General features: G+C 65.3%; 60 protein-coding genes and 1 riboswitch (1 of these 61 running past the window's edge). Of the genes, 39 read left to right on the top strand and 21 right to left on the bottom strand.

From position 1 onward, the window contains the following. The 9 genes in view from AB0P23_RS20710 to AB0P23_RS20670 are tightly spaced (at most 37 nt apart) and all read left to right on the top strand, a layout consistent with a single transcriptional unit that may run on beyond the window. Positions 1-445, top strand: the final stretch of a protein-coding gene (locus tag AB0P23_RS20710) for an ABC transporter substrate-binding protein (RefSeq protein ID WP_363799146.1). It extends 1,166 nt beyond the left edge of the window; the window shows 445 of its 1,611 coding nt (coding positions 1,167-1,611); its start codon lies off the left edge, out of view; its stop codon occupies positions 443-445. Beyond that, positions 442-1,422 carry an ABC transporter permease gene (locus tag AB0P23_RS20705; protein WP_048316449.1) on the top strand — a complete coding sequence of 327 codons (981 nt, stop codon included), beginning with the start codon at positions 442-444 and terminating at the stop codon, positions 1,420-1,422. Before AB0P23_RS20710 ends, AB0P23_RS20705 begins: the two co-directional genes overlap by 4 nt. Next, positions 1,415-2,311, top strand: coding sequence for an ABC transporter permease (locus AB0P23_RS20700; protein ID WP_363799143.1), 897 nt, complete (start codon positions 1,415-1,417; stop codon positions 2,309-2,311). The genes AB0P23_RS20705 and AB0P23_RS20700 overlap by 8 nt, the downstream gene beginning before the upstream one ends. Continuing rightward, positions 2,308-3,906: an ABC transporter ATP-binding protein gene (locus AB0P23_RS20695; RefSeq protein ID WP_363799140.1), complete on the top strand. Its 1,599-nt coding sequence runs from the start codon at positions 2,308-2,310 to the stop codon at positions 3,904-3,906. The genes AB0P23_RS20700 and AB0P23_RS20695 overlap by 4 nt, the downstream gene beginning before the upstream one ends. Beyond that, positions 3,899-4,978 carry an LLM class flavin-dependent oxidoreductase gene (locus AB0P23_RS20690; RefSeq protein ID WP_363799138.1) on the top strand — a complete coding sequence of 360 codons (1,080 nt, stop codon included), beginning with the start codon at positions 3,899-3,901 and terminating at the stop codon, positions 4,976-4,978. Before AB0P23_RS20695 ends, AB0P23_RS20690 begins: the two co-directional genes overlap by 8 nt. 2 nt (positions 4,979-4,980) lie before the next feature. Continuing rightward, a complete protein-coding gene (locus AB0P23_RS20685; RefSeq protein WP_048317248.1) occupies positions 4,981-6,345 on the top strand; it encodes an NtaA/DmoA family FMN-dependent monooxygenase in 1,365 nt (454 codons plus the stop codon). Continuing rightward, positions 6,342-7,082, top strand: coding sequence for a DUF1684 domain-containing protein (locus AB0P23_RS20680; RefSeq protein WP_363799135.1), 741 nt, complete (start codon positions 6,342-6,344; stop codon positions 7,080-7,082). Before AB0P23_RS20685 ends, AB0P23_RS20680 begins: the two co-directional genes overlap by 4 nt. Next, positions 7,079-8,203, top strand: coding sequence for an LLM class flavin-dependent oxidoreductase (locus AB0P23_RS20675; RefSeq protein ID WP_363799133.1), 1,125 nt, complete (start codon positions 7,079-7,081; stop codon positions 8,201-8,203). The genes AB0P23_RS20680 and AB0P23_RS20675 overlap by 4 nt, the downstream gene beginning before the upstream one ends. Positions 8,204-8,240: 37 nt before the next feature. Beyond that, a complete protein-coding gene (locus AB0P23_RS20670; RefSeq protein WP_032401083.1) occupies positions 8,241-9,176 on the top strand; it encodes an NADP-dependent oxidoreductase in 936 nt (311 codons plus the stop codon). A 24-nt stretch (positions 9,177-9,200) separates the two neighbouring features. On the opposite strand, the gene AB0P23_RS20665 is transcribed toward AB0P23_RS20670, so the two are convergent. After that, the gene (locus AB0P23_RS20665; RefSeq protein ID WP_032374713.1) at positions 9,201-10,058 is read right to left on the bottom strand and encodes an LLM class flavin-dependent oxidoreductase; all 858 of its coding nucleotides are present in this window, start codon (positions 10,056-10,058) and stop codon (positions 9,201-9,203) included. 1 nt (position 10,059) lies between these two features. Beyond that, positions 10,060-11,079 (bottom strand): aldo/keto reductase, encoded by a 1,020-nt coding sequence (locus tag AB0P23_RS20660; protein ID WP_032369853.1) that lies wholly within the window; start codon positions 11,077-11,079, stop codon positions 10,060-10,062. A gap of 108 nt (positions 11,080-11,187) precedes the next feature. Here AB0P23_RS20660 and AB0P23_RS20655 point away from each other — a divergent pair, with 108 nt between their 5' ends. Beyond that, positions 11,188-11,763: a TetR/AcrR family transcriptional regulator gene (locus tag AB0P23_RS20655; protein ID WP_197077414.1), complete on the top strand. Its 576-nt coding sequence runs from the start codon at positions 11,188-11,190 to the stop codon at positions 11,761-11,763. Positions 11,764-11,792: 29 nt separating this feature from the next. On the opposite strand, the gene AB0P23_RS20650 is transcribed toward AB0P23_RS20655, so the two are convergent. After that, complete coding sequence (locus AB0P23_RS20650; protein ID WP_032374715.1) at positions 11,793-13,607, bottom strand: FAD/NAD(P)-binding protein; 1,815 nt, start codon at positions 13,605-13,607, stop codon at positions 11,793-11,795. 126 nt (positions 13,608-13,733) lie between these two features. Between AB0P23_RS20650 and AB0P23_RS20645 the strand changes: the two genes are divergently transcribed. The 5 genes from AB0P23_RS20645 to AB0P23_RS20625 all read left to right on the top strand — a co-directional run bounded on the left by AB0P23_RS20645 (position 13,734) and on the right by AB0P23_RS20625 (position 17,539). Further along, complete coding sequence (locus tag AB0P23_RS20645; protein WP_027494254.1) at positions 13,734-14,144, top strand: nuclear transport factor 2 family protein; 411 nt, start codon at positions 13,734-13,736, stop codon at positions 14,142-14,144. 327 nt (positions 14,145-14,471) lie between these two features. Further along, the gene (locus AB0P23_RS20640) at positions 14,472-15,344 is read left to right on the top strand and encodes an LLM class flavin-dependent oxidoreductase (RefSeq protein ID WP_027494253.1); all 873 of its coding nucleotides are present in this window, start codon (positions 14,472-14,474) and stop codon (positions 15,342-15,344) included. A gap of 12 nt (positions 15,345-15,356) precedes the next feature. After that, positions 15,357-16,703 carry an LLM class flavin-dependent oxidoreductase gene (locus AB0P23_RS20635; protein ID WP_363799129.1) on the top strand — a complete coding sequence of 449 codons (1,347 nt, stop codon included), beginning with the start codon at positions 15,357-15,359 and terminating at the stop codon, positions 16,701-16,703. A gap of 41 nt (positions 16,704-16,744) precedes the next feature. Continuing rightward, a complete protein-coding gene (locus AB0P23_RS20630) occupies positions 16,745-16,960 on the top strand; it encodes a VOC family protein (protein ID WP_157889861.1) in 216 nt (71 codons plus the stop codon). 54 nt (positions 16,961-17,014) lie between these two features. Beyond that, positions 17,015-17,539: a permease gene (locus AB0P23_RS20625; protein WP_283550597.1), complete on the top strand. Its 525-nt coding sequence runs from the start codon at positions 17,015-17,017 to the stop codon at positions 17,537-17,539. A gap of 14 nt (positions 17,540-17,553) precedes the next feature. Here AB0P23_RS20625 and AB0P23_RS20620 read toward each other — a convergent pair whose 3' ends face one another. Continuing rightward, positions 17,554-18,033, bottom strand: a complete 480-nt coding sequence (locus tag AB0P23_RS20620; protein WP_032366689.1) for a winged helix-turn-helix domain-containing protein — start codon at positions 18,031-18,033, stop codon at positions 17,554-17,556. A gap of 279 nt (positions 18,034-18,312) precedes the next feature. On the opposite strand from AB0P23_RS20620, the gene AB0P23_RS20615 reads away from it, so the two are divergent. Next, positions 18,313-18,726: a GNAT family N-acetyltransferase gene (locus tag AB0P23_RS20615; RefSeq protein ID WP_283550618.1), complete on the top strand. Its 414-nt coding sequence runs from the start codon at positions 18,313-18,315 to the stop codon at positions 18,724-18,726. 18 nt (positions 18,727-18,744) lie between these two features. On the opposite strand, the gene map is transcribed toward AB0P23_RS20615, so the two are convergent. Beyond that, a complete protein-coding gene (gene map, locus AB0P23_RS20610) occupies positions 18,745-19,515 on the bottom strand; it encodes a type I methionyl aminopeptidase (RefSeq protein WP_283550596.1) in 771 nt (256 codons plus the stop codon). A gap of 103 nt (positions 19,516-19,618) precedes the next feature. On the opposite strand from map, the gene AB0P23_RS20605 reads away from it, so the two are divergent. Beyond that, positions 19,619-20,314: a GNAT family N-acetyltransferase gene (locus tag AB0P23_RS20605; protein WP_094643879.1), complete on the top strand. Its 696-nt coding sequence runs from the start codon at positions 19,619-19,621 to the stop codon at positions 20,312-20,314. Between the two features lie 2 nt (positions 20,315-20,316). Here AB0P23_RS20605 and AB0P23_RS20600 read toward each other — a convergent pair whose 3' ends face one another. Beyond that, positions 20,317-20,988: an HNH endonuclease signature motif containing protein gene (locus tag AB0P23_RS20600; RefSeq protein WP_363799124.1), complete on the bottom strand. Its 672-nt coding sequence runs from the start codon at positions 20,986-20,988 to the stop codon at positions 20,317-20,319. 127 nt (positions 20,989-21,115) lie between these two features. Between AB0P23_RS20600 and AB0P23_RS20595 the strand changes: the two genes are divergently transcribed. The 3 genes from AB0P23_RS20595 (at position 21,116) to fgd (ending at position 22,860) form a co-directional block, all read left to right on the top strand. After that, a complete protein-coding gene (locus AB0P23_RS20595; RefSeq protein WP_032389001.1) occupies positions 21,116-21,454 on the top strand; it encodes a hypothetical protein in 339 nt (112 codons plus the stop codon). After that, positions 21,451-21,783: a DUF202 domain-containing protein gene (locus AB0P23_RS20590; protein ID WP_027498497.1), complete on the top strand. Its 333-nt coding sequence runs from the start codon at positions 21,451-21,453 to the stop codon at positions 21,781-21,783. The genes AB0P23_RS20595 and AB0P23_RS20590 overlap by 4 nt, the downstream gene beginning before the upstream one ends. Positions 21,784-21,846: 63 nt before the next feature. Further along, positions 21,847-22,860 (top strand): glucose-6-phosphate dehydrogenase (coenzyme-F420), encoded by a 1,014-nt coding sequence (gene fgd / locus AB0P23_RS20585; RefSeq protein ID WP_363799120.1) that lies wholly within the window; start codon positions 21,847-21,849, stop codon positions 22,858-22,860. On the opposite strand, the gene AB0P23_RS20580 is transcribed toward fgd, so the two are convergent. Continuing rightward, entirely contained in the window at positions 22,861-23,385 is a 525-nt protein-coding gene (locus AB0P23_RS20580; RefSeq protein ID WP_027498495.1) for a nitroreductase/quinone reductase family protein, read from the bottom strand. Between the two features lie 60 nt (positions 23,386-23,445). On the opposite strand from AB0P23_RS20580, the gene pta reads away from it, so the two are divergent. Then, a complete protein-coding gene (pta, locus tag AB0P23_RS20575; protein ID WP_196251046.1) occupies positions 23,446-25,563 on the top strand; it encodes a phosphate acetyltransferase in 2,118 nt (705 codons plus the stop codon). After that, a complete protein-coding gene (locus AB0P23_RS20570) occupies positions 25,560-26,744 on the top strand; it encodes an acetate kinase (protein WP_032401077.1) in 1,185 nt (394 codons plus the stop codon). Before pta ends, AB0P23_RS20570 begins: the two co-directional genes overlap by 4 nt. Before the next feature lie 7 nt (positions 26,745-26,751). Here AB0P23_RS20570 and AB0P23_RS20565 read toward each other — a convergent pair whose 3' ends face one another. The 3 genes from AB0P23_RS20565 to AB0P23_RS20555 are packed head-to-tail and all read right to left on the bottom strand — an operon-like array spanning position 26,752 to position 31,468. Then, the gene (locus AB0P23_RS20565; RefSeq protein ID WP_363799115.1) at positions 26,752-29,184 is read right to left on the bottom strand and encodes a tetratricopeptide repeat protein; all 2,433 of its coding nucleotides are present in this window, start codon (positions 29,182-29,184) and stop codon (positions 26,752-26,754) included. Positions 29,185-29,195: 11 nt separating this feature from the next. After that, on the bottom strand, positions 29,196-30,167 hold the full coding sequence (locus AB0P23_RS20560) for a glutamate ABC transporter substrate-binding protein (protein WP_032365120.1): 972 nt from the start codon (positions 30,165-30,167) through the stop codon (positions 29,196-29,198). Beyond that, positions 30,164-31,468 carry a hypothetical protein gene (locus AB0P23_RS20555; RefSeq protein WP_032365121.1) on the bottom strand — a complete coding sequence of 435 codons (1,305 nt, stop codon included), beginning with the start codon at positions 31,466-31,468 and terminating at the stop codon, positions 30,164-30,166. Before AB0P23_RS20555 ends, AB0P23_RS20560 begins: the two co-directional genes overlap by 4 nt. Positions 31,469-31,553: 85 nt before the next feature. Here AB0P23_RS20555 and AB0P23_RS20550 point away from each other — a divergent pair, with 85 nt between their 5' ends. Further along, positions 31,554-32,390, top strand: a complete 837-nt coding sequence (locus AB0P23_RS20550; RefSeq protein WP_032365122.1) for an NUDIX hydrolase — start codon at positions 31,554-31,556, stop codon at positions 32,388-32,390. Positions 32,391-32,392: 2 nt separating this feature from the next. Here the strand turns inward: AB0P23_RS20550 and thiE are convergent, their stop codons facing one another. Next, a complete protein-coding gene (gene thiE, locus AB0P23_RS20545) occupies positions 32,393-33,085 on the bottom strand; it encodes a thiamine phosphate synthase (RefSeq protein ID WP_027498488.1) in 693 nt (230 codons plus the stop codon). Positions 33,086-33,131: 46 nt separating this feature from the next. Then, positions 33,132-33,243, top strand: a riboswitch (TPP riboswitch). Here thiE and thiO point away from each other — a divergent pair. The 7 genes from thiO to AB0P23_RS20510 all read left to right on the top strand — a co-directional run bounded on the left by thiO (position 33,244) and on the right by AB0P23_RS20510 (position 39,602). After that, positions 33,244-34,296 carry a glycine oxidase ThiO gene (thiO, locus tag AB0P23_RS20540; RefSeq protein WP_080733361.1) on the top strand — a complete coding sequence of 351 codons (1,053 nt, stop codon included), beginning with the start codon at positions 33,244-33,246 and terminating at the stop codon, positions 34,294-34,296. Next, on the top strand, positions 34,293-34,508 hold the full coding sequence (gene thiS / locus AB0P23_RS20535) for a sulfur carrier protein ThiS (protein WP_027498486.1): 216 nt from the start codon (positions 34,293-34,295) through the stop codon (positions 34,506-34,508). Before thiO ends, thiS begins: the two co-directional genes overlap by 4 nt. Further along, on the top strand, positions 34,501-35,253 hold the full coding sequence (locus AB0P23_RS20530; RefSeq protein ID WP_032374723.1) for a thiazole synthase: 753 nt from the start codon (positions 34,501-34,503) through the stop codon (positions 35,251-35,253). The genes thiS and AB0P23_RS20530 overlap by 8 nt, the downstream gene beginning before the upstream one ends. Before the next feature lie 266 nt (positions 35,254-35,519). Then, the gene (locus AB0P23_RS20525; protein WP_027498484.1) at positions 35,520-36,482 is read left to right on the top strand and encodes an ABC transporter ATP-binding protein; all 963 of its coding nucleotides are present in this window, start codon (positions 35,520-35,522) and stop codon (positions 36,480-36,482) included. After that, positions 36,482-37,252, top strand: a complete 771-nt coding sequence (locus AB0P23_RS20520) for an ABC transporter permease (protein ID WP_027498483.1) — start codon at positions 36,482-36,484, stop codon at positions 37,250-37,252. The genes AB0P23_RS20525 and AB0P23_RS20520 overlap by 1 nt, the downstream gene beginning before the upstream one ends. Before the next feature lie 25 nt (positions 37,253-37,277). Beyond that, positions 37,278-38,744: a M28 family peptidase gene (locus AB0P23_RS20515; protein WP_032401076.1), complete on the top strand. Its 1,467-nt coding sequence runs from the start codon at positions 37,278-37,280 to the stop codon at positions 38,742-38,744. Positions 38,745-38,780: 36 nt separating this feature from the next. Further along, positions 38,781-39,602 (top strand): adenylate/guanylate cyclase domain-containing protein, encoded by an 822-nt coding sequence (locus tag AB0P23_RS20510; RefSeq protein ID WP_032401075.1) that lies wholly within the window; start codon positions 38,781-38,783, stop codon positions 39,600-39,602. Here the strand turns inward: AB0P23_RS20510 and thiD are convergent. Next, a complete protein-coding gene (gene thiD / locus AB0P23_RS20505; RefSeq protein ID WP_032365126.1) occupies positions 39,564-40,418 on the bottom strand; it encodes a bifunctional hydroxymethylpyrimidine kinase/phosphomethylpyrimidine kinase in 855 nt (284 codons plus the stop codon). The genes AB0P23_RS20510 and thiD overlap by 39 nt on opposite strands. Positions 40,419-40,719: 301 nt before the next feature. Between thiD and AB0P23_RS20500 the strand changes: the two genes are divergently transcribed. Continuing rightward, positions 40,720-41,046, top strand: a complete 327-nt coding sequence (locus tag AB0P23_RS20500) for a GNAT family N-acetyltransferase (protein WP_027498479.1) — start codon at positions 40,720-40,722, stop codon at positions 41,044-41,046. A gap of 114 nt (positions 41,047-41,160) precedes the next feature. Next, positions 41,161-41,517, top strand: a complete 357-nt coding sequence (locus AB0P23_RS20495; RefSeq protein ID WP_045840626.1) for a GNAT family N-acetyltransferase — start codon at positions 41,161-41,163, stop codon at positions 41,515-41,517. A 16-nt stretch (positions 41,518-41,533) separates the two neighbouring features. Here AB0P23_RS20495 and AB0P23_RS20490 read toward each other — a convergent pair whose 3' ends face one another. From AB0P23_RS20490 to AB0P23_RS20480, 3 genes are read right to left on the bottom strand one after another with little or no spacing between them, the layout of a single operon-like run. Beyond that, the gene (locus tag AB0P23_RS20490; protein ID WP_027498477.1) at positions 41,534-42,334 is read right to left on the bottom strand and encodes an exodeoxyribonuclease III; all 801 of its coding nucleotides are present in this window, start codon (positions 42,332-42,334) and stop codon (positions 41,534-41,536) included. 11 nt (positions 42,335-42,345) lie between these two features. Beyond that, positions 42,346-43,290 carry a GNAT family N-acetyltransferase gene (locus AB0P23_RS20485; RefSeq protein WP_045840665.1) on the bottom strand — a complete coding sequence of 315 codons (945 nt, stop codon included), beginning with the start codon at positions 43,288-43,290 and terminating at the stop codon, positions 42,346-42,348. Between the two features lie 35 nt (positions 43,291-43,325). Further along, positions 43,326-43,928, bottom strand: coding sequence for a peptide deformylase (locus tag AB0P23_RS20480; protein ID WP_027498476.1), 603 nt, complete (start codon positions 43,926-43,928; stop codon positions 43,326-43,328). A 295-nt stretch (positions 43,929-44,223) separates the two neighbouring features. Between AB0P23_RS20480 and AB0P23_RS20475 the strand changes: the two genes are divergently transcribed. The 5 genes from AB0P23_RS20475 (at position 44,224) to AB0P23_RS20455 (ending at position 48,478) form a co-directional block, all read left to right on the top strand. Continuing rightward, positions 44,224-44,559: a DUF3263 domain-containing protein gene (locus AB0P23_RS20475; RefSeq protein WP_032365130.1), complete on the top strand. Its 336-nt coding sequence runs from the start codon at positions 44,224-44,226 to the stop codon at positions 44,557-44,559. A 103-nt stretch (positions 44,560-44,662) separates the two neighbouring features. Continuing rightward, positions 44,663-45,199 carry a LytR C-terminal domain-containing protein gene (locus tag AB0P23_RS20470; RefSeq protein ID WP_230593534.1) on the top strand — a complete coding sequence of 179 codons (537 nt, stop codon included), beginning with the start codon at positions 44,663-44,665 and terminating at the stop codon, positions 45,197-45,199. A gap of 96 nt (positions 45,200-45,295) precedes the next feature. Continuing rightward, entirely contained in the window at positions 45,296-46,018 is a 723-nt protein-coding gene (locus tag AB0P23_RS20465; protein ID WP_032365131.1) for a superoxide dismutase family protein, read from the top strand. 1 nt (position 46,019) lies between these two features. After that, on the top strand, positions 46,020-47,150 hold the full coding sequence (locus AB0P23_RS20460; protein ID WP_027498472.1) for a glutamate--cysteine ligase: 1,131 nt from the start codon (positions 46,020-46,022) through the stop codon (positions 47,148-47,150). Positions 47,151-47,197: 47 nt separating this feature from the next. Continuing rightward, on the top strand, positions 47,198-48,478 hold the full coding sequence (locus tag AB0P23_RS20455) for a DUF5933 domain-containing protein (RefSeq protein ID WP_363799103.1): 1,281 nt from the start codon (positions 47,198-47,200) through the stop codon (positions 48,476-48,478). Here the strand turns inward: AB0P23_RS20455 and mnhG are convergent. From mnhG to AB0P23_RS20425, 6 genes are read right to left on the bottom strand one after another with little or no spacing between them, the layout of a single operon-like run. After that, positions 48,444-48,785 carry a monovalent cation/H(+) antiporter subunit G gene (gene mnhG, locus AB0P23_RS20450; protein WP_032374729.1) on the bottom strand — a complete coding sequence of 114 codons (342 nt, stop codon included), beginning with the start codon at positions 48,783-48,785 and terminating at the stop codon, positions 48,444-48,446. The genes AB0P23_RS20455 and mnhG overlap by 35 nt on opposite strands. Beyond that, a complete protein-coding gene (locus AB0P23_RS20445; RefSeq protein ID WP_032401073.1) occupies positions 48,782-49,039 on the bottom strand; it encodes a monovalent cation/H+ antiporter complex subunit F in 258 nt (85 codons plus the stop codon). Before AB0P23_RS20445 ends, mnhG begins: the two co-directional genes overlap by 4 nt. Beyond that, the gene (locus AB0P23_RS20440; protein ID WP_032401072.1) at positions 49,036-49,683 is read right to left on the bottom strand and encodes a Na+/H+ antiporter subunit E; all 648 of its coding nucleotides are present in this window, start codon (positions 49,681-49,683) and stop codon (positions 49,036-49,038) included. Before AB0P23_RS20440 ends, AB0P23_RS20445 begins: the two co-directional genes overlap by 4 nt. Beyond that, positions 49,680-51,323, bottom strand: a complete 1,644-nt coding sequence (locus AB0P23_RS20435; RefSeq protein WP_027498466.1) for a Na+/H+ antiporter subunit D — start codon at positions 51,321-51,323, stop codon at positions 49,680-49,682. Before AB0P23_RS20435 ends, AB0P23_RS20440 begins: the two co-directional genes overlap by 4 nt. Continuing rightward, entirely contained in the window at positions 51,320-51,991 is a 672-nt protein-coding gene (locus AB0P23_RS20430; protein ID WP_032401071.1) for a Na(+)/H(+) antiporter subunit C, read from the bottom strand. The genes AB0P23_RS20435 and AB0P23_RS20430 overlap by 4 nt, the downstream gene beginning before the upstream one ends. Continuing rightward, positions 51,988-54,837, bottom strand: a complete 2,850-nt coding sequence (locus AB0P23_RS20425; RefSeq protein WP_032401070.1) for a Na+/H+ antiporter subunit A — start codon at positions 54,835-54,837, stop codon at positions 51,988-51,990. Before AB0P23_RS20425 ends, AB0P23_RS20430 begins: the two co-directional genes overlap by 4 nt. A 248-nt stretch (positions 54,838-55,085) precedes the next feature. On the opposite strand from AB0P23_RS20425, the gene AB0P23_RS20420 reads away from it, so the two are divergent. Together AB0P23_RS20420 and AB0P23_RS20415 are read left to right on the top strand one after the other, a co-directional pair. Further along, complete coding sequence (locus AB0P23_RS20420) at positions 55,086-55,496, top strand: NUDIX domain-containing protein (protein WP_363799098.1); 411 nt, start codon at positions 55,086-55,088, stop codon at positions 55,494-55,496. A 60-nt stretch (positions 55,497-55,556) separates the two neighbouring features. Further along, complete coding sequence (locus AB0P23_RS20415) at positions 55,557-56,309, top strand: isocitrate lyase/phosphoenolpyruvate mutase family protein (protein WP_032365137.1); 753 nt, start codon at positions 55,557-55,559, stop codon at positions 56,307-56,309. Positions 56,310-56,429: the final 120 nt, after the last annotated feature.

Raw genomic sequence — 56,429 nt, 5'->3', positions numbered from 1 at the left:
CGCAGTGTTCGCTGGCAACCAGGCGATCCTGGAGTTGACGCAGCAGCAGCTACGTGCGGTGGGCGTCGACCTGCAGCTCGAGTTGGTCTCGACGTCCGAGGCGACAGCACGTCAGGGCACCAAGGACTACGACTCCACGTACTACAACAGCACCCGCGCCGACGGCGACATTCTGCGCACCACGTTCGCCGCCGACGGACGTAACCTGAACGCGCGCAACCCAATTCCCGATCTGGATGCTTCGCTGACCGATCAGCTCTCGACCACCGATGCAACGGCGCGCAACGACATCCTCGCCACCGCTCAGCAGCAGGTGCTCGACAACGGACTGTGGATCCCCACCATCGAGCTGTCGCAGGCCGTCGGCGCGGCGTCGAAAGTGCAGGACCTGAAGTTCGAGGCCTCCGCTCGACTGCAGTTCTTCGATACCTGGCTGAGCGCATGATCCGGTACCTCGGGCAGCGCGTACTGCAGGCAGTGGCAGTGCTGTGGGCCGCGTTCACCATCTCGTTCGGCGTGCTGTTCCTGCTGCCCTCGGACCCGGTCAGTCTCGCTGTCGACTCTGCCGGTTCGGGCACACCGGTCGACGCGGCGGCCGTCGCAGAATTGCAGGCCCGCTACGGTTTGGACCAGCCGGTGTGGGTGCAGTATTGGCATTCGCTGACCGGGGCTGTGCAGGGCGATTTCGGATTGTCCATCGCCACCGGACAGCCGGTGACGACGGCGATCCTCGATGCCGTGCCGAGCACGCTCGGCCTCGCAGGCACCGCACTGGTATTGGCGGTCGTGTTCGGGTCGGCACTGGCGTACGCCGCGACGTACACCCGAACGCCGTGGCTGAAAAATCTGTTGTTCGCACTCCCGCCGCTCGGGGTGGCTGTACCGACCTTCTGGGTGGGACTGCTGTTATTGCAACTGTTCTCGTTCCAGTTGAGGTGGTTCCCGGCCTTCGGTGACGCCGGAGCGGCTGCACTGGTGTTGCCTGCGGTCACGTTGGCATTGCCGACCGGTGCGGTCATCGCTCAGGTGTTGGCCACCAGCATGTCGACTACCTGGAAGCAGCCGTTCGTCGATGTTGCTCGCGCCAAGGGCGTCTCGCGGCTACGGGTGCAAACGCGGCATATAGCGCGGCTGTCGTCCATCCCGGCTTTCACGATCGCGGGTGTGTTGGTGGGGACGCTGCTCGCCGGATCGGTCGTCGTCGAGACGGTCTTCTCGCGGGCCGGAGTGGGACGGCTGACCCAGACCTCGGTATTGGCCCAGGACATTCCGGTGGTACAGGGCATCGTGGTGCTGACCTCGCTGGTGTTCGTTGTGGTGAACCTGGCCGTGGACCTGCTGTATCCGCTGATAGACCCGCGCATCGTGCGCGAGTACAAGCCTGCGCGCGCGGTCGCGGAACCGGAGAAAGCTCATGTCTGACATTCTGATTCGTGACCGCGAGGTTCGGGCAGCGGCGTTGCTCGAGGCAGAGCCGGTGCCGTCGACAGCTCGGCGTCGCCGGGTTCTGACGGACGCCCTGAAGCACCTGTGGCTTGCCTTGTCCGCGCTCGTGCTGCTGCTCGCGCTGGGATTCGCACTCTTCCCCTCCGTGTTCGCGAGCGGAGACCCGTTGGTGGGCGTGCCCGCCGACAAGCTCCAGGCCCCCAGTACGGCACATTGGTTCGGCACCGACAACATCGGCCGTGACGTCTTCACCCGCGTGGTGCACGGCTCCGGCCTGTCGTTGACCGCGACACTGCTCGCCGTCGGGATCGCACTGGTCGTCGGATCGATCGTCGGCCTGATCTCCGGGGCAGTCGGGGGCCTCGTCGACGCCGTGCTGATGCGCATTGTCGATGTGCTGCTCTCGATTCCGACGCTGTTGCTGTCGCTGGCCCTGGTCACAGCGCTCGGCTTCGGAACCGTCAACGTCGCCATCGCCGTGGGGGTCACCCTCATCGCCAACTTCGCCCGGGTCATGCGGTCGGAGGTGTTGCGTGTGCGTCGATCGCTGTATGTCGAGGCGGCGTACGCCTCGGGTGTGCGATGGTTCGACGTCTTTCGCCGACACATCCTCCGCAACTCGTACGGTCCCGTGATTGCCCTCGCAGCAGTCGAATTCGGTATGGCGGTCCTGGCGGTCTCGGCGTTGAGCTTCCTGGGATTCGGCGCTGTTCCGCCTACACCGGAGTGGGGATCGCTGATCTCCGAGGGTCGGAACTTCCTCGCCACCGCTTGGTGGATGACCACCTTACCGGGCCTGGTGATCGTGGCAGTCGTGCTGTCCGCGCACCGTCTCGGGCACGCACTCGAGAGGCGATCCGAATGAGCCCCATCCTCGAAGTCGACAACCTCTCGGTCGGCTACGGCACGACGACGGCCGTGCGCGGAATTTCGTTCACCGTCGAACGCGGCGAGGTACTGGCCGTCGTAGGCGAATCCGGTTCGGGAAAATCCACCACGGCCCACGCGGTCATCGGCTTGCTGGCCGGCAACGGTCGGATCCGAAGTGGCTCGGTGACCTTCGACGGCCGGCGCCTGGACACCGCGTCGGACAAGACACTGAATCGCTTGCGCGGTCGGCATATCGGGCTCGTCCCGCAGGATCCGACCACCTCACTGAACCCCGTCGTACGCGTCGGAGACCAGGTGGCCGAGGTGCTGCGTGTGCACGGGTTGGCAGATCGGCGTACCGCGAAGCTCGAGGCGATCCGCATTCTCACCGACGCGGGCCTCGACAACCCCGAGGTGCGGGCACGCCAGTACCCGCAGGACCTGTCCGGTGGGCAGCGGCAGCGGGTACTGATCGGTATCACTCTCGCGTGCCGCCCCGAACTGGTGATCGCCGACGAACCGACCAGCGCCCTTGACGTCACCGTGCAACGACGCATCCTCGACCATCTGGACGCCCGAATTGCCGAGACGGGTGCCGCAGTTCTGTTGATCACGCACGATCTGGGCGTTGCGGCCGATCGCGCCGACCGGCTGGTCGTCATGAGTGGTGGTGAGATCGTCGAAACCGGTCCGACTGCAGAGGTGTTGGCGAACCCCACCCATCCCTACACACAGAAGCTGCTCGCGGCCGCGCCGTCTCTGAACTCGACGCTCCGTCCGGCCAGGACGGGTGCGGGCGATCCAATTCTGTCCGTCTCGTCGGTGTCGAAGCGTTTCGCCATCGGACGAGGCGTTCACCTGGATGCGGTGCGAGACGCCACGATCACGGTCGAGCGGGGTCGAACCGTCTCTGTCGTCGGCGAATCCGGTTCGGGGAAGTCCACCCTGGCGCGTATCGCGATCGGCCTGGAAACACCCTCCGCGGGCACGGTCACGTTCGACGGAATCGATGTCACCGGCCTTCGTGGCACGGCGAGGCGGGAGCTGCGGCGTCGAGTCCAGATCGTCTATCAGAACCCGTACGCATCACTGAACCCGAAGTTGCGCGTCGGCGAGATCGTGCGAGAACCGCTGGACGCGTTCAAGATCGGGACGTCCCGAGACCGCTCGGCGCGTGCCGCGGAACTGCTCGACCAAGTGGCTCTGAGCAGTGACCACCTGGCGCGTCGCCCGGCCGAGTTGTCGGGTGGTCAACGTCAACGTGTCGCAATCGCTCGGGCACTGGCGTTGGCACCGGAGGTGGTGGTGCTCGACGAGCCCGTATCGGCCTTGGACGTGTCGGTGCAGGCACAAATTCTTTCGCTGCTCGGCGATCTGCAATCCGAGTTCGGTCTGAGCTATCTGTTCATCTCGCACGACCTGGCCGTGGTTCGCCAGATCAGCGACACCGTGGCTGTGATGCAGTCGGGTGTGATCGTCGAATATGGCAGCACTGCTTCGATATTCGACAAACCCCAGCAGGAATACACCCGCGAGTTGCTCGCGGCCATCCCAGGAACAGCGACACAGAGAGTGGGTACCGGTGTCTGACAAGCTTTTCGTCACGGCAATCGAACCGAGGGGAACCGGCGCACATCCACAGGCGTGGCGGCGACAGGATTCTCGCGCCGAGGAAGTGTTCACCGCGGCATTCTGGATCGAACAACTCCGCGCGGCAGACCAGGCCGGGATCGATCTGGTCTTCCTCGCAGACTCCTTCGCTTCCCGGACCCTCGAGGCGGTTGCCGTGGCAGCCCGGGCTGCTGCGCTCACCGAACGCATCGGTTTGATCCCGACGGTCACCGTCACCCACACCGAGCCGTTCCATATCTCCAAGCAGATCGCGAGTCTGGACTTCGCCTCACACGGTCGCGCAGGTTGGCAGGTCGAGGTGTCCGGCGGCGCGGAGCAGGCAGCACTGTTCGGGCGTAAGGGCGAGCAGAACGAAGAGAGCCTGTGGCAGGAGGCCGACGAGGCCATCGAGGTCGTCACTCGGCTGTGGGACAGCTGGGAGGACGACGCCGAGATTCGAGACGCTGCGACGGGTCGGTTCGTCGACCGAGACAAGTTGCACTACATCGACTTCCAAGGTGAGCACTTCTCGGTGAAAGGGCCGTCCATCACGCCGAGGTCACCTCAAGGACAGCCACTGGTAGCAGTGCGCGCCCACTCCGCCGAATCCACCGCGGTAGCGGCCGCCAGAGCGGACATCGTGCGGATTGCTGCAGACTCGATCGAGGGCGCAGCTGCCCTCGCGGCGCGTGTTCGACGGGCCGTCGTGGCCGAGGGCCGCGACCCGGTGGACGTGTTCGTGCTACTCGACGTCGAGACCTTGGTGTCGGAGACCGCGGCCGAAGAATTGGCGCAGCTCGACAACTGGGCAGGCCGGGTACGTACGCCGCAATCGCTGCAGTACGTGGGCGACGTCGCCGGGCTGAACTTGCTACTCGGAGCGGCCGAATCCGCGGGACTGGACGGGGTCACCCTCGTGCCGCTCGCGCTTCCGTCGGGAGTGAAGACACTCCCGGCCACGGACAGCAGAACCGGAGCGACGGTGCGCGAGCGCCTCGGCCTGGCTCGTCCGACAAATCGTTTTGCAGCACCCGAAAGGAACAGTCGGTGACGATCTCGAAGCGGACCAAGAAGCAGATCCACCTCGGCGCGCATTTCCCTGGCGTCAACAACACCACCGTCTGGACCGACCCGGCGTCGAAGAGCCAGATCGAATTCGATTCGTTCGTCCACCTGGCCGAGTCCGCAGAGCGTGGGCTGTTCGACTTCTTCTTCCTCGCCGAAGGTCTGCGATTACGCGAGCATCGCAACAAGATTCACGATCTCGACGTCGTCGGCCGTCCGGACACGCTCACGGTGTTGAACGCGTTGGCATCGGTGACGACGAAGCTCGGACTCGCCGGGACGATCAACACCACGTTCAACGAGCCCTTCGAGCTCGCCAAGCAGTTCTCTTCGCTGGACCACCTGTCCGACGGGCGCGCGGCGTGGAACATGGTGACCTCGTCCGACGCGTTCACCGGAGAGAACTTCCGACGCGGTGGCTACCTCGACCGGGCCGACCGCTACGTGCGAGCGAACGAGATCATCGACGTCGCCCGAGAGTTCTGGGATTCGTGGCAGTCCGATGCGTTCGTCGTCGACCGGGATCGAGGTGTCTTCGGCCGAGAATCCGAGATCCGCACGGTCTCGCATTCGGGTCCTCAATTCGATGTGACGGGCCGCTTCACGTTGCCGCGCAGTCCGCAGGGACACCCGGTGTTGTTGCAGGCCGGCGATTCCGACGAAGGTCGTGAGTTCGGTGCGGCCAAGGCGGATGCGATCTTCACCATCCACGGGACGCTGGAGGACGGGCAGAAGTTCTACACCGACGTCAAGGGAAGGTTGGCCAAATACGGCCGCGAGCACGCAGACCTGAAGGTGCTGCCCGCCGCGACGTTCGTCCTCGGGGACTCGGCCCAGGATGCAGCCGAGAAGGCCGACCATATTCGGCACCAGCAGGTCAGCGGCAAGACTGCTATCTCGTTTCTGGAGCAGGTGTGGGGACGAGACCTGTCCGAGTACGACCCGGACGGACCGTTGCCCGACGTCGAGCCGAGTGGTGACGTGAGCATCACCCGTGGCCGCGCTCGCCACGGTGACCCGAGAACCCTTGCGCAGCAGTACCGCGAGCGTGCCGAGGCCGAGAACCTGAGCATCCGGGAGCTCATCATCGCGGTGACGACCCGGCAGCAGTTCGTCGGAACGCCGGCACAGGTAGCTGAGGACATCGACAGCTACGTCCAGAACGATGCGTGCGACGGGTTCATCCTCGTCCCGCACATCACGCCGGCCGGGCTCGACGAGTTCGTCGACAAAGTCGTCCCACAGCTGCAGGATCGCGGTAGTTTCCGTACCGAGTACACCGGGAACACGCTGCGTGATCACCTCGGTCTGCGTCACCCGTACCAACAGCGTGAAGGAGTGCGAGCATCGTGAGTGAATTCGAGCAGGACTGGAAGCAGTGGCACGCGGACCGGGAAGCGTCCTACGGCGATCCACTGGGATGGTTGTCGCTGACCGGATTGTATTGGCTGACCGACGAGTTCGAGATCGTTGCCGATCTGCCCGGCCGATGGCGGGCCGATGCGGACTCGGTGACCGTCGAGGGAGTGGACGGGGTGACGACTCTGAATCCGGTGGAGGGTGCGCCCGGGATCCTCGTCGACGACGGTGAACGCCGTATCGAGGTCATCCGCCGCACCGGCGCGGTGGCGCTACGGGTCCACGATCCTAAAGCTTCGACCCTGCAGTCCTACAACGGAATACCGGCCTTCGAGCCCAGTGAGGAGTTCGTGGCCCGCGCCACGTTCACGCCCTACGACGCCCCGGTCACCGTGACGACAGGTGCCGTGGTCGAGGGTCTCGAACACCACCACACTGCGGTGGGCACCCTCGATTTCGAGCTGGCCGGTACGGCCCAGCAGTTGGTTGCGTTCGGCGGCAACGACACTGGTCTGAAGGTTCTGTTCACCGATGCCACGAGCGGGGTCACCACGTACCCGGCAGCGCGGATCCTCGCTGTGGCGGAACCCGAGGATGGCTCCGTGACACTCGATTTCAACCGAGCGGCGAACCTGCCGTGCGCGTTCACCGACTACGCGACGTGCCCGGTCGCGCCGGCGGAGAACCGGCTGACGGTGGCTGTCGAAGCAGGGGAGAAGACGCCCGGATGACGCGCGTGCCGCTGTCCGTTCTCGACCTGGCACCGATCAGCGCTGGGTCGAGCACTGCTCAGGCGCTCCGGAATTCGCTCGATCTGGCACGACAGGCCGAAGAGTGGGGCTACGAGCGCTACTGGGTTGCTGAGCATCACTTCGTCGCTGCGGCCAGTTCTGCGCCTGCCGTACTGGTGGGTTTGATTGCGGCTGCCACCAATCGCATTCGTGTCGGATCGGCTGCGGTCCAGCTCGGTTTCACGACAGCTGCTGCCGTAGTGGAGTCCTTCGGAACGGTGGACGCGCTGTATCCGGGTCGTATCGATCTTGGTGTGGGTCGATCCGGGCAGCGCAGAGCAGCAGCCCTGACCGGTGCACAGCAGGCTGCGCCCGAGCACGCGGTGTCATCGGAACACGGTGGACTGTTCCCAGTGGCGCCCGCTGCGGCGACCCCGCGAACGACCCCGCTGCTGGCTGCGTCTCTGGCTGCGCTGCAGCAGCCGCACGCTGAGGTCCCGGAATTCGTCGATCAACTCGACGACCTTGTTGCGCTGCTTGCCGGTAGCTACGAGCGCGACGGGGTGCCGTTGACGGCACGCCCGGGTGTCGGGGCCGATGTGGCGCTGTGGCTGTTCGGCAGCAGCGCTGGGCCGACTGCCCGTGAGGCCGGTGCCCGCGGTCTGCCGTTCGCGGCGAGTTATCACTTCAGCCCGGGGACGACTCTCGAGGCGATCGACGAGTATCGCCGTGCTTTCGTGCCGTCGGCCCGGTTGTCCTCGCCGTACGTGGCGGTGTCGGCCGATGTGGTTGTTGCAGAAACGGATTCGCAGGCCCGTGAGCTGGCAGTGTCTTTCCCGCAATGGGTGCACAGCATTCGCAGCGGTCGAGGTGCGATCGAGTACCCGGATCCGAAGAACGTGGCACCGCTGACCGGCGAGCAATACGAGCTCGTCGCTGATCGAGTGGACACTCAGATCGTCGGATCTGCGGCGACGGTCGCGGTGAAGCTCGACGCCCTGCAGGAAGCGACCGATGCGGACGAACTCGTGCTCACCTCGGTCACATACGACCATGCGGACCGGCTGCGCTCGTACGAATTGCTCGGTAGGGAATGGGGACTGCCGCGCCTGCGGATCTGAGCGGAACATTTGCGTCGTGGTGACCGTTGTACCGCGCATGACACGAGTTGCAGTTGCAGCGTCCTACGGTGGACCGGACGTCATCGAGATCGTCGAACGAGAGCTGCCTGAACCGTCCGAGGGCCAGGTTCTGGTCGAGGTCAAGGCGATCGGCGTCAACCCCTTCGACTACAAGAGCTACAGCGGCGCCTTCGGTACCGACGGGTCGAAGCTTCCGATTGCGTTGGGCAGCGAGGCGTCGGGCATCGTGGTGGCGGTCGGAGGAACCGTCGAGGGCCCGGTCGGTCCTGTCGCCGTCGGCGACGCGGTGGTTGTCTCCGGCCAGAACGGTACGTACGCCGAGAGGATTCTGGTTCCTGCGCGGTTCGTGTTCCAGAAGCCGGAAGCGTTGGACTGGAACGTTGCTGCGGGAGTACTCGCCGTGGCTGGAACGGCCTACGACGCACTCGAATCCGTCGATGTCACGAGCGGAGACACTGTTCTCGTGCATGGAGCGGCAGGCGGCGTCGGGTCCGTGGTGGCTCAGCTCGCTCTGGAGCGCGGGGCCACCGTCATCGGGACTGCGCGCCACCAGAACCACGACGCGCTCCGGTCCTACGGTGTCGAGCCCGTCGAATACGGCGACGGACTGATCGACCGGGTACGAGCAGCCGCACCGAATGGGGTGGATGCGGCAATCGACACGGTGGGCACCGACGAGGCCGTCGACGTCTCTCTCGAATTACTGACGGACAGAGCGAGATTGGTCAGCACGGCCGCCTTCGGGCGAGCTTCGGCAGACGGGTTCCTCACCGTCGGTGGGCCGGTGAGTATGGAGCGTCGACGCCTCGCATCCCCGGTGCTGCTGGAGCAGGCGGGTGCAGGCGTATTCGAGGTCACGGTTGCCAAGACCTTCCCGCTCGAGGACGTGGCGAAGGCGCATGCCGAACTGCAGTCGACGCACCCGCGTGGAAAGTTCGTTCTGGTTCCGTGAGGACAAGGCCCGGCGCACGGGTTCTTACGAGCGATCGATGAACGCCTCGGTCACTCTCTGCGCGATGCCGTCGGGATAGGGGCCGGGGAGGATGAGAACGACATGATCGAATCCGGCGGCCACCGCGTCGCCGATGTCGTTTCTCGTTCTCTCGGGTTCTTCGAACGACATCCCGAGCGCGATCGATCGTGTGATCGCCCCTGGATCGCGCCCGATCTCGGCGCAGTACCGGTCCAGTAGTCTGCCTCTGTCCAGTGCGTCGGCCAGGTCCCCACCGGGAATGTTCCATACGTCGGCGTGTTCGGCGACGAGGCGCAGCACTCCTGCCGCCCGGCCGCCGATCACGATCGGCGGGCCCGGTCGCTGAATCGGTTTCGGATTCTGGAACGCCCCGACGAGGTCGACGTGGCTGCCGTGAAAGTCGAAGGGTTCGCTCTCGGTCCAGAGCCTACGAATCACCGTGAGCGATTCACCCAGTCGCGCAACAGCGTTCGCAGCGTCGCTGTAGGGCAGCCCGCTCCCGTCGTACTCCCGTCTCGCCATCGGCACGCTCGGCCGTGATCCGGCACCGATGCCGAAGTCCAGCCGCCCGTGCGAGACAGCGTCGACCGTAGTGGCGATCTTCGCGAGGATCGCGGGTGGACGAATGCGGTTGCTGGTGACCATGATTCCCAATCGCAACCGCTCGGTACGAGCGGCCAATGCGGACAGCATGGTCCAGCCTTCGAAGATCGGGCCGTCGAGGTCACCGCCGATGGGCATGAGGTGATCGAACAGCCACGCGTGCTCGATTTCCGGAATGCCGTCTGCCTCGCGCCACACCCGGAGCAGGTCGGCGTAGGAGACGTTCTGGGGAGGGGTCATGATCCCGTAGCTGACCATGTCAGCGTCTCCGCAGGGAGGCGTCGAGCAGTGCCGGCGGGGTGTCGAACTTGTCGTCCGGCGCGAGATCGACTCCCGGAGCTACGATCTCGTCGATCCTGTCGAGGACATCGGCCGGGAGGACGGTGTCGGCGGCAGCGAGCTGCGAGTGTAGGTGCTCGACGGTACGCGGCCCGACGATCGCGCTGGTGACTCCCGGATGAGCCGTCACGAAACCGAGTGCGAGTTGGATCAGTGTCAGTCCGGCTTCGTCGGCAACACCGACCAGTTTCTCGACGGCGTCGAGTTTGGCCCGTCCCGTGGGAGTGTCCGTGCCGAATCGCTCGGGCATCATCGCCGCGCGGTTGGTGGTGGTCTCTCGCCCGGCCCGGATGGCTCCGGAGAGGAAGCCGCCCGCCAGGGGACTCCACGCCAGAACCCCCATTCCGTACTCCTGCGCGACCGGAAGGACGTGGGATTCGATGCCGCGCTGCAGGATCGAGTACGGCGGCTGCTCGGTGACGAACCGCCCTAGACGGTGCTCCCGTGCGGTCCACTGCGCCTGCACGATTCGGTAAGCCGGATAGGTGGAGGAGCCGAAGTATCGAATCTTCCCGGCACGCTGCAGATCTGTCAGCGCCGAGAGGGTTTCCTCGTCGCTCGTGGTGGGGTCCCAGCGGTGTATCTGGTAGAGGTCGACGTGATCGGTACCGAGTCGGCGCAGACTGTTCTCCAGTTCGGTGACGATCCAGCGGCGGGAGCTGCCCTGATGATTGCGTTCGTCGCCCATGGGGTTGAACACTTTGGTGGCCAGCACGATGTTCTCGCGCCGACCTTCGATCGCCTTGCCGACCATTTCCTCGGATTGTCCCTGGCTGTACATGTCCGCGGTGTCGATGAGGTTGATACCGCCCTCGAGTGCGGCGTCGACGATCGCGGTTGCCTCGTCTTGCGTGGTGCGTCCGATGGCACCGAAGTTCATCGCGCCGAGCGAGAGAGTGCTGACCTGGACGCCGGTGCGTCCCAGTGTGCGGTACTGCATGGGGATCTCCTTGTGGCCTCTGGAGGGGTTACTCTGCGAGTAAGCGGAACAACGTTCCGTAAACAAACATACGGAACGTTGTTCCGTTTGTCGATGGCTGGAGGAACAGTGACCGAGGCCGAAGCCGAGCAGCCCAGAAAGCGGGCGGATGCGAGGCGCAACGAAGCGACCCTGCTCGACGCGGCGGCGGCTGCGTTCGTCGAGTCGGGAGTAGAAGTGCCGGTGCGCGATATCGCCAGGCGGGCCGGCGTCGGCGTGGGAACCATCTACCGGCACTTCCCGACGCGGGGCGACCTCGTCGTCGCCGTCTTCCGACATCAGGTGGAGGCCTGCGCCGTCGCCGGTCAGGAGCTTCTCGCCGGCCGCGAATCACCGCACGCGGCGTTGGTGCTCTGGATCGATCGGTTCGTCGACTTCCTGGTCAGCAAACACGGTCTGGCCCAGGCCATGCAGTCGGACAGCGCCGGATTCGAGACCTTGCACAGCTACTTCCTGAACCGGCTGGTTCCGGTGTGCGAGTCATTGCTCGACGCCGCTGCGGACTCGGGGGAGATCGCCCCGGGGCAGACCGCATTGGAGTTGATGCGGGCGGTCGGCAACCTGTGCATCGGTGCCACGGACAGCCGCTACGACCCGCGCAAGATGGCGCGGGTGCTGATCGCCGGACTGCGCATCGCGCCGTGATCCGGTCCGTTGTCCGGCCGACCGACGGTTCAGCGGCTGTGCCGCAGTAGTTCTGCCGCGAGCTGGTCGTTGTGTCGGAAGAAGCCGGCGTTGGTCCTCGGCCGCGGAAAGGCACTCGACCACGTGTGTCCGGCGACCCATGGACCCACCGCGTAGCGGTTCTCGGCCGCCTCTCCCGACGCGGTGATCAATCGAGAGCGCCCGTCGACAGCTACTTTCGCTGCGCTGTGCTCGGTGGCGCGGATGTCGGTGATGTCGCCGCGCGTATGCAGGGTGCGAAGCAATTCGTCTTCGGCGGCGGCGATGGTTGCGACGGGTAAGCGCGCGTCGATCAGAGTGTCGGCGTGCACCACCACATCGTGTGCAGAGCTACGGGCGACGAACGACCCGTTCTCCGTGGAGAAGGTGACATCGGGGCCGAGGAAGTGAACGATGTCGGCCCGGCTGAGGGCCAGGAGTTGTTCGAGCCGTTCCGGTGGCGGACCGCTCGCGACGAAACTGAAGAACGAGTGCAGCCACCCTTCCACATCGCCTGCGACCGACTGCGCCGAAATGCGCCCGCGTCGCAACAACTCTCCGATGGTCATGTACACCGAGAGCAGTGCCGAGAAGACGGCGGCATCCGAGCTGTAGTAGGGATCTGCTCGACGACGAAGGTCGGTCTCGATGTAGGTCTGCAGCTCGGTACCTACCTCATCGAGTCCCTCGAAACGCCGTCCGGCAAAGGGCTTGTCGAGCCGTGCCAGATCGATGCGGTCCTCGTCCTTCGGAACGAATTGCTCCACGAAGGCGGTGAGTTCCTGCGATCCCCAGGTGATCTCGCTCAATCCGATCTCGAACTCCGGCCAGGAGCCGACTGTTCGCTCGGGGTGGGCCGTGAACAACTCGTAGTAATGAGCCCAGGCCAGTTCTTTGGATGCGAGCGGCCAGATTTCGTCGCGGAAGTGCAGAGGGCCGTGGCCGGGGAAGGCGTCGGCGGTGAAAAACTTCGGGAGGGGCGGGCGCGCCGCGGCGATGTCGTAGGAGATCTTCGCGTGGTACGGAACTCCGCGCCGCGAACCCGCATAGAGAATCGGTTCGCGGCCGGAGGCGGTGTACTCGAGCACGCCGTCCGCGTTGCGGGCGAACGATCCACCGCGAGTTTCCGCGAGCAACACCATCCAGTCGATGAATGCCAATCCGAGCCCGGCAATCAGCACCGGTTCTCCCGCAGGCACTCGGCTGGGATCGAGATCTGCGGTGTATCCGGGGCCGATGTACGTCAGCCCATGGGTTCGGGAGAACTCATCGAGCTGTGATTCACGGTGCGATGCAAGCGCATCCGGATGTCCCTGGGCCAAGAGCACGGCATCGGTGCGGATGGTCGACCCGTCGTCGAGTAGCAGTACCTGGTCGGCGGTCAGGTCCGTCACCCGTGCTCGATGAACGTGAACGTGCGTGTCGGTGTCGGCAACGGCGTGCTCGAACACCCAGCTGAGGTAGCGACTCTGTAAAGTCCGCGACGCGAAGGAATGCGGACCGAAATCGCGCAGTTCGTCCCGCAATTCGAGGTCCTGGCGCAGGGTGTCGGCATGTTCCAGAACCCACTGCGCCAGCGTCGGACCGGGGCGAATCGGACCGTCGACGACGGTGGTGTCGTCGGTGAACATGGTGACGTCGGCGGCCACCGAATTCATCCACAGCAGCGGTGGTTGACTGCTACGCCAGATGCGACCGGCCCCCGGAGGGAACGGATCGACGACGTGGATGTGCAGCTCCGCATCGGACCGGCGCGCCAGCAGTCGTTCGAGTACACCTGTGCCGCGCGGACCCGCACCCACAATGGCGATAGTGAACGATTTCACCGGCGGCCCTCCATCTGACACTGTCCCACTACGAGAAGTATGCACACGCCGAAAGTCGTTGCTGCAGGGGCAAAAAATCACGATGAGCGAATGTCTTGCGTCCTGGCGGTCGGCTACCCTTGCTTCATGAACTCGTCCGCGGACCACTTGGTCGAGCAGTACCTCGATGCACTTCGACGGGCCGACGTCGATGCGGTCCTGACTCTGTTCGCACCCGGTGCGGTTGTGCACTCGCCGCTGTACGGACCGACGCCCGCATCCGACTTCTATCGCGCGCTTTTCGCGGACACCTCGGGTGCGACGCTGACCTCGAAGGGCGTCGCCGAAGGTCGTACGTCCGAGGGCGCTCGACTCGTCACGTTCTGGTTCCATTTCGACTGGAGACTGCCCTCGGGTGTGGCGGCCCCGTTCGACGTGGTCGACGTCGCCGAACTCGACGAGAACGGACGCATTTCTGCACTGTCCATCGTCTACGACACCGTGGATGTGCGGCCGGTCTTCGAGCGCGAAACCGGGTCCTCGTGGAGGTCGACGTAGGTCGCACGACCTGATCGGTGGCAGCACAGGCAGGGGGTCCGGGCCCGCGAAGTGGTGACCTCGTGCTGACACTGCGCGTCTACGTACCGGCGTCTACGTCGTTCGAATCAGCGTGATCGCAACGGGTGTGCTCTACAGCGGATGAACCTAGGGTCCACGTATGACCTGGCTGAAAGCACTGGCGGCGGCGTTGATCGATCGACTCGGAGCTCAGCCTGCCTGCACCGCCGCGGCGCTGGACTTCGGAACTCGTGGTTGAGCCGTCCGGTGAAGATCGTCGGTACAGAGGACGCAGGAACACGACGAGTGCGAAGGGCTGAACCGAGGATGACCGAGACGTTGTACTTCGCCGTCGAACTCGACGGGTTCGACGAGACACCTGCGCTCCTGAAGGAGAACGCGGCCGCCGCCGAACGCGCCGGCTTCACCCTCGTCACCTTCGGTGATTCGCTGGTCTCCTCACGCGAGCGCCTCGATGCAGGTACTCGTGCGGCATTCGTCGCCTCCACCACGTCCACCCTCGGCCTGGCTCCCACGGTCCACACTCTGACGACCGAACCGTTCTTTCTCGCAACACAACTCGCGAGTGTGGACCACGCCTCGCACGGCCGCGGGGCCTGGGTGGTCGGTGTCGACAACAGCGCGGACACTCACGCGGCTGTCGGATCCGAGGTCCGCTCCGAGACCACCGCCGAAGTGCGGGACGTCATCGACGTGGCGGGGCGGCTGTGGGATTCGTGGGAAGACGACGCCGTCGTTCGAGACGCGGAGTCCGGCCGGTATCTCGATCCCGCTCGCGTGCATCACGTGCGCTTCGAGGGCGAATTCTTCGACGTCGTAGGGCCACTGATCACTCCTCGTCCGCCGCAGGGGCAGGTCGTCGTCATCGGCGACGCCGACCTGGGAGTCACCGATCTGCTCGATGTCGCACTCGTACGCGGGGACGGGATCAGCGAGCAGGCCGACACCGCTCGCCGCGACGGAGCCGCGCTGGTGTTCGCCGATATCGACCACCTGTCGAAGGCCGAGGCCCTTGCCGGTGTCGTCGACGGCGTCCGGCTGCACCTCGGTGGTGCGGCGTTGAAAGAGCTTGCGGTACCGGCACATCTGATTCGTCGACCGACGCCGGGACTGTCGCTGCGGGAGAACCTGGGGTTGCCGCGTCCGGTCAGCCGCTACGCCGCGGCTGCGCACGAGTAGAGAAGAGCTGTCATGGGCATCATCGACCATCACCCGGACACCGGCGCACCGTTCGACCCGAACGCGCAAATTCATCTGGGCGTGTTCTATCCAGGGATCGGCGCGCAGACGGTCTGGGAGGATTCGCACGCCCCCGATCAAGTGGCCACCGACACGTTCGTCGAGGTCGCCGTCACACTCGAACGCGGTTTGTTCGACGCGTTCTTTCTCGGGGACGGTCAACGTATCCGAGAGAACCGTGGCGACATTCTCTCCACCGACATCGCCGGCAGGCCCGACGCCATCACGCAACTGGCGGCTCTGGCGTCGGTGACCGAGCGCATCGGACTTGTCGCGACCCAGAACACCACGTACAGCATCCCGGTGGAGTTGGCTCGTCGTTTGGCCAGCCTGGACGCGCTGTCGGACGGGCGCGCCGGATGGAACATCGTCACCACCGACAACGCCTGGACGGGTGAAAACTTCAGGCGCGGTGGGTGGTTGGAGCACGAACGCCGTTACGAGCGCGCCACCCAGGTGGTCGAACTGGCGAAGCAGTATTGGGCAGGTTCTCCTGTGGAGTTCCACACCGATCTGCTCGAAGCGGTTGCGGCACCCAACGTTCGGTCCAGTGTGCAGGGTAGGCCGGTGCTGTTCCAGGCCGGCGATTCGCCGGGAGGACGGGACCTCGCAGCCCGGCACGCCGACGTCGTCTTCTCGGCCAACAACGCCTACGACGCAGCGGTGGCCTACGCCAAAGATCTACGTGCCCGGACGGTTGCATACGGCCGACCGGCCGATGCCGTGAAGATCTTGCCCGGGGTGACCGTCGTACTCGGTGATACCGAAGCCGAGGCCGAAGAAAAGGTTCGGTGGCTTCGATCCAACGCGCACAACGGTGTTCGAGCCATCGCCTTTCTCGAGCACTACTGGGGCAAGGACCTCTCGGCGTACGACCCGGAGGGCCCACTACCCGACATCGATCCGGTGGACGCCGAGCTGGATCCGTCACGCGGCACGCTGTCCATCGACGCTCGGACCGGCAAACTGACTCAGATCGCGCAATGGCGAGCCCTCTCGGAAGAGAAAGGGCTGTCCATCCGAGAGTTGGTGCTCGAAGTGTCGCCGGCGTCGCGCTTCCACTCGGGAACCCCTGCGGCAGTGGCAGACCACTGGGCAGCCCTCGTGCGTCACCGTGTGGTCGACGGCTTCAACATCAACCCGTACCACTTGCGCGACGCTATCGGCGATCTGGTCGACAAATTGGTCCCGGCATTGCAGGAGCGAGGGGTGTTCCGTACCGAATACACCTCGACGACGTTGCGGGGACACCTGGGCCTCGACGGTGACGCTGTTTCCGACCGTGCACGGGCGTCGTGAAAATACTTCACGCGGCGGACGGGAAGCGGTAGCTTGATCAGGTGCTGGTTCTGGGAGCGCCCGATACGGCGGGGCAGAAGCGGGAAGTGACGCGATTGCTGTCCCTCGGTGCGACTACCGTCGAGTGGCGGTATCCGGATGGCGCCGATTTCGTCGTACTGGCGGATACGGAAGGCAACCGCTTCTGTGTCATCGACAACGCGAGAGCTCCCGAGGGCTTTCGATTGGACTTCGACCGCATCTCCGGTAGAAGCTAACGATCAGGTCTCGGGTCGGGTCCGATGGGAACGTGAACGCTCTACCATGGGCCTATGACTGCTGACCCGACCACGCCTGCACCGTCGACCAGCTCGGCGAATTGGAAGCGGCGCGGCATCCTGCTCGGTGCCGGCGTCGTTCTTCTGTTGATCGCCTACTTCGTTCTGGCGGCGTTCCTGCCCCGGTGGTGGAGCCTGCGCGTCGAGAGCCTGGCTGATCGCACGTTCACCAAAGGAATTCTGTGGGGCCTGCTCTTCGGAATCGTCTGCACGTTCGCGCCACTGATGTTCTTCTGGAGTGCGTGGTCGGTCCGAAAGGGTAGGGCGGGAAAGCAGTTGGCGATCGGATCGGTGATTCTCGCAGTCGTCACCGCCATCCCGAACCTGCTGACTCTGACCATCGTTCTGGGTACCAGCAATGCCGCCCACGCCGGCGAACGCACCCTCGATACCAGCGCACCCGGCTTCCGCGGCGCGACGGCACTGGGCGCGATCATCGCGGTGGTTCTGGTCGCGTTGCTCGTGTTCGTGGTGGTACGGCGGAACCGTCGACGTCGGGCAGCAGCACTGACGCGGTAGTCGTGTAACTGATCTCAGGCGCTGCGCAGCACCGACGGCTCGGTGATGACGCGGATTCCGGGCTCGGGATCGAATCGGTAGCCGGTGCCGCGGACCGTGGTGATCAGTCGGCCGTACTGCCCGAGTTTGGTTCGCACCCTGGAGAGATGGACGTCGACACTGCGGCCGCCGTTCGAGTCACTCAGCTCGGATCTGTTCACCACGACACGAGGATGCTGGGCGAGATAGGCGAAGATCTCGAACTCGGTGTGGCTGAACCGAACGCTCTTGCCGGCGAGAACGACATCGCGCGCGGGTAGGTCGATGACGAGGGGAGCGTTGAGTTCGTTCACCCGGACGTCGAAACGCGTCAGGATCTTGGCATGTGGTGCATAGCTTTTGGCGGCGACGCGGAGAGCATCGGCGAGGGCGTGCAATTGCGGTCGGGTCAATCCCTGCAAGGATGACGTCCCGGAATCGGAGATGCGAAGAACGACGGTCGCTTCGGTGCTCATGGCTGTGGCTCCTGTGACAAGTGTCGACTGTGACGAGTGCCGTCGACGGTGGGGAGGTCGGATGGTCAGCGTGGGCAGCGACAGTTCGTGTTCACGCTGTCACAGTGCACGACGACGACTGGCCGCACCAGCGATAAACTCACCGTGATTGCAGCGGTTGACGGCGGCCCGTAACGCGTGGTCCGATCGAGCGTGACCGATGTAGCGCAGTCCCGAACAGACCTCGTCACCCGCGCCGTCGACTGGAACCATCCCGACGCCGAATCGCTCCGGGCCGCAATGGCATCGGAGGTGGGTCCCCGATACGCGGACCGAGCGGCCTTGATGGCGAAGACGAAGGCCAATGCCGTGGACGAAGGCGACGTGCATCGCACGTTCGTCGTCTATCGGTGCGATGCGCAGAACGTCGAGCAGGCCGTCGGACATGCCGCTCTCCGGTGGAACGGCCCCGACCTCGAACTGAAGCGAATGTTCGTTCATCCTGATCACCGTGGGTCCGGAGTCTCGACCGCGCTGCTGCAGGCGTCCGAGAATGCGGCCCGCGAACAGGGATTGCGACGCTTGATTCTGCAGACCGGTGATCGTCAGCCCGACGCGGTGCGGCTGTACGAGAAGAGCGGCTACACCCGCATCCCGGTGTTTCCGCCGTACGAACTGCTGCCGTTCTCCAACACCTTCGAGAAGCGTTTGTGACTCCCTACCGACGCAGAATCACGAACGTAGGGTCATGATTTCGGCCCCGCTGTCGGTGATGACGACGGTGTGCTCGCTGTGCGCGGTGCGGCAACCGGTGGTGCTACGCAACGTCCACCCGTCGGGGTCGGTGACCAGCTCATCGGTATCCGCCATCACCCAGGGCTCGAGTGCCAACATCAGGCCGGGGCGAAGGCCGTAGCCGCGACCGGGCCTGCCGGTATTGGATACGTGCGGATCCTGATGCATCGTCGATCCGATTCCGTGACCACCGAACTGAACGTTGATGGGATAGCCGGCTTCACGAAGAACCGTCCCGATGGCGTGGGAGATATCGCCGATCTTGTTGCCCGGACGTGCCGCGGCGATACCCGCGGCCAACGCTCGTTCGGTGGAATCGATCATCGCCAGGCTCTCTGCCGGCTTGTTCTCGCCGACGACGAAACTGATGGCCGAGTCCGATGCCACGCCGCCGAGGATCACGGCAAGATCGAGAGTCAGCAGATCGCCGTCGGCCAGGTTGTAGTCGTGCGGCAAACCGTGCAGCACAGCGTCGTTGACCGACGTGCAGATGTAGTGGCCGAAGGGTCCGCGCCCGAAGGACGGCGCGTAATCGACGTAGCACGACGTTGCCCCCGCCCCGAGGATGATGTCCTTGGACCATTCGTCGATCTCGAGCAGATTGGTGCCGACGGTCGCGCGTTCGCGGACGGTCTCGAGAATTTCGGCGACGAGTGCACCGGTTTCACGGGCAAGGGGAATCTTGCTCGGGGGCAGGATTTCGATCACGGAATGCCTTTCGGTTCGATGCGAATAACTATACCGGTATAAGTATTGGTGACGGAGTGGGTCGTGAGCAACTGACCGAGCCCGACATGGGACGCTGACCGACGTGTCTGTTCACCCTCTCGACGATCCCATTCGTACCTCCCTCGGGGGTCCGCTGTCGCGGTTTGCGATCACGCGCGGCCGAGTGATTCGCGCTGATCCCCAGGTCTCGCCCTTTCTGGCGCATCCCGACGTTCTGCAGCCACGGGACTGGGACGACATCGCAGTGCTGTTCGGGCCGCGAAGCATCGTGGGATTGCGGGGGCCGGTGCTGGATGTGCCCGAGGGGTGGTCCGTGGTCGACAGCTTCGGAATCGTTCAACTCGTGGGCACCGAACTCGAGACTCGGCCGTTGGCCGAGGCGGTAGAACTGACAGCCGACGACGTGCCCGAGATGCTCGATCTCGTGCGACGCACCGAGCCGGGCCCGTTCCTTCCTCGCACCCGCGAACTCGGCACGTATCTCGGTATCCGACGGGGCGGCGCACTGATCGCGATGGCAGGGGAGCGCATGCGTCCGCCGGGGTGGACCGAGATCAGCGCAGTGTGTACCGACCCGGCTCATCGCGGACAGGGCTTGGCCACCGAGCTGGTCCGCGCGGTCGGTCACGGCATCAGGGCCCGAGGCGACGAGCCGTTCCTGCATGCCGCCGCGACGAACATCCGCGCTATCGAGCTGTACCTCTCCATCGGATTCTCGCTGCGCCAGACGTCGCAGCTGACGCTGGTGAGAACACCGGAACGAGCGGCCGACGTCTGAGGTCAGAAGGGCGGCTCCTCGTCTTCTTCGTTGGTCGATTCTGGTTCGGGGGTCGGGTTGTCTGGTGGGTCGGGGTAGGCGATGACGCCTGATCGTCTGGGTTGGGTGGGGATGTGTGGCCGGAGGTCGTTGCCGATGATGGGTACGGCTGTTCCGTTGGCGGGCAGGGTGATTCGGGTGGTTTTCGATCTGGAGGTCCGCAGGATGGCGCCGCCGGGGAGCATGACGGCTTTCCAGTAGCCGGCGGTTTTGACGCTGTGGTGGTATTCGCAGAGGCATTGGAGGTTGTTGACGGTGGTCCAGCCGCCGCCGAGGGGATTGGCGTGGTCGAACGGGATCGCGTGGTCGAGCTGGCAGCGTGCCGCGGGTCGGTGGCAGCCGGGGAAGCGGCAGTGGCGGTCGCGTAGTCGGGCCGCTGCGGAGGCAAGGGAATTCCGACGCCGTTGCCGGGTGTCGGGATCGACAGTCGGGTCGGGTGGGACGTCTGTGGTGGTCGAATGAGGTTGTAGTGCAACCGAACCCGTATCCGAACGCAGCTGCGGGCTCGGACCTGCATCCTCCGCGATGCAGGTGAGGTGGAAGTCGTAGCAGGCAGCGATCTTTCGGGCCGCATGCCGATTCTCTTCCCGCGCGGCAGTGATCAACGCATCCAACGACACCACTGGTGCAGCCATTTTTTTCACCCCCCGGTGACCCCCAGTTCAGAACATGCGTTCGAACTGAAGAAAGAGTATCTCGACCCACCGACAGGTTTTGGAGATGATGGTTGCGAGAGCGTGCAGAGCAGGCATACCGTTAACTATGCGAACAACATCCACGGTCCACTACGACGACGGTCTCGTGCGCGTGGACGACAGCGGGGTCACGTTGCGGCACTACTACTTTCCGTTCGCGATCGAGAAGTTCGTTCCCTACGGTGACATTCGCGCCGTCGACACCGCCGTGCTGGGCAACTGGAACGGGCGCTGGCGGCTGTGGGGCGCGTCGACAACCGACCAGTGGCTCCCGCTGGACGTCATGCGTCCGAAGAAGGACACTGCAGTGGTGCTCACCATCCGCCGCATCTCGCCGGTCTTCACCCCCGACGATCCCGAACTCGTTGCCCGACTCATCCGCGAACGCATCACCGCTCCAGCGTGACGCGCCCCGACGAGCGGTTCACCCTCGCCAGTGAACGCACCTTTCTTGCCTGGCTGAGAACCTCGCTCGGGTTGCTCGCCGGCGGGATCGCAATCGTTCACCTGGTTCCTGGGTTCAGCACCGGCTGGGTTCGCACTGCACTCGGCCTGATTCTCATCGGCCTCGCGGCCGCCGCACCCGTCATCGGACTGCGGAGATGGATGCGAGTGCGCGCCGCCCTCGAGAGCGGAGCGCCCATGCCCGAGTCCCGGGACCTGTGGATCTTCGCGGTCGGCATCGGCGCAGTAGCAGTATTGGCTGCGGTGGTCACTGTTCTGGGGATCCAGTAGCACACCGCCAATCGCCACAGGTGCACAATCGAAGTACTAGACGACCAACGACAGGAGTTCGGCGTGGCGCAGGGTCTCAAGCTCGGGTACAAGGCATCGGCGGAGCAGTTCGGGCCGCGGGAGCTCGTCGAACTCGGTGTTCTCGCCGAGCAACACGGTATGGACTCCGCGACTGTCAGTGACCACTTTCAACCGTGGCGTCACGAGGGCGGTCACGCCCCGTTCTCGCTGGCCTGGATGACGGCCGTCGGCGAGCGCACGAAGACGATCCAGCTCGGTACCTCGGTGCTCACGCCGACGTTCCGTTACAACTCGTCGGTCATCGCGCAGGCGTTCGCCACGATGGGCTGCCTCTACCCCGGACGCATCATGCTCGGAGTGGGAACCGGTGAGGCGCTCAACGAGATCGCCACCGGGTTCACCGGCGAGTGGCCGGAGTTCAAGGAGCGTTTCGCACGACTGCGTGAGTCGGTTCGCTTGATGCGCGAGCTGTGGCTCGGCGATCGCGTCGACTTCGAGGGCGAGTACTACACGACCAAGGGCGCGTCGATCTACGACGTCCCCGAGGGCGGCATCCCCGTCTACATCGCGGCCGGCGGACCCGTCGTCGCGCGGTATGCAGGACGCGCGGGTGACGGCTTCATCTGTACGTCGGGCAAGGGCATGGAGCTCTACACCGAAAAGCTCCTCCCGGCCGTCGAAGAGGGTGCAGGCAAGGCAGAGCGTGACGCCGGCGAGATCGACAAGATGATCGAGATCAAGATCAGCTACGACACCGATCCCGAACTGGCACTGGAGAATTGTCGCTTCTGGGCTCCGCTGTCTCTGACGCCGGAGCAGAAGCACTCCATCGACGACCCGATGGAGATGGAGAAAGCCGCCGACGAGCTGCCGATCGAGCAGGTCGCCAAGCGTTGGATCGTGGCTTCGGACCCGGACGAGGCCGTCGAGAAGGTCAAGCAGTACACCGACGCCGGCCTGAACCACCTGGTGTTCCACGCGCCCGGACACGACCAGAAGCGTTTCCTCGAGCTGTTCGAGAAGGATCTGGCACCGCGCCTGCGCAAGCTCGGCTAGTTACGTCGAAGTGCGGGGATCGGCCGAGAGTGCGAACAATCGCATGTCTCGGTCGGTCCTTGTTTCGTACTCGCCGTAGACCTCGACCATCGCGTCGAACTGTCGGTAGATACGCGCCTTCTCGTCGCCGGTGATTCGGGTGGCGGTGACCGGTATCTTCCTGCCGCCGATAGTGACGACGGCCTTCGGATCGGCCAGAAGATTCGACGTCCATGCCGGATGGTGTTGTTGGCCGAAATTGGATCCCACGACGAAGATCCGATCACCCTCCCGGTAGTACAACAGCGGACTCGTCCTCGGCTTACCGGATTTGCGTCCGGTGGTGGTCAACAACACCACCGGAGCGGCGATCGGTCCGAGGACGGTGAATCGGCCGTTCGACTTGGTCAACAACCAGCGGTCGACGCCTGCGAGGTTCCTGATCACCCACGAACCGGGCTTGGTCGACGCGAACTTGACGGCGGGCTTGCGGATGAACGATGTCTCGCTGCCCCAGCGAACATCCGGAAACGGTGATTCGGCCATGGCTCATGGGACAACCCGACTGTGCTCGGTGTCAACACCCCAACCATTAAGCTGGCGGGCATGGCTGAGTCCACCGGTGCCGAGACGGCTGACATGTATCCCTCGAGTATTTATGTCGCGTCACCGGAAGGCGACTCCGGCAAATCCACGATTGCGTTGGGTGTGCTGCAGATGCTCGCCGCGACGACGGCCCGGGTCGGTGTGTTTCGGCCTATCGCTCGTTCGACGGAGGAGCCGGATTACATTCTCGAATTGCTCGTCGAGCATACGACCGCCGATCTGAGTTACGAGCAGTCTCTCGGGGTCACTTACGAGCAGGTGCATTCCGATCAGGATGCGGCGCTGAGCGAGATCGTCAGTCGGTATCACGAGGTGGCTGCGCAGTGCGACGCCGTGGTGATCGTGGGTAGCGATTACACCGACGTCGGCAGCCCCAGTGAACTGGGGTTCAACGCGCGCATCGCGGTCAATCTCGGTGCCCCCGTGCTCCTCGCGCTGCGTGGCTCCGATCGAACCCCCGACGAGATCGCCCAGTTGGCGGCGCTGTGCCAGGCCGAACTGCGGCAGCACCACGCCCATCTCGCCGCGATCGTGGCGAACCGGTGCGATCCGGATCAGTTGGACGCCGTCACCGACGCATTGGCGTCGGTCGACGTTCCTGTGTGGAGCCTTCCCGAGATCCCGTTGCTCGTCGCGCCGACCATGGCGGAGTTGCTCGACGCGGTGGACGGAACGCTCTACAGCGGCGACTCGTCGTTGCTGCAGCGAGAAGCGATGCGGGTGATGGTCGGCGGTATGACGGCCGAGCACATTCTGGAGCGGCTCACCGAAGGTGTCGTCGTCATCGCGCCGGCAGACCGGTCCGACGTACTGCTCGCACTCGTCAATGCTCATGAGGCGGAGGGTTTTCCGTCCCTCGCCGGCATCATCATGAACGGCGGCATCGAACCGCACCCGGCAATCGCACGACTGGTCGCCGGTCTCGGTCCGAGACTGCCGATTCTGACCACCGAGCTCGGAACCTTCGACACCGCATCGGCTGCGGCGCAGACCCGCGGCCGTGTTGCCGTCGGATCTCAGCGCAAGGTGGACACCGCGCTGGGCCTGATGGAGCAGCGGGTGGACGCCAAAACCCTTCTGGGACGGCTCGATATCGCCATCCCGACCATCACGACGCCGCAGATGTTCGAATACCAGCTCATTCATCGAGCGCGTGCCGATCGCAAGCACATCGTGCTCCCCGAGGGCGGCGACGACCGAATTCTGCGGGCCGCCGGAAGGCTGCTGCAACGCCAGGTCGCGGACCTCACGATCCTCGGCGAAGAAGGCCCGATTCGACGTCGTGCATCGGAACTGGGAGTCGATCTGGACTCGGCAACTATCCTCGACCCCAAGAACTGCGACTACGCCGAGGAATTCGCGCAGGAGTACACCGAACTGCGCAAGCACAAGGGGATGACGATCGAGCGTGCCCGCGAGATCATGGCCGACATCTCCTACTTCGGAACCATGATGGTGCACAAGGGCATTGCCGACGGCATGGTGTCGGGAGCGGCGCACACGACTGCGCACACCATCAAGCCGTCGTTCGAGATCATCAAGACCACCGAGGGCGTGTCGACGGTGTCGTCGATCTTCCTGATGTGTCTGTCCGACCGTGTACTGGCCTACGGCGACTGCGCCGTCGTGCCGGACCCGACGGCCGAGCAATTGGCCGACATCGCCATCTCCTCGGCGCAGACCTCGGCCCAGTTCGGTATCGAACCGCGAGTGGCGATGCTGTCGTACTCCACCGGCGAATCCGGCTCGGGAGCCGACGTCGACAAGGTGCGGCAGGCGACGGCCATCGTGCGCGAACGTAACCCGGAACTGTTGGTGGAGGGCCCCATTCAGTACGACGCGGCCATCGAACCGTCGGTCGCGAAATCGAAGCTGCCGGATTCCGACGTGGCAGGCCGCGCAACGGTGTTCATCTTCCCCGACCTCAACACCGGCAACAACACTTACAAGGCCGTTCAGCGCAGCGCCGGTGCCGTCGCTGTCGGGCCGGTACTGCAGGGCCTGCGCAAGCCCGTCAACGACCTCTCGCGCGGGGCACTGGTCGAGGACATCGTCAACACCGTCGCCATCACCGCCATTCAGGCGCAGGGTATCTCCCAGCAGGAGGCACAGGCGTGAGCATCCTCGTCGTCAACTCGGGCTCGTCCTCGGTCAAATTCCAACTGGTCGATCCCGATTCGGGCGAATCGCTCGCCAGTGGTCTCGTCGAGCGTATCGGCGAATCCGACGGTCGCGTCGAACTGGACTACCGCGGCGAGAGCGCCGAGCGAACACAGCACATCGAGGACCACGGGGACGGGTTGGCTCTCGCGTTCGAGATGCTTGCCGACGCCGGCATCGAACTGGGGTCCGACGTCACCGCCGTCGGGCATCGCGTCGTGCACGGTGGCACGGTGTTCTATCGCCCCACGATCATCGACGACGCTGTCGTTCAGCAGATCTCGGATCTGAGCAGTCTTGCGCCGCTGCACAATCCGCCCAACGTCCTCGGTATCGAGGTGGCGCGGAAGCAACTGCCGAACGTGCCGCATGTAGCCGTGTTCGACACGGCGTTCTTCCATTCTCTGCCCGACGCTGCTGCGACGTACGCGATCGACGCCGCCGTGGCAGCCGAACACGACATCAGGCGCTACGGCTTTCACGGCACCTCGCACCGCTACGTGTCCGAGCAGGTTGCGCAGTTCCTGGAACGCGATCTCGGGGACCTCAAGCAGATCGTGCTGCATCTGGGCAACGGTGCGTCGGCATCGGCGGTCGACGGGGGCCGCGCGGTCGATACGTCGATGGGTCTGACCCCACTCGAGGGACTGGTGATGGGCACCCGCAGTGGGGACATCGACCCCGGTGTGATCATGCATCTACGTCGTAGCGCTGGGATGAGTGTCGACGACATCGACACTCTCCTCAACCGCCGGTCGGGTCTGATCGGACTGTCCGGGGTCAACGACTTCCGGGAACTGCAACAACGCATCGACGACGGCGACGGATCGGCCCGGTTGGCCTACGACGTGTACATCCACCGGCTGCGAAAGTACATCGGCGCGTACATGATCGGGCTCGGGCGGCTCGACGTCCTCACGTTCACCGCGGGCGTCGGCGAGAACGCTGCTGCCGTGCGCGCCGACGCGCTGGCGAACCTGGAACACTTCGGAATTCGGATCGACTCTGAACGTAATGCCGTGCGCAGCAAGTCGGCTCGCGTGATCTCCGCCGAATCCTCGGCCGTCACGGTGCTGGTGGTGCCGACGAACGAGGAGCTGGCGATCGCCCGGGCGACGGACGATCTGGTTCGCTCCTGACGTACCGCTAGAACAGCGAACGCGGACGGATCGCATTCGCCAGGTCCACCAGTGAGAAGCGATGCGCGCGATCGGTGGCGTTGCGGGCCAACGCCCGCAGCCCCTTCTCGGTGCCACGCCGCAATCCGTCCTCGGTGAACGGGACGCTGAGAATCGGCTCCCGTTCGGCCGTGGCGGCGTGGCCGGAGACGATCCAGTCCAAGGCCATCGCGAGCACCAGCGTCCGCATCTGCAGTGCTCGGCTCTCCGCCTTGGGGAGCAGCGCCACTCGCCGTGCGGCAGAGCGGAAATCGGCCTCGGACAGCTCGGCGCGCGAGCGATCCATCAGCAAGGTCAGCACACTGGTCATCCGTGCCATCGAGTAGTGCCGCGAGCTGATCGGCACCTGGTCCAGTGCCGCGATGGCACCGGTCTGATCACCGCGGCGCTGCAGCTGCCGGGCCAGACCGAACGCCGAGCTGACGATGCCCCTGTTGGTGCGCCACACAGCGCGGTACAGGCCCTCGGCTCTGGCCCGCCATTTCTCGGCGTCCTCGTCGTTGCCGAGCGCGACATGCCCCAACAATTCCGACGTGGCACCGAGCGCGAGTTTGGGCGCGAGCTCGCCGGGCATCGCTCCGAGCACGTTGTCGAAACTCGTGAACGCAGAATCGTATTCGTGGTGCAGCAAGGCGATCAATCCGGCGTACCACTGCACCCGCCACGGATCGGCGGCATGATCCTCGGATTGCACCTTCGACAGGATGTCGGTGGCCTCCACGACGTGCCCCAGATCGAGGTGCGCCTTGACCTCGGCGAGGGTGATCTCCAGGCTCGCTCCCGCGGGCGCGGAACCGGTGGCACCTGACGTACCGGCCGACACCCGCTCGATGCCGTTCCGCTTGGCATGCTGGAGCGAGTCCAGAGTCTGCTGAGCTTCGACGTGCACGGCGGCAGCCAGCAGGGGAGCGCTCGGATCGTTGGGATCTACCAGGGGAACCGGCAGTGCGGCAACCACTTCGGCTGCCGTCATGCGCTCGTGGCGTACTTTGCCGTCGACGTAGGTATCGGTACGACCCACCGACTGCTCCGTACCGAACGTCGTACGCGGCGGGCTGAACACCGCGGACAGGCCGGGCCGCTCGACGCCCGTCCGGATCGCCAGGATCTCGCGCAGTACGCCGGTCGCCTGCCCCGCGAACTCGTCCGCGGACCGGAACCGCCGCGTCGGGTCTGCGTTGGTGGCTCGAACCAGCAGGCGATGCAGCGACGGGAACTGCTGCAGCACTTCCGATTCTGCGACGGAGGGCAGGCCGTCGAGGTACTTGCCGTTCTTCGACGGCATGTCCAGCGTCAGCACCGCGAGGGTGCGGCCGACGGTGTAGATGTCCGACGCCACCGTCGGCCCGGTCTTCACGATCTCCGGTGCCTGGTACCCCACCGTGCCGTACAGGTAGCCGTAATCCTCGATGCCCGCGACCGCGCCGAGGTCGATCAACTTGATCTGGTCCTCGGAGACCATGATGTTCTCGGGCTTGAGATCGTTGTAGACCAGCCCGATCGAATGCAGATAACCCAGTGCCGGAAGCACTTCGAGTACGTAGGCCAGCGCCTGCTCGACCGGCATGCGGGCGTCGTCACCGCACGCGGTCAGGATGTCGCGCAGCGAACGACCACCCACGTACTCCATGACGATGAAGCCGACGGAAGTGCCGTCGCCGCGGGGTTGTTCGACGAAGTTGTAAATCTTGACGACGCCGGGATGCGCTACCTCGGCGAGGAATTGACGCTCCGCGACCGCGACCGCATGTGCTTCCTCGTCGCCGAAATGCAGTAGGCCTTTGAGTACTACCCAGCGGTCGCTGACGTTACGGTCGATGGCGAGGTAGATCCACCCCAGACCGCCGTGCGCGATGCACCCCTGCACGTCGTACTGGCCCACCACTCGATCACCCGGCTCGAGCAGCGGGGTGAAATCGAAGGTGGTGCCGCAGTGCGGGCACACGCCCACCGAGATGTCGGGCTCTCCCGGTTCGCTGCGCCCGACCTTGGCGTTGCACTTCCAACAGAACCGTTTGTGCTGCGGCACCGTAGGATCCGACATCACCGCGGTCGCCGGATCGATCGGCTCCACCCGCGGAACCTCCACCAGGCCGCCGCCGAGACGGCGCCGAATACCGGTGCTGCGGGAGCGACCGGACCGAGATCGACCGGTTCTGGCCCGAGTGGATGCACTCTGCGACATGCTGGATCTGGCGGCTGCGGATTTGGCAACCGCAGCTTTCGAGTTGTCCTCACCTACCGGCGAATTCGGCCCCGGAGTCGGTGCGGTCCGGTCGTCGATCGGCGACCGGGACACCGCCTGCGTGCGTTCGACGCCGTCCGTCGATGTGAGCTGATCCCGTGACACCGCCTGCGTGCGTTGCGCGGGAGCGGTGGGTTGCTGTTCGTCCTCGTCCATGACGTGCGCCTCTAATCGCTGTACGACGCGGTGGGTGGACCGGGGGAGGGGCCGAGCACCGTCAGCCACTTGTTGTAGATGCGGTTCCAGGTGCCGTCGGACCTGATGCGTGCCAACGTTCCGTTGACGAAGCGCACGAGATCCTCGTTCTTCTTGTTGATGCCCACGCCGTACGGTTCCGGGCTCAGACTGTCGCCGACGATCTCGAGGTACGGGTCCTGTGCGGCAAGTCCGGCCAGGATGGCGTCGTCGGTGCTGATGGCGTCGACCTGTCGTTGTTGCAGTACCACCAGGCAATCCGACCACATCGGCACCGTCACCACGGTCGCGGCCGGCTGCACCCGCTGCAGGCGACGCAGCGACGTGGTGCCCTCCACCGCGCACACCCGCTTGCCCGCCAGATCCCCGACCCCACGGATACCCGAGCCCTGCACCACCAGAACTCGGTGCTGCGCTTGGAAGTACACGGTGGAGAACTGGACGTCCTTACGCCGGGCGCACGTGATCGTCATGGTTTTCACCACGATGTCCACCGTCGAGTCCTGCAGAGCTTCGAGGCGCTGTGCGGACGTCAGAATTCGGAAGTCCAACCGGTTCGGGTCTCCGAACAGGTCGCGTGAGATCTCCCGAGCGATGTCGACGTCGAACCCGACCAGCTGCCCGGTCATGGGGTCGCGAAAGCTGAAAAGGTTACTGCCCGTGTCGAGGCCGACGACGAGGCGACCCTTGGCTCGGAGTGCATCGATGGTCGGCTGCGGAGGCAGTGGCGCGTCGGTGCCGGTCGGTAGCGGCCGCAGACTGGCCGTGGGGCGGGCGCACTCGTCGTCCGCCGGTGTTTCGGTGGGCCGAGCCGCGACGGTTGCTCCGTCGGGCAGAGGCGGTTCGGTGAACATCGTATCGCTCTGTGCCGCAATTCTTTCCGGCGGCGAGCATCCGACGAGCAGGGCGGTCGCGACGAGGCCGGCGGCGAGTAGGCGTCTCACAGGTATTCACGCAGCCTCGGGAACAGGCCGACTCCGAACGCCACCGAGGCCACCACCGTGAGCACGTACGCGCCGTTGGACAAGCCCGACAGGACCCAGACCGATCGATCGATATTGGAGCGTAGTTCGCTTCGGGCACTGTCGATCCCGTCGACCAGCACACTGTCGAGAGCGTTGAACGCAGCCGCCGAATCCGAATCACCCGATCCGGTCGCTATCGACACCGCACCGTTGAAGTCGCCCACCTCGAGCGCCGAATCGATGCGCGCATGCGAGGCCGACCAGTTGTTCAGGGCCTCGGTCACCTCGGGGTCGCCCTCGAACATGTCCGCGAGCCGAGAGACGTTGCCGGCGAACGACTGTCCGTAATCCTGGCTGCCACCGCGGCGGGCCAGGTCGAGTGTCTCGTCCGCCCTGGCCTGCTGGGCCAGAATGAACCCCGTCGTGTAGGACTTCAGCGGTGCCACCCCGCGGTCGATCGCGCGGTCGGTGGCGATCGACGAGATCAACCCCACCACCAACATCCACCCGAGCAAGCCCGCCAGAGCGGCCGTGGCACCGAGAAAACCGACATTGAGTGTGCGACGCGTCGTCCGGGACAGATACCACTGGGCGAGACCGGTCATCAGCAACAGAAACACCACCGACCCGATCGCGAAGTACGGGGGACTGGTGAACCTCTCCTGATCGGCCGAGACGCGGGAGGCCTGCTCGGTGTACAACTTCTCGGCCAGCGGCAACAGGCTGGACTGCATCATCGTCGACGCCTCGCCGAGATATGCCGCACCCACCGGGTTCCCGCTGCGATTGTTCGCTCGCGCCGTCTCGACCAGCCCGCTGTACACCGGCAACCCGGTAGCGATCTGAGTCAGCACTGCGCTGGTGGCCTCGTCCTTGTCGGTGACCCCGGCGGACGCGGCGATCAATTCCGACGACGCCTCACCCAATGCCTGCGAGTACCGGTCACGTACTTCGGGTTGCTCGAGCCCACCGGCAATGAATGCCGACGCGGCCGCCGCGTCGGCCACCGACAGGGCACCGTAGAGATTCTGAGCCGAGTTGGCGAACGGCTCGGTGCGCACCAGCAGTGTCCCGAGAGTGTCGACTCGATCGGTCACCGCCGTGGACGCGAGATTTCCGACCGTCAGCGCCAAGACGACCAGCGCGGTACCCATCGCGACCAACCGCGCAGGCGTCGAACGCATCGTGTATCGAACCGGTGGCTTGCCTGCAGCGGCACCGACGTGGGGTGCCGTTGTCGGGGGGACGGCAGCAGAGGGAGTAATGCCGGCCGCGATCACGCATCGAGCATATAAGCAGGCGGACCGCACTGCAGCCACTACAGCACAGTCACTACGGCGAGGCGGTTCACCTAGGGTGGGGAGCATGCGCGGTGACGGGGACGGTTGGGTGATCGGTGAGAACGGTTCTCGGCACTGGGGCAAGCACGGTGCCGCCGGTCTGCTGCTCCGTGCGCCCTCCGATGCGGGCGAACCGATGGTGTTGCTGCAGCACCGCGCGTTGTGGAGTCACCAGGGCGGAACGTGGGCCCTGCCGGGCGGGGCTCGCGATTCGCACGAGAGCACCGAGCACGCGGCGGTCCGCGAGGCGCACGAGGAAGCCGGTATCTCGGCCGAACAGTTGAGCGTGCGCAGCGAGCGTGTCACCGCCGCAGTCCCGAGCGGTTGGTCGTACACCACGGTCATCGCCGACACCGATCACCCGCTGGCCACCGTCCCGAACGGCGAGAGCACGGAACTGCGGTGGGTGCCGGAGTCCATCGTCGGCGAGCTGCCACTGCACCCGGGTTTCGCGTCGAGCTGGCCGTCGCTGCGTACCGAGCCGCTGCGCGTGCTGCTCGACACCGCCAACGTCCTCGGCTCCCGGCCCGACGGCTGGTGGAAGGACCGCGCCGGCTCGACCGGCGCACTGTTGACGTCGCTGGCCGCGACACTGCCGCGCACGGTGGAACTACCCAGCGGCCAGTACGGCTGGCTCACCCGCATCGAGGCCGTGCTCGAGGGGCAAGCGCGCGACGCCGTTGTCGACGATCCGCGCATCCCGGTGATCCTCGCGGACGGCAGTGGCGACGACACCCTCACAGATCAGGCCCACCGATCGACAGACCTGACCGCGCTGGTCACCGCCGACCGCGGACTCCAGAATCGACTGCCCGGCGCGGTGCACGTGCTCTCGCCGTCTGCCGTGCTCGCCTGGCTGTGACGTCAGTTCTGTAGCGCCTGTACCAGCGCGCGCGCAGCGGCCTGCGGATCACGTGCCTCGGTGATCGCCCGAACGACCACGATGCGCTCGGCTCCCGCCGCTCGAACCTGATCCACATTGGTCGCGTCGACGCCGCCGATGGCGAACCACGGGCGCTCCGGCAACGCATCCGCGGTGGCCCGCAGAGTTTCCAGGCCGGCGGCCGAGCGGTTGGGCTTGGTGGGCGTCGGCCACACCGGACCGACGGCGAAGTAGTCGACGCCGTCCTCGATGGCGGCGAGCGAGGACTGCGCGCGGTTCTGAGTCGAGCGTCCGATCACCACGTCCGGGCCCAGAATCTGGCGCGCGTAGTGCACCGGCAGGTCGCCCTGGCCCAGATGCAGGACGTCGGCACCGGACGCCAGCGCCAGATCCGCGCGGTCGTTGACGGCCAGCAAGGCACCGTGACGTTTGGTGGCCGCGAGCAGAATCGCCAGCGCAGCGAGCTCGTCCTTGGCCTCGAGCGGCCCGAACTGGCGCTCACCGGCGGAGTTCTTGTCGCGCAGCTGGATGATGTCGACGCCACCGGACAACGCGGCCTCGGCGAACTGCGCGAGATCGCCCTTGTCGCGTCGGGCATCGGTACACAGGTAGAGGCGAGCGGACGCAAGACGCTCGCGAGGAGTCTGGTTGCGGACGGTCTGAGTTGGGTGCACGAAACGAACTGTATTCTCATGGCAGCCGCGACCGACGACGGAGTGGCCGACATATCGCGGGAGTCCCGGGGATCGTGGGGCTGAGAGTGGGTTCGCCGCCCTTACCGTCAATACCTGAACCCGATCATGCGGGCGCAGGGAGTGAGGACGTGAATCGCGTGCATATCGTCGTTATCGGCGGAGGCGTCATCGGGCTGTCGACGGCACTACGACTGGCGGAGGACGGCCATCGGGTGGTGGTGCACGATCCTGCGCTGGGTCGAGGCGCGTCGTGGGTCGCCGGGGGCATGCTGGCCCCGCTGTCCGAGGGGTGGCCCGGTGAACACGAACTCCTACGGCTCGGTGCCGCGTCGCTCGAGCGGTGGCCGGACTTCGCCGGACGCCTCCCCGGCCCGTCGGTGTTCTCGGCCACCGGATCCATGACCGTCGCCCTCGACTCCGCCGACGCCACCGACCTGCGCACGATCGCCGAATGGGTGGGCGAGCAGGGACACGAGCTCGAGATTCTCGGCCGCGCGCAGGTGCGTGAACTCGAACCTGCATTGGCGCAGAACATTCGGCTCGGGTTGTTGGCACCGACCGAGCTGTCCGTCGACAATCGGGCCCTGGTTACCGCGCTCGAGCAGGGATGTCTCGACGCCGGAGTGGAGTTCGTGGCAACCTCGGTCGACGCAATTCCCGACGCCGATCAGGTGGTCCTGGCCGCCGGTTCTCGCTGCGCCGCACTGTGGCCGACACTGCCGGTCAGACCGGTGAAAGGCGAGATCCTGCGGCTGCGTCGTAGGCCAAGTGCCGCACCGCCACCGCACCGCACGATCCGCGGAACCGTGCACGGCCGACCCGTCTACCTGGTGCCACGCGGCGACGGATTGGTCGTCGGCGCAACACAATACGAATCCGGTGAGGACACCCAGGTCACCGTGGCGGGGGTGCGAGACCTGATCGCCGACGCCGAACGACTCATGCCGAGTATCGGCGAGTACGAGCTGTACGAAACTGCTGCAGGATTACGGCCGATGAGCCCCGACGGACTGCCGTTGATCGGCAGACTCGCCGACAACGTGATCGTCGCTACCGGGCACGGCCGCAACGGCATTCTGCTCGCGCCGATCACCGCCGACGCCGTCGCCGCGCTGGTATCGGGCGACACGCTGCCCGAGGCGAAAGCCGCCACACCCGAACGCTTCTCACAGATCGAAAGGACACCATGACCCAGGTTGCCATCGGGATCACCGTCAACGGCGAGGATCACCTGCTCACCGAGGACATGACCATGCGTCGGCTGCTCGAATTCCTTGGCTTGCCCGAGAAAGGCATTGCCGTCGCCGTCGACGGTGCCGTGCTGCCCAAGAGTCGATGGGACACCACCGACGTCCAAAAGGGTTGGACCATCGACGTTCTCACGGCGGTGCAGGGTGGCTAGCGCACTCACCATCGCCGATCGCACCTTCACATCCCGGCTCATCACCGGCACCGGGGGAGCGGCCAACCTCGCCGTCCTCGAGGAAGCCCTCGTCGCGTCGGGAACCGAACTGACCACCGTCGCGATGCGCCGCGTCGACGCCGCGGGTGGGACGGGAGTGCTCGATCTGCTGCGGCGGTTGAACATCGCCCCGCTGCCGAACACTGCGGGGTGTCGAGGATCGGCCGAGGCCGTGCTCACCGCGCAGCTCGGCCGCGAAGCGCTCGAGACCGACTGGGTGAAACTCGAAGTGATCGCCGACGAGCGAACCCTGCTGCCCGACGCCATCGAATTGGTCAAGGCCGCAGAGCAACTCGTCGACGACGGTTTCCAGGTGCTGCCGTACACCACCGACGACCCGGTACTGGCCAAGCGTCTCGAAGACATCGGCTGCGTTGCCGTCATGCCGCTCGGCTCACCCATCGGCACCGGCCTCGGCATCGCCAACCCACACAACATCGAGATGATCGTCGAGGCCGCAGGGGTGCCCGTGATCCTCGACGCGGGCATCGGCACCGCCAGCGACGCCACCCTCGCGATGGAACTCGGCTGCGACGCAGTGCTGCTCGCCACCGCGGTGACCCGCGCGAAGGACCCGGCGCTGATGGCGTCGGCGATGCGTCATGCGGTGGCCGCGGGTTACCAGGCCCGACATGCAGGCCGCATCCCGAAACGATTCTGGGCGCAGGCCAGCTCGCCGATGTAGCGGCTGCGTCGGCGGCGCGGCCCTTTGTGTGGTGCTGCGTATTTCGCAAACGCGAGCGCGTTTGCGAAACGCGCGCAGAATAGTGGCGAAAATGAGGGCGAATCCCCGCGCATCTGGCAAACGCGCGCGCATTTGCGGCTGCGCTCAGGCGACCGCGTGCCCCAGCCAGGCCTCGGCTGTCTCAGGGTCTGTGTCATCCAAAAGGATGATGCAAGTCGCGACTGTGGGGCGATGTGGACACGCCGTCGATCGGGGACAGTTGTCCCATGATCGAAGTGACAGGACTGACCAAGCAGTACGGAGCGGTGACGGCGGTCGACAACCTCACCTTCACCATCAAACCCGGCATCGTGACCGGCTTTCTCGGACCGAACGGTGCGGGTAAGTCCACCACGATGCGAATGATTCTCGGGCTCGACCGCCCCACCTCGGGGACGGCGACCATCGAGGGCAAGAGCTACAGCCACCTGAAGCAGCCACTGCGTACCGTCGGCGCTCTGCTCGACGCCAAGTGGGTGCACCCCAACCGGTCTGCGCGTGCGCATCTGGAATGGATGGCCGCGTCCAACGGCATCCCCAAGTCCCGCGTCGACGAGGTGCTGCGGCTGGTGGGCTTGTCCGAGGTCGCGAAGAAGAATGCGGGCGGATTCTCGCTCGGCATGTCGCAGCGGCTCGGTCTCGCCGGCGCTCTTCTCGGTGACCCCAAGGTGTTGCTGTTCGACGAACCGGTCAACGGACTCGATCCCGAGGGCATCGTCTGGATCCGAAAGTTCATGCAGCGCTTGGCAGCCGAGGGCCGCACGGTCCTGGTGTCGAGCCACCTGCTCTCGGAGATGGCGCAGACGGCCGAACACCTCATCGTCATCGGACGCGGCAAGCTGATCTCGGATTCCTCGGTGCAGGAATTCATCGACCATGCCTCCGAGGCCTCGGTACGCGTGCGCAGCCCACAACTCGACGGCCTGCGTCAGGTGCTGACCACCGCCGGGCTCACGGTGCGTGAGCCGGACAAGTCCGACGAACTGCAGCCCTCGCTCGTCGTGCTGAACTCCACCACCGACGCGATCGGTGACCTCGCCGGCCGGGCCGGAATCACATTGCACGAGTTGGCCTCTCAGCGCGGCTCGCTCGAGGAAGCATTCATGAAACTCACCGGAGACACAGTGCAATATCACGGCTCGGGAGCCGAAGACCAGAACACTCAGCAAGCAATGGGCGGTGCACTCTGATGGGCGTCTTGGCAGCAGAAAGAATCAAGTTCACCTCGACCAAGTCGCCGTGGTGGTGCAGCGCGATCGTGGTGGTCTTCGGCCTCGGGTTCGGAGCCATCCTGGGTTGGGCCGCAAAGACCGCCGTCGGCCCGGATGCGCCGGAAGGTCTGCCACCGACCACCGCATACGACGTCGTCGGCAGCGGCGTCGGCGGACTCGGCATCATGGTGCTGATGATCCTCGGTGCACTCACCGTCACCAGCGAATACCGCTTCGGCCTGATCCGAACCACGTTCCAGGCGATCACCAACCGGGCCTCGGTGCTCGGTGCGAAGGCACTGATCGTCGGCGTGTACGGGGCAGTGCTGTCGTTGGTTCTCGCCTTCGGCGCGTTGTTCCTGGCCAAATCCATCGCCGGTGAGGAAGCCGGCGCATTGCTGAGCTTCGACGTCGACGGCACCTGGCGCGTCGTCTACGGCACCGCAATTCTGGCGTTCGTGCAGATCGTTCTGGCCGTTGCCGTGGGTGCGCTGATTCGCCAGTCCGCCGGTGCCATCGCCGTGTTGTTGTTGTGGCCGTTGCTCATCGAGAACCTCGTCGGGATCATCCCGAAGGTCGGCGAGAAGATTCAGCCGTTCCTGCCGTTCAAGAACGCCGACCATTTCCTCGGCGGATCCGCGGGAACGGACTTCCACTGGGGACCCGTCGGCAGCCTGATCTACTTCGTCGTCTTCACCGCGGTGATCTTCGGAGTGGCAGTGTTCGTCGTCAATCGCCGGGACGCCTGACACCTGCCTGGGTAGGGTGTCCGCTATGCGGATTTCCTTGCTTGCAGGTAGCGCCGTCACTGTCCTGATTCTGGCCGGTTGCTCGTCCTCCTCCGGTACAGGGGACGAGGAACCGGCCAGAGTTTTCGCGACACCCGACGGGGCCGGACTGTCGGAAGCGGTCACCGAGGATGCCCTCGTCGGGCACCTGCAGGAATTAGAGGACATCGCCGCCGCGCACGACGGTAACCGCGCGGCCGGGACTGCCGGATACGACGCGAGTGTCGATTACGTTGTCTCCCAACTGGAATCGGCCGGATTCGACGTCACCACTCCCGAATTCGATTTCGACACCTTCGAGGCGCAGACGCAAACCCTCTCGCTCGCGGGCACCGAGATTCCGGTGTTCGCGCTCAGCTACTCGCCCACCACGTCCGCCGAGGGGATCACCGCACGCGTCGTCGGCGCTCCCGCCGGGGCAGACGGGTGCGAGGCAGCCGATTACGCCGGTCTCGACCTGACGGGAGCGGTGGCAGTCGTGCCGCGAGGGGTGTGCCCGTTCGGTGCGAAGCAGACCGTCGCCGCCGAATTGGGTGCGGCAGCAGCGATCATCGTCAACAACGAACCCGGACCACTGGATTCGGGAACGCTCGGTGATTCCGAGACCGCGAAGATTCCGACCGGCGGTGTCAGCCAGGAGGACGGGGCAGCGGTCCTCGCGGCCCCCGAGGTCACGCTGACTCTCGTCACGACGACCGAGTCGACCACGAGCCGCAACATCATCGCGCAGACCACCACCGGCTCGACCGAGAACGTGGTGGTCGCGGGTGCCCACCTCGACAGCGTCCCCGAGGGCCCGGGCATCAACGACAACGGCACCGGCACCTCCGCCGTGCTCGAGACTGCTCTGCAGATGGGCAGTGCACCCGAGGTGACCAACGCGGTCCGGTTCGCATTCTGGGGTGCCGAGGAGAACGGGCTCGTCGGTTCGACCAAGTACGTCGAGGGCCTGTCCGACGAGGACAAGCGAAACATCGCGCTGTACTTGAACTTCGACATGATCGGCTCGCACAACCCCGGCTACCTCGCCTACGACGGCGACGACTCCGACCAGGTCGGTGAGCCCGCGGGACCGGCCGGATCCGACGCCATCGAGCGTACGTTCGTCGAGCATTTGGCGGCCGACGGTATCGCCGTCGACGGTACGGATTTCGACGGTCGATCCGACTACGGGCCGTTCATCGAGGTCGGCATCCCCGCAGGCGGCGTCTTCAGCGGCGCGGACGAGAACAAGACTGCCGAGCAGGCCGCGAAGTGGGGCGGCACGGCCGATCAGACGTTCGACGAGAATTACCACACCGATCAGGACACCCTGGCGAACGTCGACCGCGCGGCGCTGGCGAAGAACGGTGCCGCCGTGGCATACGGCATCGGTGTCTACGCGCAGTCGGTGGAAGGCCCCAACGGAGTACCGGTCGGGGCTGCGCGCGAGGCCGCACGCGCCGAAGGGTAAGGGAAGTATGTGTAACCGTGAGTTACGCTCGATGCTGTGAACGCAGTCGTCTCCTCGGTGGTGGAGTGGGTCCGCACCACCAACCGAGCGCCCACCGTCGTCGGGGCGGTTCGGCGTGTGCGTCGCGCATTACCCGGTGACCCCACGTTCGGTGATCCGCTGTCGATCGACGGTCCGGGACGCGCACTGGCCGTCGCGCGCGTGGCGGATCGGTTCCTGGCAGCGAACGGACTCGACGACGAACCGGGTGCCTCCCGCGAACTCGGCCTCGGTGCCCTGCAGGTGTGGCAGGCCATCCTCGAGCGAGCCGGCCGGGGCCGCGGCGACGAGGACGTCACGATCGTCTTCACCGATCTCGTCGGATTCTCGTCGTGGTCACTGCGCGCCGGCGATACCGCCACATTGACGTTGCTCCGTAAAGTCTCCAAAGCCGTCGAACCCGAGGTCGTGTCCCGCGGCGGTCACGTCGTGAAACGGCTGGGCGACGGCATCATGGCCGTGTTCGCCGACGCAGGCAAAGCCGTGGACGCCGTATTCGCGGCGCGTGAGGCCCTCACCAGCGTGGACGTCGACGGCTACACCCCGACGATGCGCGTCGGAATCCACACCGGAAGCCCGCGTCAGGTCGGTTCCGACTGGCTCGGTGTCGACGTCACCGTCGCAGCGCGGGTCATGCAGACCGGCGGAAACGGCAACATCATGATCTCGGCCGCCGCACTCGACGCCGTGTCACCGGAGGTGCTCGACGCGTTGCACGTGGTCGCCAAGCCTTATCGGCGCAGCTTCTTCGCTCCGAAGATCAAGGGCGCACCCGACGACCTACGCATCCTCCGACTCGTGCAGTCGCCACAGCGGTGACACCGGGCCGTGGCCCGCACCGAGGTCGTAGGACGCGGCCAGGCAACGGGTGACCCATTCCTTGCCGAACGCTACCGCGTCGGGCATCGAGTATCCGTGGGCCAGCGCCGACGCGATCGAGGCCGCGAGGGTGTCGCCGCCGCCGTGATCGTTGCCGGTGTCGATGCGTTCGCTGGTGAATTCGAGGAAGGTGTCGCCGTCGAACAGTAGATCGGTGCTGTGGGTCGAGGTGCGGAGGTGACCGCCCTTGACCAGGGCCCATTGCGCGCCCAATCCGTGCAGCGCCTCGGCGGCGCGACGCGCGCCGGCGTCGTCGACGACATCGATGCCGGTGATCAACCGAACCTCGTCGAGGTTGGGAGTCACCAGCGAGGCGATGGGAAACAGCGTGTGCCGGATGGCGTCGAGCGCCTCGGCGTGCAGTAGGGGGTCACCATGCATGGACGCGCACACCGGGTCGACGACGAGCGGCACCGGGTGGTCGCGGCCGATACCCACCTCGGTGCACACGGCCGTGACCGCCTCGATGATCGCGGTGGACGCCAGCATCCCGGTCTTCGCTGCGCCGACGCCGATGTCCGATACCACCGAGCGAACCTGAGCCGCGACGATCTCCGGCGGGATCTCGTGGAAGCCCGTCACGCCGACGGTGTTCTGGACCGTCACCGCCGCGACGGCAACACATGCGTGCACGCCCAACATGGCCATCGTGCGACTGTCCGCCTGGATTCCGGCACCGCCGCCGGAGTCGGTTCCGGCGATCGTCAGCGCGCGGACGGGAGTCTCGCCGTTGGGCGTGAGCGGTAGGAACTTCACGAGAGACGACAGTACCGGCGGGCCGCGATCGGCAGGGTCTCGGCAGGCGAGCCGCCGGAGGTGAATGTTGGTGAAAACATGGTGACACTTTGAATGTTGTTGTATCACAACGCCGCACGGGGACACTTATGAGCTGTACCAGCATCCGGTTCGGGATCGATGGACAAACCTACGCATCCGAAGGTTTGTTGGTAGAAAAGGTGACAGACCCACCTCGCGCATGTTTAATAGTGGTGCACGTCACATACCGTCTCGGTTCCGAAGTTCCTCCACCACTCCACACCCAGCAAAGGAGGCGTCCATGCTTGCGAGTTCTCCCAGTGCTGATGTCTCGATCAACAAAGACCAGAATCGCTTCGAGCTTCGACTGAACGGCGACCTCGTCGGCATCGTCGGATTCTTCGAAGTCGAAGGAAACGGAGCCCGTGCGACACGCACGCATGTCGTCTCCTTCATGCACACCGTCGTCACCGAGGACTTCGGTCATCAAGGCTTGGCCGGCATTCTGGTTCGCCGCGCCCTCGACAGCGCGCGGTCCTACGGCTGGAAGGTCAAGCCGGTCTGCACCTACGTCCAGCGCTTCGCGGCGGCCAACCCCGAGTACAACGACATGCTCGTCGCTCTCTGAGTACTTGCACTGCCCGGCCGGTCACGCCACGGCTGGTTACGTAAAGGACTCGACTCGGCGTCGATCGGTGCACTTTCCCCGCGACACTCGAGCAACTCTGGTCTCATAAGTGACATGAGTCACATCATTCACCGCCGCTCCGACGCGGCGATTCCGGTCGAGCGCCCCTCGGTCCGCATCGAGGACAACGCCGATCACAACAGATTCGATCTGTTCGTCGACGACGATCTCGTCGGCATCCTCGGCTATCGGTTCGGCGATGGCGACGACGCAGCCGGCGACGAATCGGTCGTCGCGCTGATGCACACGGTCGTCAAAGAGGAATACGGCGACCGCGGCTGGGCAGGAGTGCTCGTGCGCGCATCGCTGAACACCGCGCGCGACCGCGACTGGCGCATCGTGCCGATCTGCACCTACGTCCGTCGCTACCTGGCGCAGCACCCGGAGTTCTTGGACCTGGTCGTCGAATAGCAGAGACGGCCGCGGCTCAGCCGATCTCCACGATCACCGGAGCATGATCGCTGGCACCCTTGCCCTTACGCTCCTCGCGATCGATCGATGCGCCGGTCACGCGAGCCGTCAGGGCAGGTGAGGTCAACGCCATGTCGATACGCAGACCTTGTTTCTTCGGAAATCTGAGCTGGGTGTAGTCCCAGTACGTGAACGTCCTGGGCTCGGGAGTGAACTGCCGCGTCACTTCGGTGAAACCGGCCTCGGAGAATGCCGCGAAGGCATCACGCTCCGGCTGCGAGGTGTGAGTCTTGCCCTCGAACAGGGCGGGATCCCACACGTCGTCGTCGGTGGGAGCGATGTTCCAGTCGCCGACGAGCGCGATCTGCGCCTGTGGGTCCGCCGCCACCCACGCCTGCGCGTCGGCCTTCAGTGCCGCGAGCCACTCGAGCTTGTAGGTGTAGTGCGGATCGGCGAGCTCGCGGCCGTTCGGCACGTACAGGCTCCAGATGCGCACCCCGTTGCAGGTCGCTCCGATGGCTCGGGCCTCGTCTGCGGCCTCGACCTCGGGATCCTTGCTGAACCCGGGCTGGTCCTCGAAGCCGGCCTGCACGTCGTCCAAGCCGACGCGCGACGCGATCGCCACGCCGTTCCACTGACTGAGCCCGACGTGGGCAACCTCGTAGCCGATCTCGGTGAACCGCTCGTACGGAAACTGTGCGTCCTTGCACTTGGTTTCCTGCATCGCCAGCACGTCGACGTCGGATCGCTGCAACCAATCGACGATTCGATCCTGCCGAGAGCGGACGGAGTTCACATTCCAGGTAGCAAAGCGCACGGGAAGGAACCCTATAGAACGCGTCCGACAGGCTCGCGGCCGATCGTGTCGTCCGGGCGCGCGTAGCGATAGCGGTGATGCTCGCCGAATCCCAGATCGCGGTAGAGCGCCTGGGCATCGGTGTTGTCGACGGCCACCTGAAGGTATGCGTGCGTGGCGCCGTTCTCGCATCCCCACCGCACCAGCTCGCCGCACATCAGCGTGCCGAGACCGTTGCGGCGATGCTCGGGGGACACCCAGAGCGCGGTCAAGCCCACCCACGACCGACCGTCCGGGGCCGCGGTGACGGCGGCTCGGCCCACTGCGATCGATCCGACTCCTGCGTTCCCGATCGCGCCGAAACCGAGGGTTCCGTTGCGCACCGCCGAGACCACCTCGGCAGCACCCGTCGTCGCCTCTCGGCCTTGGTAGCGCAGAGAACTCAACCAGTCGGCGGTCGGTTCGGGGGTGACGGTGACAGGCGAGTCGCCCTCGCGTAGAACCAGATTCGAGATATCCGCCGCCATGACGACGGTCTCGTTGAACGTCGACCAACCGGCCGGTGCGGTCGCGAGACGGTCGGGGAGGGCGAGGATCGGCGTCAGTCCTCGTGCGTCGTATCGGGCGGAGATCGCGGCCACCGTCTCGGAATCTGCTGCTGCGCCGGGCTCGAGAGGCACCGCCGAATTGGCGCGCCCGGTGAAGCCGTGCCCGAAACGCAACTGCCAGCCGGTGATCCACTCCTGTTCGACACCCGGCCACCCGTCGGCCGCGGCCGCCTCGAGAGCCCGAATCTCCGAGGTGCGAACAGGTTTGGGGCCCAACGGCTTCAAGGCCACTATGCGATCGGCGGCCACCTGCACCAGAGCGCCGTCCTTGGCGCGGACCGACACCGCGACCGCGTCGGCCGACACCAATTCCCCGATGACGTCCGTCATCGGATGGGTGTGGCCGGGTGGCAGTCGGTACCGCAGCATCACCCGCGTCCCCGGCGGAACGGTCACGGCAGCGATCAGTCCTCGTCCTCGTCGTCGTGGCCGAAGGGGTCGTCGACGGTGCCCGGCACCCAGCTGAGGCCGGGGACGCCCCACCCGGAGCGCTTGATCGCCTTCTTCGCCGCTCGCGCGTGGCGACCGATGAGCACATCGGTGTAGAGGAAGCCGTCGAGGTGACCCACCTCGTGCTGCAACATCCGGGCGAAGAACCCGCGGCCCTCGATGTCCACCGGATCGCCGTTGGCGTCGGTACCGGTCACTCGCGCCCAGTCGGCCCGACCGGTGGGGTACTGCTCACCGGGGACCGAGAGGCACCCCTCGTCGTCATCGTCGGGGTCGGGCATCGTCTCGGGAATTTCGGACGTCTCGAGCACCGGGTTGACGACCTCTCCGCGGCGGCGGAAAACCTTGCCGTCCGCGCCCTGGTCGGGGCAGTCGTAGATGAACAGACGCTTACCGACGCCCACCTGGTTCGCCGCCAGTCCGACGCCGTTGGCGGCCGCCAACGTCTCGTACATGTCGGCGATCAGCTCGGCGAGCTCGGCCGGCGACTCGGTGACGGGATCGGTCGCAGTGTGGAGCACCGGATCGCCGACGATCCGGATGGGAAGAATTGCCATGGTCGACAAGGATAGTGGGTGACGCCCGGCCCACCCACCGGCCCGTCGGGAGCGGAGCCGGTGGACGAGTGTCGCACCGACGGTTCGGTCGTCGACGAACACGCCACGCGCGAGTACCTCGCGGGAGCCGGGTCCGGGCGGTCGAACGTGGTTGAATGATCCCCGAAGTACAACTGTGTAATTCGCTCGAAGTTCGGTCGGTACTCGTACGGGTGCCGGCAGCACTGGGGGAAGCAGATTTCCTCGGGGTCGGTTGTCGCACGGGCCCAGGGGAGTCGAGAAGTCGAGGAGTGGGATGGACGGCGCAGCAGCGCGTGACTCGAACCAGTCTCAGCAACCGGGATCGGACGGCTCTCACGATCCGAACGAAGTCGGTGCGGACGGCTTGAGCCGACGAGAGCACGACATCCTGTCCTTCGAGCGCCAGTGGTGGAAGTACGCCGGGGCCAAGGAAGAGGCGATCAAGGAACTCTTCTCCATGTCGGCAACCCGCTACTACCAGATCCTCAACGCGTTGGTGGATCGTCCCGAAGCCCTTGCCGCAGACCCGATGCTGGTCAAGCGACTGCGCCGTTTGCGTGCGAGCAGGCAGAAGGCCCGCGCCGCACGTCGGCTCGGTTTCGACGTCTGATCCCCCGCGCCGGGTTTCGACTCTGCCGAGAGATGTTGCTCCCTGGGGAAGGTGCAAGCTCCGTTAAAAAGGTCTCGATCGACGGTCGGCTAGGGTCGAGTACGTGAGCAGCCCCAACCCGGAACAGACCGGGCCACCCCTCCGTGCCCTGGCCATGGTGCTGATCTCGCTCGCGATCCTGTTCGCAGCGGTCGGTGCACTGTCTCTGACCGGCTCCGATTCCGAGGATGCCGCCGCAGAGGCGCCCGCTGCCGCGACGACGACGGCTGCCGCTCCGGTCGCGCAAGCTCCCGGTACCCAAGCTCCCGCCGCGCAGGCTCCTGCCGCGTCGTCGACCACGTCCTCCGCGGCAACCACCTCTCGCGCCGCCGCCGATGTCGAGGTGCGCGTGCTCAACAACTCCAACGTCTCCGGGCTCGCCGCCGGCACTGCGAGCACACTCACCGCCAAGGGCTGGACGGTCGCCGAGACCGGCAACTTCAGCGAAGCCCAGTTCGCCCAGACCGCGGTGTACTACGGCACCGACACCGGTGAGCAGCAGGCAGCGCAGACGATCGCCACCCAACTCGGCATTCCGGCCGAGCCCAAACCGAGTTCACTCGAATCCACCGCGGGTGTCGTCGTCATCGTGACGCAGTAACTCGCCGGCATGACAACCTGTCCGGTTCGGCCGAATCGGTCGGCACGTTATGATTTTGCAAGCCCTTCACCCTGCCCGAAAGAGGAGCACTCTTCGATGGACCTGTTCAAGCGACGCACTGCTGCGACCCGCTCTTTGCGTTACGTGGCCCCGGTCCTCGCGATCGCCGCTCTCGGGCTCTCCGCCTGCAGCAACGGCGAGGTCGCGTCCGACACACCCGGCACGGTGCCGCCGGTGTGGACCGGTGAAGCAGACCCGTCCGCGGCCGCAGTCGCCGGTGACGGTCGGGCAGAGAGTGGCTCGGAAGGCAGCTCCGAGAACATGATCGAGGGCGTGCTCCGCAACGCGTCCGGTGCCGAGGTGGGCACCGTGTCGTTCGCGTCGGAGGGCGAGAAGCTCACCGTCACGGCCGAGGTCGAGAACATGACGCCGGGCTTCCACGGCTTCCACGTCCACACCGTCGGGGCCTGCGAGCCCAACTCGGTGGCACCTACCGGCGGTGAGCCGGGCAACTTCCTCTCTGCGGGTGGTCACCTGCAGGTCGACGGACGCACCGAACACCCCTCCAGCGGCGACCTGTCGTCGATCCAGGTGGGCGAGGACGGCACGGGCCGCCTGGTCACCACCACCGATGCGATCACGCTGGACGACCTGCGCGCCGGTGGTGCCGGAACGTCGGTCATCGTGCACGAGGGCGCAGACAACTTCGCCAACATCCCGCCGCGGTACACGTTGCCCGACGGTGCTGCGGTACCCGACATGGCGACCCTGATGACCGGTGATGCCGGTGCTCGGGCGGCGTGCGCGGTACTGAAGTAGTTTGAACGCTCCCCGGATCGACTTCGCGAGTTCTCCGCGACCCACGCTCGGCGTGGAGTGGGAAATTGCGCTGGTTGACAAGAGCACGCGGGATCTCGTCAACTCCGCCGAGGCAGTCATGGACGGCGTTCGTGACCTCGCCGGAGACACGCCTCGGGTGACGAAGGAACTGCTGCGCAACACCGTCGAACTCGTCACCGGAGTGTGCGAGAACGTCGGGGAGGCCATGGAGGACCTCGGCGGCTCGTTGGACCTGGTGCGCCGAGCCGCGGATCCTCTGGGGATCGATCTGTTCTCGGCCGGGACGCACCCGTTCGCGGAATGGTCGACGCAGCAGCTGACCAGCTCCCCGAGCTACGACGAGCTCATCGCGCGTACCCAGTGGTGGGGCCGACAGATGCTCATCTGGGGCGTGCACGTCCACGTCGGGGTGTCCTCTCCCGACAAGGTCTTTCCCATCCTCAACTCGTTGCTGCTGCAATACCCGCATCTGTTGGCACTGTCGGCGTCGTCGCCGATCTGGGCGGGCAACGACACCGGATACGCCAGCAACCGAGCACTGATGTTTCAACAGTTGCCGACGGCCGGTCTGCCGTTTCAGTTCGACGACTGGTCGCAGTTCGAGGGATTCGTTCGTGATCAGCTCAAGACCGGCGTCATCGAGCAGCTCGGGGGCATGCACTGGGACATCCGCCCGGCTCCGAAGTGGGGAACCATCGAGGTTCGGGTGTGCGACGGCGCATCGACCAAGCGTGAACTCGCGGCCCTCGTCGCGTTGACGCACTGCCTGATCGTGCATCTCGACGAACGACTCGAAGCAGGCGAGACCCTGCCGACGATCCCGCCGTGGCACGTCCAGGAGAACAAGTGGCGAGCTGCCCGGTACGGCCTCGACGCCGAGATCATTCTCGACGCCGACAGCAACGAGCGGCTGGTCACCGATGATCTGCACGACTTACTGGAGAAGTTGACTCCGACGGCGGTCCGGTTGAATTGCGTCGACGAGCTTGCCGCGGTGGCCGACATTCCCCGCCTCGGTGCCTCGTATCAACGCCAGCGTGCAGTGGCCGCGAAATCCGGCGGCGATCTACGTGCCGTCGTGGAGTCGTTGGTCACCGATCTCCAATCGTGACCCTCTGTATTTAATTTTGTGTTCACTCAGCGTTTACGATCAACGGCGTGCTGCAGGGGGACGTCGAGAGCGTCGAGGTCGATGCGACACGTGAGGACTCTGTTCGTCCTCTGATCGTCGGTGCGGTCCTTGTCGCAGCGTTTCTGCTGACGCTGCAGGTCGTCGCGTGGAAATGGAACTTCCCCGGCCCGTTGCCGAGCATGTGGAACGACATGTTCGGAACACCGAAGTCGATGTCGCTGCCGTGGGCGGCGCTCGTCCTGGCCACGGTAGGTCTGAACAGCTCGTCCCGCCTGCGCGTACTGGCCGTCGCTGCCGCGCTCGATGCCGTCGTACTGGGCGGCCGGTATCTGTTGGATGTGCCACCGACCGTCGGGAACGGGCCGTCGCTGGTGCTGGTCGCGCTCGCGTTCCATGTCGTCCGGCGCCATGACGCTCGGGCGATGCGCGGCGTCGCCCTCGGCGCACTGTTGCTGCTCGCGACCAAGGCCGGCGATGCCTGGTTGCACATCACGACCTTGGTCCGGCCCTACGTTCTCGACGAATACGCATACGCCTCCGATCATGCGCTGGGAAATCCGTCCTGGGTGCTCGGCAGCATTCTGGACCGACTCGGCCCGGTCGCCGAGGGAACGCTGCACTGGATCTACATTCAGCTCCCCGTCGCGGCGATCATCGTTGCGCTGTACCAACTGCGTGGGGTCGCCGCGGGGTCAGCGTGGCCGAGACACTTCCTGTTCCGCACGTTCCTGCTCATCGGACTCGTCGGACCGGTGTTCTACCTGCTGTTCCCGGTGGTGGGCCCGATGTTCGCGTTCGAGTCGTGGCCGACGCAGTCGGTTTCGCTCTCGGGCAGCCTCGGCGAGATCCCGTTCGACTCGCAGACGCCGCGCAACTGCATGCCGAGCCTGCACACCGCGTGGGCTCTGAGCATCTTCATCCATTCCCGACGCGGCCCCTGGTGGCTGCGCACCGGCGGCACACTGTGGCTGTTGGGAACACTGGCTGCGACGCTCGGATTCGGTTACCACTACGGCGTCGACCTGGTGGCGGGCGCGGTCCTGTGCCTCACCATCGAATCTTTGCTGCGCGACCCGGAACGGGGATGGGACCGCGACCGGATCACGCTGGTGACCTACGGTTGCGTCGCGATGGCCGCCCTACTGCTGAGCTACCGCTACCTCGCCGAGGAATTCGCCGCGAACCCACTGGTGTTCGGTCCGCTCGTGCTCGGAATCCTGATCGGTATGGCGTTCGGATTCCATACCGCGTTCTTCGCCGATCGCTCGCGCTTCACTGATCGGGTTCGTTCGGTTCCATCTCGTTGACGATGAGCAGGCCGTCGCGCCCGCGCTGTTCCCGGTAGGCGACGCGTCCCACGGTGTGCGCAATCACCGGAGCAGTGACGAGAGTGAAGATGCCGACCAGCACCAGCATCCAGATGTCGACATTGCCGCGCAGGCTGATGATCGCGCCGACCAACACCATGATCAACCCGACCACCTGCGGCTTTGTGGCCGCGTGCATGCGCGAGAGGGTATCGGGAAAGCGAACGATGCCCACGGCGGCCGTGAAGGCCAGCAGAGCCCCCAACAGGATGAAGGTCGAGGCAATGACCTGGGCAATCGTGCTCATTCGTCCCTCACCCGGAATCGTGCGATGCTGACCGACCCGACGAAGCTGACCAGCGACAGCGCGACGATGGCTGGTACCAGCGTGGTGTCGCGGCTGTAGACGGCCCAGACGGCGAGGCCACACATGGAGACGGCAAGAATCGTGTCCATGGCCACGAGCCGGTCGAGCGTGCTGGGGCCGTCGAGCAGTCGGAACGCGGTGAGGATCGCGGCGGCGATCAGGAGGACGCCGGCTATTGCGAGAACAACGGTCACGACCAGTCCCCCTTCCTCTTGTCGTCGGTCTTCTTGTCGTCCCGAGGAGCGTCCGAATCGGCTTCCACGGGGTCGTCACCGAGCACCCCGTGGTACCGCTCGTACTCCTGGTAGTGCAGGGGGCTGGGCTTCCAGTCGGAATCACGCTCGAAGCCGGCGATGAACAGCTTCTCCAGATGCCGGACGTAGGCGTAGAAGCCGTCGACTGCCTTCTGGGTACCCATGTCCAGCACGTGCACGTACAACAGGCGTCGGGTGCGATCGATCTCGAGGACCATCGTGCCCGGGACGAGATTCATCGCGTCGACGAAGAGGGTGAGCACCAGATCGGACTTGATGGCGATGCGGCAGCGCAGCACACCGGTGACCGGCGGTGCCTTCGGGCGGATCGCCAACCACGCCACACTGACACTGGATTCGGCTGCGTAATAGAGAAATACGACTGCGAGCTTTACGAGCGAGAACACGTGGATGCGTCCCTCGACCGGCACCCGCGGCAACGGCAACAGCACCATGATGAGCAGGCCGACCGCGAGTCCGCCGAGGATGTTGGCCGCAGAGACGTTGCCCCACAACAGAACCCAGATAGCCGTCAACCATCCCAGTGTCCAGATTCGCAGCAGGAAGGAACGGTTCATCTTCATCGGGTGCCCTCCTCGTCTGCGCGTGCCTGTTCGTAGGCCTGATCGCCGACGAACTCGGCTCCACGCACCGCGTCGATGTACACCGAGCGATCCCGCAGATCCGCCGCCGCCCGATCGCTGATGTCGATGATGCGCCCGGCGAACACCGTCATCGCCAAACCGACGACGACCAGGCCGATCGTCGGGATCAACATGAAGGCGGGCATCCGGCCCACATCCTCGCGGTCACCGAACTGGATGTCCGAGGAATCGTCGAGCAGGGCAGAGGGGCTGTTGTCCGCGAGGTCGCCTTCCGGTGCGTCGGCGCGGGCTCGCCAGAACGCCTTGGTCCAGACGCGAGCAACCACGTAGAGCGTCAGCAGGCTGGTGACAGTGCCGCCGGCCACGAGCAACCAGGCCAGTACGCTGCCCTGGTCGCTGCCGGCCTGCAGCAGGGCGACCTTGCCGATGAACCCCGAGAACGGTGGAATACCACCGAGATTGAGGGCCGGCACCAGGAAGACGATGGCCAGCACCGGGCTGGCCGCGGCCAATCCGCCGAGCCGTCGCAGTGACGACGAACCGGCCTGACGTTCGATCAGGCCGACGACGAGGAACAGGGTCGTCTGCACCAGAATGTGGTGGGCCACATAGTAGATCGAGCCGGACAGTCCCGATTGAGTCGACAGCGCGACGCCGAAGATCATGTAGCCGATGTGGCTGACCAGAGTGAACGAGAGCAGTCGTTTGATGTCGCTCTGTGCGATGGAGCCGAGGATGCCGACGAGCATCGTCAGCAGGCCGCAGACCATCAGCACGTTGTCGAGTGAGCCGTCCGGGAACAGCAGCGTGTGCGCGCGAATGATGGCGTAGACACCGACTTTCGTCAGCAAGCCGGCGAACACCGCGGTGACCGGAGCCGGGGCTGTGGGGTATGAGTCGGGCAGCCACGTGGACAGCGGGAACACCGCGGCCTTGATGCCGAACGCAACCAGCAACACCGCGAAGATGGCCGTACGAGTGCCGGACGGGATGTCGTCCATCCGCACTGCGATGTGGGCCAAGTTCAGTGTTCCGGTGGCGCCGTAGACCAATGCGATGCCGATCAGGAAGATCAGCGAGGAGACCATCGAGACCATCACGTAGGACACGCCGGCGCGGACCCGGTCGGCACTCGCACCGAGCGTCAGCAACACGAACGAGGCGGCGAGCAGTACCTCGAAGCCGACGAACAGATTGAACAGGTCGCCGGCGAGAAACGCGTTGCAGACGCCTGCGGTCAAGGCCAGATAGGTGGGCAGGAAGATCGAGACTGGCTGATTCTCGCTGCCGTCGCGGATGCCCTGGCCGATCGAGTACACCATGACCGCGAGCAACACGATCGACGAGACGACGAGCATCATCGCCGACAGCCGGTCCACCACCAGCGAAATGCCCAGTGGTGAATCCCAGCCGCCGACCTGCAGTGCGCTGGTCCCATCGCGATCGGCGAGGTAGAGCATCATCGACGAAATCGCGACCACCGCGGTCAGCGCGGCGAGAGTGATGAAACGCTGCGCGCGGGGGCGACGTCCCAGCACCAGCGTCAGTGCCGCGGCGAGCATCGGGATGAGCACGGGCAGCGGCGTCAGGGCATCGATCACGCCCGGGGAGATCGTCACTTGTCGTCTCCCTTCGTGTCGTCGGAGCTGGAGTCGTCGGTGCTGGAGTCGTCGGTGCTGGGGTGCTCCGGTCGGCTGTCGTCTTTCTCGGCCGTGTCGAGTCCGTCGAGACCGCGGAGCTGGGGGTTGTCGTCGTCGTTGTCGAAGTCGCCGTCGTGCAGATCCTCGTAGCACTCCAGGTCTTCGAGGTTCCTGATCTGCTCGAGCGGGATCGGATTGCCCTTCGAGTCGAAAGCGTCGCCGCCGAAGCTCGGCTCACCGGTGACCGGGTCGTCGGAACGGTCGCGGTCCGGTGCTTCGGCCATCGAACGGCGCTGGGAGACCTTGGTGTCCTCGGGGTCGTTCTCGAGGTCGTCCTTGGTGTTGAGCGTGAACGATCGATACGCCAGCGCGAGCACGAAGGCGGCGATACCCATGGTGATGACGATCGCCGTCAGGATCATGGCCTGAGCCAGCGGATCGGCCATGTTCTGGTGCAGCGAGTTGTCTCGACCGACGATAGGCGGGGTACCTGCCGGGCCGCCGACGGTGAGCAGCAACAGATTGACTCCGTTGCCGAACAGCAGCAGACCGAGCAGCATCTTGGTGATGCTGCGTTCGAGCAGCAGGTACACACCCGATGCGACGAGAACGCCGACGATGACGAGCATTCCGACATCTGCGGTCATCGGGCACTCACTCGGCCTTGGCTCTGCATTTCCACCTGTGCGTCGAGACGCGCGCCGAGACTGCGGAGCACGTCGAGTACCAACCCGACCACGATGAGATAGACACCGAGGTCGAAGAACAATGCGGTGACCAGCTTGATGTCACCGAGAATCGGCAGTGTCACTTCCAACGTCGCCGACGACAGTGCCGGAGCGCCGAGGAACATCGACGCCACCGCCGTGCCGGCCGCGAAGATCAACCCGAGACCCAGGATCTTGCCTGCGTCGATCGGGACCGCTTCACCGAGCTCGTACCGGCCGCCGGCGAGATACCGCAGCACCAGCGCGAGGCCCGCCGTCAGACCACCGGCGAAACCGCCGCCGGGGGCATTGTGTCCGGAGAAGAAGAAGTAGATCGACAGCACCATGATCGTCGGGAAGATCAACCGCGTCGTGACCTCGAGAATCAACGAACGATGCCGCGGATCGATCAGATCGCCGCCGAGCAGCCACGTCGTCTCCGCCGCGTCGTTCGTGTCCGAGGACGATGCGGGGGCGTCGGACACCCGCGGAGCGCTGCCGAACCGGCGGTTGCGGAACACCAGGCTGGCCACGCCGGTCGCGGCGACGAGGAGTACGCAGATTTCGCCGAGTGTGTCCCAGGCGCGGATGTCGACGAGGATCACGTTAACAATGTTCTTGCCGTCGCCGAGCTCGTACGCGGCCTCGGGGAACTGCAGTGAGACCGGCGCGGCACTGCGGGCGTTCATCGCGAACGCGCCGAGCACGCTGACGGTCGCTCCGACGGCGACGGCGAGTGCGGCGCGGGGGCCACGCGAACCCGCCGAGCCCCGGTCGTCGACCTCGGCCGGTAGCTTGCGCAGCACCAGCACGAAGACCACGAGGGTCAGCGTCTCGACGAGGAACTGAGTCAGGGCGAGGTCGGGTGCACCGTGGATGGCGAAGATGACGCCGCAGCCGTATCCGGTGAGTCCGACGAGGATGACGCTGGCCAGACGGTTGCGCATCACTGTTGCGCCGAGGCCACCCGCGATCATGATCACTCCGATGACCAACTGCAGCGGGGTGTTCCAGAGGGTGTACTCCAGGCCTGGCTTCTGCCCGACGAGCAACACGATGATCGGCAGCAGCACCAGGGTCAGCAAGATGGTGCCCTGGGTGAGGGGGAGCGAACCGCGCTGCGTGGTGCCGGTGAGGCGGATGGACAGGGTGTCCATGAACTTGAGCACGTTGTCGTAGATGCGGTCTGCGTTGCCGAGCGGGGGATGCTCGAACTTGAGTCGGTTGACCACCCGATGTGCGATGAACAGCCCGACGCCGCCGGTGACGACGACGACGGTCAACGCCAGCGGCAGGTTGAACCCGTGCCACAACGCCAGGTGGTAAGGCTCCTGCCCGTACGACGGCAGGGTTCGGGCGTAGGGACTGACGATGTGGTCGACGACCGAGGACGTGAATCCGGCGATCAGACCCAGAACGGCGAGGAACGCGGGCGCGGCGAGGAACAAAGCGGAGGGTGCATGCATTGCTCTGACGGACGGGCTCGGACGCTTGAGCTGTTTGCGGGCGAACGCGCCCCAGACGAACCGAATGCTGTATGTGACTGTCAGAATCGAGCCGATCACCAGGCCTGCGACGACGACAGCCGCGACCGTGGGGTCGAGCGTCGGAGTGCTGATCACGGCCGACAGGGCTGTTTCCTTGCCGACGAACCCGATCATCGGTGGTAGTCCGGCCATGCTCGCCGCCGCGAGCGCTGCAATGGCGGCGAGCCACGGGGCCTTCTTGCCCAGGTGGGCGAGCTTACGAATGTCTCGAGTGCCGGTGGTGTGGTCGATGATGCCGACCACCATGAACAGGGTGGCCTTGAACATCGCGTGCGCGATCACCATCGTCAGACCGGCCAGCATGGCCTTCTCGGATCCGATGCCGACCAGGACCATCAGGAAGCCCAGCTGGCTGACCGTGCCGAACGCCAGAATGAGCTTGAGGTCGAAGGCACGGAGTGCTCTCCAGCCGGCCAGAATCATCGACAGCAATCCGAGGCTGATGACCGTGGCGCGCCACGGACCGGAGTCCGCGAAACCCGGAGCGAGACGCGCGACCAGGTAGATACCGGCCTTGACCATCGCGGCGGCGTGCAGGTACCCACTGACCGGTGTCGGCGCGGCCATGGCACCGGGCAGCCAGAAGTGCATCGGCACGATGGCCGATTTACTCAGTGCGCCGATGAGGATCAACACGATCGCCACTCCGGGCAGCCAGCCGCCCGGGGCGTTCGCGACGACGTCGGACAGGTTGTACGACCCAGCGGCCTGGCCGAGGACGATGATGCCCACCAGCATCGCCAGACCACCTGCGGTGGTGACGAGCAGAGCCTGCGTCGCGGCGCGCCGACTCGACGCGCGTTCTGCATAGTGGCCGACCAGCAGGAACGACAACACCGTCGTGATTTCCCAGAAGATGTAGAGCACGAGCATGTTGTCGCTGGTGATCAGACCGAACATGGCTCCGGAGAACGCGACCATCTCGGCGGCGAACAGGCCCAGCCTGGGCTCGTCGTCCTCGAAGTAGCGCGCGCAGTACAGCAGGATCAGCGAACCGATGCCCAGAACGAGCAACGACATGATGGCGGCGAGCGAATCGAAGCGCATGTCGATGTCCATCGACAGGCCGGGAACCCATTCGATGTGCAGCTTCTGGTCGGTGTTCCAGTTGCCGAACACCCAGATCAGGCTGAGCAGTGGCACCAGGGCCAAAGGGAAGAATGCAGTACGTCCCCACCATCGGACGAGAAGCGGCGCGAGCAGCGCGGCGGCGGCGTGCGCAAGAAGAATAGAGAGCAAAAATCACTCCGTCGTCTCGGTCGCCTCGGCTTTCGGGCCGGGGCGGTGGTCGTAGGGCGGCGATGAGTAGGGTCGTGAAATTGTGTGTGAAATCGACCTGGGTCTCCGAAGACTCGGTCTTTGAGAAATAGCGGACCGACCACCGAACGGTGGCGGGCACGTTTGTCGGTTTCCATCCTACTTTGCGTGGTCGACGGCGTGCCATGCGGTACAAACCGGACGTTTCCGATAGAGAGAGTCGATCGTCGATGAGTAATTCGAAACCCATTCGCACCGCCGGTCTTGCCTACGTTCGCCACCGCCGCATGCTTCAGACGCGGTCGACGGGCAAATCTGCCTTCTACATGGCCGGCGGCAAGATCGATCCCGGCGAGTCGCCCGAGCAGGCGCTGCACCGCGAGATCAGGGAAGAACTCGACGCCGCGGTCATCGACGTTCGGCTGCTCGGAGTATTCGAGTGCCAGGCCTGGGGCCATCCGATGGGCACCCCGCTCGAGATCACGTGTTTTCTCGCCGATCTTGCCGACGAGCCGACGCCGACCAGCGAGATCGCCGAGATTCGGTACTTCACTCGCGACGAGTACGCCGCCATGCCCGATGTCGCCCCGGGGTCGTTGATGGTGTTCGACCGAATGAAGGCCCTCGATTTGATCGACTGAAGCGCGTATGTTGGACGTGGGAGAACGTACGTTCTCCACAACCGCCGCGAAGGAGTCTCCATGACCGACCTGTCCCAGAAGGCCACCACCCTGCTCGAGCTGCACCAGCCGGGCAACCCGGTCGTCCTGCCGACCGTATGGGACGCCTGGTCCGCCAACCTCGCCGTGTCCGCCGGCTTCACTGCACTGACCGTCGGCAGCCACCCCGTCTCCGACTCGATCGGCAAGCCGGACAACGAGGGCATCACCTTCGACGAACTGCTCACCCGCATCTCCCAGATCTCCGCCGCCGTGGACGCACCGCTCTCGGTCGACATCGAGTCCGGCTACGGAGAAGACCCCAAGCGCCTGATCGACGGACTGATCTCCGCCGGAGCCGTCGGCCTCAACATCGAGGACACCGTCCACAGCGAGGGCGGCCGACTTCGTGAAGCACAGGAACACGCCGACTTCGTCGGAGCCCTCCGCGCGGCATCCGACGCCACCGACGTCCACGTCGTCATCAACGCTCGCACCGACCTGTTCGTCAAGCAGATCGGTGACGAGAACGATCGCGTCGACCGCGCCATCGCACGCCTGAAACTGGCCGCCGCTGCCGGTGCCGACTCGCTCTACCCCGTCGGCTTCCACAACGACGACGACTACAAGCGTCTCGCCGAAGAACTCCCGCTGCCCATCAACGCCATCGCCAACCCCGCCGAGGGCGACCTCTCGCACTTCGCTTCCCTCGGCGTCGGTCGCATCAGCTTCGGCCCGATCTTCCAGATGGTGCTCGCCAAGCGCGCCGAAGAAGTTCTGGCCCGCTGGAAGTGAGAGCGGCTGCGCCGCATGTGAGTGAAACTTCGTAGCCTGCTACGTGTTCAGTCTGGGGACATATGAGACACGAGATGTCCACGGACATGTGACACACGGGCTGTGATGATGCTGCGGGGC

This window comes from Rhodococcus sp. NPDC077669 (assembly GCF_040686915.1).
Taxonomy (GTDB): domain Bacteria; phylum Actinomycetota; class Actinomycetes; order Mycobacteriales; family Mycobacteriaceae; genus Rhodococcoides; species Rhodococcoides fascians.
Note: the sequence above shows the minus strand (reverse complement) of the source record. Positions and strands in the feature narration are given on the sequence as shown.

Bases quoted from the DNA above. Each gene is read 5' to 3' on its own strand.
- AB0P23_RS20705 (WP_048316449.1), top strand. From the start codon at position 442: ATGATCCGGTACCTCGGGCAGCGCGTACTGCAGGCAGTGGCAGTGCTG.
- AB0P23_RS20700 (WP_363799143.1), top strand. From the start codon at position 1,415: ATGTCTGACATTCTGATTCGTGACCGCGAGGTTCGGGCAGCGGCGTTG.
- AB0P23_RS20695 (WP_363799140.1), top strand. From the start codon at position 2,308: ATGAGCCCCATCCTCGAAGTCGACAACCTCTCGGTCGGCTACGGCACG.
- AB0P23_RS20675 (WP_363799133.1), top strand. From the start codon at position 7,079: ATGACGCGCGTGCCGCTGTCCGTTCTCGACCTGGCACCGATCAGCGCT.
- AB0P23_RS20670 (WP_032401083.1), top strand. From the start codon at position 8,241: ATGACACGAGTTGCAGTTGCAGCGTCCTACGGTGGACCGGACGTCATC.
- AB0P23_RS20665 (WP_032374713.1), bottom strand. From the start codon at position 10,058: ATGGTCAGCTACGGGATCATGACCCCTCCCCAGAACGTCTCCTACGCC.
- AB0P23_RS20660 (WP_032369853.1), bottom strand. From the start codon at position 11,079: ATGCAGTACCGCACACTGGGACGCACCGGCGTCCAGGTCAGCACTCTC.
- AB0P23_RS20645 (WP_027494254.1), top strand. From the start codon at position 13,734: ATGAACTCGTCCGCGGACCACTTGGTCGAGCAGTACCTCGATGCACTT.
- AB0P23_RS20640 (WP_027494253.1), top strand. From the start codon at position 14,472: ATGACCGAGACGTTGTACTTCGCCGTCGAACTCGACGGGTTCGACGAG.
- AB0P23_RS20635 (WP_363799129.1), top strand. From the start codon at position 15,357: ATGGGCATCATCGACCATCACCCGGACACCGGCGCACCGTTCGACCCG.
- AB0P23_RS20625 (WP_283550597.1), top strand. From the start codon at position 17,015: ATGACTGCTGACCCGACCACGCCTGCACCGTCGACCAGCTCGGCGAAT.
- AB0P23_RS20620 (WP_032366689.1), bottom strand. From the start codon at position 18,033: ATGAGCACCGAAGCGACCGTCGTTCTTCGCATCTCCGATTCCGGGACG.
- AB0P23_RS20615 (WP_283550618.1), top strand. From the start codon at position 18,313: ATGGCATCGGAGGTGGGTCCCCGATACGCGGACCGAGCGGCCTTGATG.
- AB0P23_RS20600 (WP_363799124.1), bottom strand. From the start codon at position 20,988: ATGGCTGCACCAGTGGTGTCGTTGGATGCGTTGATCACTGCCGCGCGG.
- AB0P23_RS20595 (WP_032389001.1), top strand. From the start codon at position 21,116: ATGCGAACAACATCCACGGTCCACTACGACGACGGTCTCGTGCGCGTG.
- AB0P23_RS20580 (WP_027498495.1), bottom strand. From the start codon at position 23,385: ATGGCCGAATCACCGTTTCCGGATGTTCGCTGGGGCAGCGAGACATCG.
- pta (WP_196251046.1), top strand. From the start codon at position 23,446: ATGGCTGAGTCCACCGGTGCCGAGACGGCTGACATGTATCCCTCGAGT.
- AB0P23_RS20565 (WP_363799115.1), bottom strand. From the start codon at position 29,184: ATGGACGAGGACGAACAGCAACCCACCGCTCCCGCGCAACGCACGCAG.
- AB0P23_RS20550 (WP_032365122.1), top strand. From the start codon at position 31,554: ATGCGCGGTGACGGGGACGGTTGGGTGATCGGTGAGAACGGTTCTCGG.
- thiS (WP_027498486.1), top strand. From the start codon at position 34,293: ATGACCCAGGTTGCCATCGGGATCACCGTCAACGGCGAGGATCACCTG.
- AB0P23_RS20525 (WP_027498484.1), top strand. From the start codon at position 35,520: ATGATCGAAGTGACAGGACTGACCAAGCAGTACGGAGCGGTGACGGCG.
- AB0P23_RS20520 (WP_027498483.1), top strand. From the start codon at position 36,482: ATGGGCGTCTTGGCAGCAGAAAGAATCAAGTTCACCTCGACCAAGTCG.
- AB0P23_RS20515 (WP_032401076.1), top strand. From the start codon at position 37,278: ATGCGGATTTCCTTGCTTGCAGGTAGCGCCGTCACTGTCCTGATTCTG.
- AB0P23_RS20500 (WP_027498479.1), top strand. From the start codon at position 40,720: ATGCTTGCGAGTTCTCCCAGTGCTGATGTCTCGATCAACAAAGACCAG.
- AB0P23_RS20495 (WP_045840626.1), top strand. From the start codon at position 41,161: ATGAGTCACATCATTCACCGCCGCTCCGACGCGGCGATTCCGGTCGAG.
- AB0P23_RS20485 (WP_045840665.1), bottom strand. From the start codon at position 43,290: ATGCTGCGGTACCGACTGCCACCCGGCCACACCCATCCGATGACGGAC.
- AB0P23_RS20480 (WP_027498476.1), bottom strand. From the start codon at position 43,928: ATGGCAATTCTTCCCATCCGGATCGTCGGCGATCCGGTGCTCCACACT.
- AB0P23_RS20475 (WP_032365130.1), top strand. From the start codon at position 44,224: ATGGACGGCGCAGCAGCGCGTGACTCGAACCAGTCTCAGCAACCGGGA.
- AB0P23_RS20465 (WP_032365131.1), top strand. From the start codon at position 45,296: ATGGACCTGTTCAAGCGACGCACTGCTGCGACCCGCTCTTTGCGTTAC.
- mnhG (WP_032374729.1), bottom strand. From the start codon at position 48,785: ATGAGCACGATTGCCCAGGTCATTGCCTCGACCTTCATCCTGTTGGGG.
- AB0P23_RS20440 (WP_032401072.1), bottom strand. From the start codon at position 49,683: ATGAAGATGAACCGTTCCTTCCTGCTGCGAATCTGGACACTGGGATGG.
- AB0P23_RS20430 (WP_032401071.1), bottom strand. From the start codon at position 51,991: ATGACCGCAGATGTCGGAATGCTCGTCATCGTCGGCGTTCTCGTCGCA.
- AB0P23_RS20420 (WP_363799098.1), top strand. From the start codon at position 55,086: ATGAGTAATTCGAAACCCATTCGCACCGCCGGTCTTGCCTACGTTCGC.
- AB0P23_RS20415 (WP_032365137.1), top strand. From the start codon at position 55,557: ATGACCGACCTGTCCCAGAAGGCCACCACCCTGCTCGAGCTGCACCAG.